Source organism: Streptomyces sp. FIT100 (genome assembly GCF_024584805.1).
In the GTDB taxonomy this organism is placed as follows: domain Bacteria; phylum Actinomycetota; class Actinomycetes; order Streptomycetales; family Streptomycetaceae; genus Streptomyces.
On the sequence record NZ_CP075715.1, the window covers coordinates 7417311 to 7474981 of the forward strand.

A 57671-nucleotide genomic window follows, 5' to 3' on the forward strand; every position below is an offset into this window, starting at 1 on the left:
CGTCGTCCTGCTCCATCTCCAGCGACAGCGCGAGGCGCACCGGCCGCTGTGAGACGTTGGTGTACGCGACGTCCTTCGTCACGCCGGCGCCGTCGGGCTCCTGCGCGCCGAGGTCCGCGGTGCCGGTGGCGACGACGCTGCGGGCGACCGCTCCGGCCACGTCCAGCCGGCCGCCGCCCTGCTCGTCCACGCGCTGACCGGCCACCACCTCGGCCGAGCCGACCAGCGCGTTCTTGATGGCGGCCGGAGTCCACTCCGGATGACGCTGCGCCAGCAGGGCCGCGGCGCCCGCGACATGCGGGGTCGCCATCGACGTGCCCGACGCGGCGGTGTAGAGCTCGCTCTCCGGGCTGCCCATCCGGGTGCCCGCCGCCCGCGCGGCGACGATGCCGACGCCGGGCGCCGTCAGCTCGGGCTTGACCGCGTCGCCCATGCCGACGGGGCCGCGGCTGGAGAACCCGGCGAGCGTGTCGTCCCGGTCGACGGCGCCCACGGTCAGCGCGCTCGGGGCCGTGCCCGGTGAGCCGACCGTCTGGGTGCCCGGGCCCTCGTTGCCCGCCGCCACGACGAACAGCGTGCCGGTCTCCGCGGTCAGCTCCTCGACCGCGGTCACCAGCGGGTCGTCCTCGGATGCGGGGCCGCCGAGGCTCATGTTCACGATCCGGGCGCCCGATCGGGCCGCCCACTCCATCCCGGCGAGGATGTCGGAGTACGCACCCGAGCCGGAGTCGTCCAGCACCTTGCCGATGATCAGGTCGGCGTCGGGCGCGACGCCCTTGCGGGTGCCGTTCGACGCGGCGCCCGAACCGGCGATCGTCGCCGCCACATGGGTGCCGTGTCCGACGAGATCGCGGGTGCTGTCGCTCGCGCTGAAGTTGCGTATCTCGCCCGTCCGGCCCGCGAGGTCGGGGTGGGCGGTGTCGATTCCGGTGTCCAGGACGGCGACCTTCACGCCCTTGCCCGTCGACCCGGTCTTCCAGACCTCGGGGGCGCCCACCTGCGCCACGCTGCGGTCGAGCGCGACCCGCACCTTCCGGTCGAGCCAGATCTTCTCCAGCCCGCCGGCCAGCCGCGGCGCGCCCTGCGCGGTCCGCGAGGCGGACGCGCCCGGTGCGGCGCTGACGGTGTCCCAGAAGGTGTTCAGCTCGTCCTTCGCCGCGTCGACCGCCACACCGTCGACGCTGTCGAGCACCCGTCGGCGCTCCGTGCCGTCCGGGGCACTCCGCGCGGACGCCTTCGCCGATGCCTTCGCCGACGCCCCGTAACGCAGCAGCAGCGGCAGCTCCTTGGCGCGGGCGTCGTCGTACCCCTGCTCGATCAGGCCGGTGACGTCGAACAGCGCGGCGTCCAGCTGTCCGGAGGAGACGTAGGGAACGGCGCGCAGCGGGGTGACGTGGATACGGCCGTCGACCTCGCGGGTGCTGAACCCGCCGGCTTCCCGTCCATCCACCGGACGCACACTGGCCACTTGACGGCCGTCCGCGTAACGGCTGACCGTGACACGGTCTCCCGTGATCAGGGTGACCGTCCGGACGGACGGGCGCAGGTCGGCCGCGGTACGGACCGGTCCCGTCTCCTGGGCTGCGCCGGGTGCGGCCGTGCCCGTCAGAACCGCCGTGAGGGTGGCGATCGCCACCGTGCGGTGATGCGGCGCGCGGACGGCCCGCCGCCACCAACTGTTCGTTGATCTCATGAGCGAACAGCGTGGCGCCGCACGGTCGGCCCGTCAGCATCCCCGCGTGTCCAGCCCGCGCCAAGTCACCTTTGCGCCACGGTCCGCGGCCGCGGCGCATGCCCGTCGCCCCTAGGTCGTGTCTTCAAGTCCCGTCTGCCCGGTGACGTCTGGCATGTTCTCCCAGAGCTCGTGCCCGGGAGGTGCCCCCACCCCCGTAGCCTTTCGGGCAAGGGAGGTGCCCCCACCGCATGGACTCCCTCCTCCGCCTTGCGATCGCACGCGCCAGACGCAGCCGGGCCCGCCCTCCGGGCGGACGACGCCACTGTGAAGACACTCCCTAGCCGCGGGGCGCGTTGGGTTCAGGCGTGTGCCCTGCGGACCAGGTCGGCGGTGGTGAGGCCGACGAGGAGCAGGGCGACGTCGTCGTCCTGGCCCTGGCGGGACTCGACGGTGGCGACGATGTGTTCGGCCAGGCTGTCCAGGTCGGCAGGGCCTTCGCCCACGATCGTCTCGACCTGCCGCAGGCCCTCGTCGACGTCCATGCCGCGGAACTCGACGAGTCCGTCGGTGCACAGCAGCATCGTGTCCTCGGGGCCGAGCCGGAGTTCGGTGGTCGGGTACGGGGCGTGGCCGCTGTACTGCGGCAGGCCCAGCGGCAGTCCGCCGTGGACGTACGGGCGGCTGCACCCGCCACCGGGGTGTCTGACGAGCGGGCCGTGATGGCCGGCGCGGACGAGCTGGGCGCGGCCGGTCGGCGGGTCCAGCTCGACGTAGAGGCAGGTGGCGAAGCGTTCGGTGTCCAGGTCGTGCAGGAAGGCGGAGGCACGGGCCAGCAGGGTTCCCGGCGGGTGCCCCTCGGCCGCGTAGGCGCGCAGCGCGATCCGCAGCTGGCCCATGACGGCGGAGGCATGGATGTCGTGCCCCTGGACGTCGCCGACGACAAGCCCCACCCGTCCGGTGGGCAGCGCGACGACGTCGTACCAGTCGCCGCCTATCTGGTGCCCGGTGCGCGCCGGGCGGTAGCGGGCGGCTATCCGGGTGCCGTTCACCTCGGGGATGACGGCGGGGAGCATGGCCTGCTGGAGGCCGACGGCGATGGCGTGCTCCTCGTCGTAGAGCACCGCGCGCTGCACGGACTGGGCCACCGTGCCGCCGAGGACCTGGAGAAGGTTGCGTTCCTCGGGGGTGAACCGGTCCTTGTGCCGGTAGATGATGGCCAGGGCGCCGATCGGCCTGGCCTGGGCGATGAGGGGCAGGATGGCGGAGGCGGTGAAGTCGGTGTCCACGACGTGCGGCCGCAGCCGGGGGTAGGTCAGCGCCTCCTGCCTGCTGGTGAAGCGCGGTTTCCTGGTGCGGATCGCCTCGGCGACGGGCAGGGGGTCGTCCAGGCGGACGTACTGCATGTCCCGGGCGTACTCCGGCGGCAGGCCGGCGGTGGCGACGATCCGCAGCCGCCCCTTCTCGACGAGGCTGAGGACGATGCTCGCGGCCCCGATCGCGCCCATGACCTTTTCGCTGGTCAGGGCGGTGTTGACGTCCTCGATGGTGAGCGCCTGCGAGAGCGCGCTCGTCGTCGCCTCGACCACGTCCGTCTGCCGCCGGCGGTCGGCCTCCAGGGTGGCCTGCTGGGTGAGGTGCTGGAGCTCGGCGCTCGCGTCCCGCACGATCCCGACGACGCGTCGCGGCCGGCCCGCCCTGTCGCGCCGGATGTGGCCCTGGACATGGGCCCAGCGGAGGCTGCTGTCGGAGCGGCGGACGCGGAAATACGCACCGTAGCCGTCGCGCGACGCGAGGGCCTCGGACACCTGGGCCTCCAGCTGGGCCGCGTCCTCGGGGTGCAGCCGCCGGGTGAGCGTCTCGGGGCGGCCGTCGAACGCGTCGGGGGCGAGATCGAAGACCGCGAGGCCGCCGGGGTCGAGGAACACCGTGTCGCAGTCCGGCTCCCAGATGAAGCCGCCCATGCCGTTGAGGGCGAGGACACCCTGCAGGTCCGCGCGGAGGTCCGCCTCGAGGTCCTCGCTGCGGACGGATGCAGGAGAGGGCCTCGGGAGGAAGCGAGGACGTGTCATGCAGGGGCTCCAAGCCGCACGGATCTGTGTGGTGACGTCAGGTGCTCGAGTGATGCTGGTTTGCACCATTTTATGGCGATGTGAGTTCCTCACTGTACGGGGCTTCGCCCGGCCCCGTTCCAGCACCGGACAGTGACGCCCTGTAGTCGTTGCGGCGGCATTGCAAGGTCGTGAAGCGGGCCGGGCGCAGCTTGACCGGTCATCCGGAGCCCGGCCATGCTGCTGGACATGACCGCGATGGCCTTCCTCGTACCGCGGCTCCACGGCGCCCCGGGGTGTACCGCCCCGGCCGCGTGTCCCCGCCGCTGACCGCAGCGTCTCCGCGCTGACGGCAGCGCTTCCCTGCCGCCCGCAGTGTCCTCGCCTCGCCCCGGACCCGGCGTCTTCGCCGACACCCCCCGCCGCCCGCACGCCGGCGCGCCTGCCGATGCCTCGGCGCGCCACCAGAGCCCCAGTGAAGGGACCGATCCATGACGTCCACCGCGCCCCTCGCCGAGACCGCCGAGACCGCCGAGATCGCCGACACCGCCGCGCCCACCGTCCAGAAGACCGGCGGCCGCATCGGCGCCGTCGTCTCCGGAGTCCGTCTCGGCGGAGACCTGGACAAGGCCTCCGTCGCTGCCGTCCGCAACGCGGTCCTCGCCCACAAGGTGGTCTTCTTCCGCGACCAGCACCATCTCGACGCCGGGACCCATGAGGCGTTCGGCAGGCTGCTCGGCGAGCTCGTCGCGCACCCCACCGTGCCGTCGGTCGACGGCCGCTACGCCCTCGGCATCGACAACGAGCACGGCGGCCGGGCCAACCAGTGGCACACGGACGTCACCTTCGTGCCCGCGTACCCGGCCTTCTCCATCCTGCGCGCCGAGGTCGTACCGCCCTACGGTGGCAACACCCTCTGGGCCAGCACAGCCGCCGCCTACGCCGGGCTCCCCGCGCCGCTGCGGGTCCTGGCCGACAGTCTGCGGGGCGTCCACACCAACGCCTACGACTACGCGGCCGTGCGCCCGGACGCCCCCTCCGCGGCGCTGGAGCAGCACCGCAGGGTCTTCACGTCCACCACGTTCCGCACCGAGCACCCGGTGGTGCGCGTGCACCCCGAGACCGGCGAACGCACCCTGGTCCTCGGCAACTTCCTCCAGAAGCTCAGCGGTCTGAGCGGACGCGACTCCCGGGCGCTGATCGACCTGTTCCAGTCGCACGTCGAGCGCCCGGAGAACACGGTGCGCTGGCAGTGGCGCGCGGGCGACGTCGCCGTCTGGGACAACCGCGCCACCCAGCACTACGGCGTGGACGACTCCGACGACCACGAGCGCACGCTGCGCCGCGTCACCGTCGACGGCGACGTGCCCGTCGGGGTCGACGGACGCCGTTCGGTGCTGCTCTCCCCGGAGTCGGTGCCCGAGCCGGCGTACGGGATCGCCTCGGGGGCCTCCACCGACGGCGTACTCGCACAGACCTGAGGCGGAGGCCCCCGCACTGCTCCAGGGCCGCGCGGGCCGCCGCCCCGAAGTGGGCGGCGGCCGTCCGATGGCGGACGCGGCTCACGCCGGAACGCGGCCGTGCAGCACGGTGACCGCCTTGCGGGCGGACGTGAACGCCCCGTGCTGACAGGCGTCGGTGGGGCTGAGGTGGTCGCCGGCGAAGTAGACGCGTCCCGCCGCCCGGTTGAGCGGGGCGAACACCGGCGCGTCCGGCGGTGTAGGGGGCATTCGCACCAGTGGCCCCCCGTGACGGCCACTGGTGCGAACGGCGCGCGGCGCCGGACCCTGCCTCAGAACGTGCAGGTGGGCACGGACTCCAGCCACGCGGGTCCCTGGATGTAGATGTTGGTGACCCAGGCCCGGTAGTCGGGCAGATAGGACCAGGCGTCGTTGGTGTAGCCGTCGGAGATGACGGGCTCCGCGTGCTTCTGGCACTGGACGCGGACGGTCGTCGGCCCGGGGAAGGCGTAGACGCGGGCCGCCGCGGTCGACGGCCGGTCCTTGGTCCAGACGCCGGAGCCCCACGTCCGGAAGACGTGCCCCTGCACCGGTCCGGTGTCGACCCGGACCGCACCGTGGTAACTGCCGGTCAGCCGGACGTCGCTGACCATGAGCCGGGTGCCGGACTGCCGGGCCTCGACCATCTTGCCCGCACCGAGGTAGATGGCGATGTGATGGAGCTTCTGGGAGGTGCCCCAGACCAGCAGGTCGCCGGGGAGCAGCGGGGCCAGGCCCTGGGCCGCGGTGAAGCGTTCGGCGGCCCGGTGCGTGTAGTACTGGGCGCTGGCCACCCCGTTGAGCAGGTCCGAGCCGGTGGCCTGGGCGTACGCATAGCGCACCAGCCCCGAGCAGTCGAAGCCGAGCCGTTCGGGATCGTGCTCGCTGGCCGGGTCGCTGGGGTCCACCTGCCCGTACGTGGCACCGGGCTGCGGGCCGTGACCGCCGCCCCAGGTGTACCAGACGCCCGCCGCCACCTGAGCGCAGGCGGCCGCGATCGCCCGTTCCGCCGCCGCGGAGGCGCCCGGCGCCAGCGCGGCGCACTCGCCGCGGCCGGCTGCTGCGGGAACCGCCCGCGCGGCGGGCCCCGTTGCCACTGCCGCCCCGGGAATCCAGAGCAGGCAGGCGAGTAATCCGATGAGTGTGCCGATGAGTCCGGTCCGGCGAAGCATGCGAGGACCCCCGTCTCCCGTTGCCGTCGTGGTCGTGGTCGTGGTCGTGGTCGTGGTGATGGTGGTGGCGGTCGTAGTCGTCGTGGTCGGTGTCGAGTTCGACGTCGGGAGCAGCCTGCGGGCCGGGCCGGTCACGCGTCCAGCGCCATGCGTCACCCCGTGCGAACGGGCAACGGGAAACCCCCTGGGAAACCCCCTGCCGGGCAGCGCGTCCGCCCGGCAGGGTCAGGGGCTGCCGCAGCCGGTGCCGCCCGAGAGGGGCACGCCGGGCATGAGCACCGCCCGCTCCTTCGGGGCGATGCCGTCGCGCAGCCGGCAGATCTCCGTCAGCCGGGCCGCGACGTCCAGGTCCCACAGCCGCACGGTGCCGTCGTTGCTGCTGCTGGCCACCGTCCACCCGCCGGGGGCGAACGCGACGCCCCACACCGCGTTCGTATGGCCCGTCAGCGCGGCCGACAGCCGCCGCCCGGCCACGTCCCACAGCCGCACCGTACGGTCGTTGCCGCTGCTCGCCAGCGTCCGGCCGTCGGGCGAGAAGGCGATGCCCCGCACGGAGCCGGTGTGGCCCGTCAGCGCCGCCACGAAGCGGTGCCGACGGGCGTCCCACAGGCGCACGGTCCCGTCGTTGCCGCTGCTGGCGACCAGCCGGCCGTCCGGGCCGAAGGCCACACCCCGTACCGCGCCGGTGTGGCCGGTGAGCGCGGCAGCCGGCCGGCGCCGGGCCACGTCCCACAGCCGCACGGTCAGATCGTCACCGGCGCTCGCCAGTGTGCGCCCGTCGGGGCTGAAGGCGACGTCGTTGACGAAGTCCGTGTGGCCCGTGAGGGTGGCGAGCGGGCGGCGCGCGGCCGTGTCCCACAGCCGGATCGTGCCGTCAGAGCCCGCGGACGCGAGCGTGTGCCCGTCGGGGGCGAAGGCCACCGAGAACACGTCCCCGGTATGGCCGGTGAGGCCGCCGAGCGGGCGGCGCGCGGCCGTGTCCCACAACCGGATCGTGCCGTCGGAGCCCGCCGACGCCAGCATCCGCCCGCCGGGCGCGAACGCCACGGAGAACACCGCCTCGCGGTGCCCCCTGAACGTCGCCAGCACCCGGCGCCGCGCCACGTCCCACAGCCGCACCGTGTGCGCGGCGTCGGCGGTGGCGAGCAGCCTCCCGTCCGGGCTGAACGCGGCCCGCCAGACCTCGGTGAACGGACGCGACGCCAGCACCCGGCCGCGCAGGTCCCACAGCACCACGGACTGGTCGAACCCGGCCGTCGCCAGCACCGTCCCGCCGGAGTCCACCGCGACCCCCAGCACATAGTCGGTGTGCCCGGTGAGCGTGCCCGTCGGCCGGCCGCTGCGCACGTCCCACAGCCGGGTCGTACCGTCGCCGCCCGCGCTGACGACCGTCGTGCCGTCCGGTGTGTACGCGACCGCGTTGACGTCGTCGCTGTGCCCGGTCAGCGCGGCCGTCGTCCGGCGGCCCGCCATGTCCCACAGGCGTACGGTCCGGTCGACGCCCCCGGTGGCGAGCGACCGGCCGTCCGGGGCGAACGCCGCCCCCAGCACCTCGTCGGTGTGCCCTCTGAGCACGGCGAGCGGCCGCGCGCGCACCGGGTCCCACAGCCGTACGGTCCGGTCGGAGCCCGCGGAGACCAGGGTCCGGCCGTCCGGCGCGTACGCCAGGGCGTTGACCCTGCCCGTGTGTCCGGTGAGGGTCGCGAGGGCCCGGCCGGCGCGGGTCGTGTCCCACAACTGGACCGTTCCGTCGGCGGCCGCGACGGCGAGCCGGCCGCCGCCGCGCGGGTCGAAGGAGACCGCCCGGGCGCCCTTCGTGCGGGCGGGAAGCACCGCCGCCGTGCGGCGGCCGACGGTGCTCCACAGCCGCACCGGCCCGTCCGTGGAGGTCGCCGCGAGCGTGCGGCCGTCGGGGCTGAAGGCGACCGCGCGCACCCGTCCGGGGACCCGGAACGTGCCGATCGTCCGGCGGTCGGCCACGCGCCGCAGGGTCACCGTGCCATCGGAACTGGCCGTCGCCAGCGACCGGTTCCCCGGCGCGAAGGCCACCGCGTTGACCGGCCCGCCGTGCCCGCCGAGCCGGGCCGAGAACGCCTGGGACTGGGTGCTCAGCAGGGCCCCGCGCGCCTCGGCCGTGGCCTGGGCGCGGTACGCCTCCTCGGCGAGCAGCATCGACGCCTCGGGCCGGCCCGCGGCCAGGGACGTGGACCGTACGGCCAGCGCCTGCGAACGGGCGACGCGCTCCTGCTGGAGCGCGCCCGAACGCTGCTGGTAGGCCAAAGCGCCGGCGGTCACGGCGAGCACCAGCAGCACGACGAGCGTGGCCAGCATCCGCTGCCGGAGCCGGACCTGACGCCGCGCCTGCCTCGCCCGGCCGTCCTCCTCGGCACGGCTCGCCCGCAGGAACTCCTCCTCCCGCGGGCTCAGCCGGCTCCCGCCGTCCAGTTCCTCGGCCCAGGAGCGGGCGGTGTCCAGCCGCGTCCCCCGGTAGAGCACGGACGGATCCCGGCCCTCGCGCTCCCACTCGGCGGCGGCGTGCGCCAGTTGCTGGTGGATCAGCAGTCCGGTCCGGTCCGCGTGGATCCAGCCGTGCAGCCGGGGCCAGGCGTGCAGCAGGGCCTCGTGGGTGATCTCCACCGTGTCGCTGTCCATGGTGATCAGCCGGGCCCGTACGAAGGCGTCGAGCGCGGCGGCGGCGCCGTCCGCGCCGGCCAGCTGCTCCAGCAGGGCGGTCCGGCTCATCCGGCGCCGGGTCGCCGCGGTGCCGTCGGCGACATGGACGAGGCGCACCAGGATGCGGCGGATCGTGAGCTGTTCGGCCGGATACAGCCGGGCGAAGACGGTCTCCGCCGTCCGCGCGATGGCCCCGCGGATTCCGCCCGTGCGTTCGTAGCCCGCGACGGTCAGTGTGGCCCCCTCGCGCTGCTGCCAGGTGGCCAGCAGCGCGTGGGACAGCAGCGGCAGCGCACCGGACGGCGTCACGTCGGACCCGCTCCCCGGCGTCCCCGTGCCCGTGCCCGTCACCGTCCCAGGCCCAGTCCCCGTGCCCGTTGCCGTGCCCGTCTCCGTTCCCGTACCGGCCCCCGGCCCCGTGTCGTCCCGCAGCCCCGCGTCCCGCAGCAGCAGGGGGAGCAGGCCCGGTTCGAGCGTGACACCGGCGAGCTCGGCCGGACGCGTGATCGCCTCCCGCAGCTCGGCCACGGACATCGGGGGCAGGACGAACAGCCCGTCGGTGAAGACCGGGGCCAGCTCGGGGAGGTCCAGACAGCTCCCGGAGAAGTCCGCCCGTACGCCGAGCACCACGACGGCCGGATCGTGCCCGGTCACCGCAGGCCGGGACGAGGCCAGCGCGGACAGCACACGGACGAAGGCGCGGCGCTCGTCCTCGTCCGGGCAGAGCGTGAACAGCTCCTCGAACTGGTCGACGAGCAGCACCGGCCGGACGGGCGGAGGCTGCTCCCTGCCGCCCGGGCACGCTCCGGCGCCGTCCGCCCGGCCGCGGACCGCTGCGAGCAGCGTCTGCGGCCGGGCCCGTAACTCCCGTGCGGTGATGCCGAGATCGCTGCCGAGCGCCTTCGCGGTGGACTCCAGCAGCTCCTCCAGCGGATGTGCCGTCGGCGTCAGCGTCACCACCGGCCAGCCGTCGGCGCCCGGCATCGGGAAGCCGCCGCGACGCCGGAGGGCCGCCACGAGACCGGCGTTGAGCAGGGACGACTTACCGGCGCCCGACGGGGCGACCAGCAGCAGCGGTCCGCTCCCGATCCGTTCGAAGACCCGCTCGACCAGCGCGGCCGTCGCACGCTCCCGGCCGAAGAACCACCCGGCGTCCTGCGAGGTGAAGGCGGGCAGCCCCCGGTACGGGCACGCCCCGTCGGACTGCGGCCCCGGCGCGCCGGGATCGGAGCCGGCACCGCCGCAGTCCGGCGCGGCGCCCTCCGGCAGCAGCCGGAGCAGCTCGCCCTCGGCCCCGAGGATCTGGTCGCAACGGCTCGCGACATCCGCGGTCGCGCGCTTCGCACCGGTTTCGATCTTGCTCAGATAGCCCTTGCTGTAGTGCGTCCGGCGTGCCAGATCGGCCAGTGACAGACCGCGCTGCTGCCGCAGCCGTCTCAGCTGCGCGGGAAAGGCTGACGCCGCCCGCTCGGCCGACGCGGTCCGGTCGTGGTCCTCGTGTCCGTGGTGCTGCTCCCGCAAGACATCCCCCATGGCAAAGTGCGCCCAGGCCGTACGACGGCCGTTTTCCAGGCTACTTCGGGGGGAGGACGGGTCGGCGAACCTTTCACCCGGTGTGACGAAAACAGGAAGTTTCCGGAACCGCCGGGCGGCGGCTCCGGAACTTCACGGCAGGACGCGGGTCGCGGGTTACGGCCGGTTGAGGCGGATCGAGTTGATCGGCGTCATGTCCTTGTCGATGGACCAGCCGCCCCCGGGCAGGTAGCCCTCGCACCCCGTGCCGTTGTACCCGGTGCAGGTCTGCATGGTTGCACCGCCGGTCTGGTTGTTGAGGATGCGGTGCACCCCGTACATGTTGCTGAGGTTGTGGTAGCCGTAGGTGTAGTACTTGTGCGACGGCTGGTCGTTGTTCCACCCCGCGTTCTCCGGGTAGATGCACACGTAGCCGTCCGGGCAGCCGTGGTAGGCGGCGGCACCGGCCTGGGCCTGGGTCGCGCCGGCCACCGTCACCGCGCCGGCGGCGAGCACGAGCGCCGCGGCGGTCGTCATCATGTTGCGCATGGAAATCCCCCATGTGGTCTGTCTGGTCGGGCTGACGCTTCTCAGCCTGACCGCGCCGCCCGCCCGGGTCGACGGGTTTCCTGTTGCCCGTCGGGCCCTCGGCGGGGAAACCGACCGTGACCAGGGAGGTCAGCGCCACGGGGGCAACTGCGGGGGAGGGCCGTACGAGTCGGGCGGTACGGGGCGGGTCACATGAGCCCGACGCCGCGCGGCGGTACGAAGAGGTGGTAGGCACGGTGCTCGTTCGCCGCCTCCTCGGTGCCCCGCCACAGCTCGGAATCCGCCCGCCGGGCGAGGCTGCCGCGGTGCTCCGAGCACCGCGGGCAGGCCGGGTCCCAGTCCGGCAGCAGCTCGGTGTGGGCGGTCCCGATGTGATGGCCGAGGCGGATCTGCGCACCCACCCTGCTGTCGAACGGGTCCCAGTCCACTCCGCGTTCCCCGGTGAGCCAGAGCTCGTCCGTGACGGCCTGGATCTGCTTCATCGACTCGTAGAGGCGGACGCAGTCGTTGCAGGCGAACATCCAGGCCGGCGGCAGCGGCCACAGATCGGCGGGGTCGATGTCGTCGGCGCTCATGCGCGTCACCGTAGTGGCCGCCGGTGACGGGGACAGCCGATTGGCCGAACTCGCCGCGGCGGCCGGAGCATTGCTCCTCAGGGCCCGTCGTCGCCCTCCGGGACGGGTACCCCCTCGGACAGCAGCCCCTCCGCCCGCAGGTCGTCCCAGAGCACGCCCGGCACCGGCCCGCGCAGCATCGCGGCGGCGTCCTGGACCTCGTAGGCGGAGCGGGCACCGACCAGGACCGAGGCGACGGCCGGGTGGGCGAGGGGGAAGCGCAGGGCGGCGGCCCGCAGCGGGACGTTGTGGCGCTGTGCGACCTCCTTCATGCGCAGGGCGCGGTCGAGGACCGGTTCGGGCACGGGCGCGTAGTCGTACGTGGCGCGCGGGCCCGGGTCGGCGAGCAGACCGGAGTTGAAGACGCCCCCGATGATGACGCTCTTCCCCCGCGCCGCCGCCTCCGGCAGCACCTCGGCGAGGCCCTCCTGGTCCAGCAGGGTGTACCGGCCGGCCAGCAGCACGGCGTCCACGTCGGTGTCGCGCAGGAACCGGGCCAGCATCGGCGCCTGGTTCATGCCCGCGCCGATGGCGCCGACGACGCCCTCGGCCCGCAGCTTCTCCAGGGCGGGGTACGCCTCGGTGAAGACCTGCTCGGCATGGTTGTCGGGGTCGTGGAGGTAGACCACGTCGATCCGGTCCAGGCCCAGGCGGCGCAGGCTCTCGTCGATGCTGCGGCGCACGCCGTCGGCGCTGAAGTCCCACACCCGGCGCAGGTCCGCGGGGACGGCGAAGCCGTTGGCCAGGTCGTCGCCGCCCGGGCCGCCGGGCCGCAGCAGCCGCCCGGCCTTGGTGGAGAGGGTGAACTCGCGCCGGGGCCGGGTGCGCAGGGCATCGCCGAGGCGCCGCTCGGACAGGCCGAGCCCGTAGTGCGGCGCCGTGTCGAAGTAGCGGATCCCGGCGTCCCAGGCGGCGTCCACGGCGGCCCAGGACTGCCGCTCGTCGATCGGCGTGTACAGATTGCCGAGCGCCGCCGCGCCCAGGGACAGCTCCGAGACGGCGACGCCGCTGCCGCCGAGGTGATGGCTCTTCATCCCGGGCTCACTCTCCGGCCGGGCGCAGCCGCAGGCCGGCCATGCCGCCGTCGACGGCCAGGGCGGTTCCGGTGACGGAGGCCGCGGCCGGGCTCGCGAGATAGCCGATGGCCGCGGCGACCTCGTCGGCGGTGACCAGACGGCCGCTGGGCTGGCGGGCGTTGAGCGCCGCCCGCTCGGCGGCCGGGTCGTCGGCGGCGTCGAGCAGCCGGGACACCCACGGGGTGTCGGCGGTGCCGGGGTTGACGCAGTTGACCCGGATGCCCTCGCGGACATGGTCGGCGGCCATGGCGAGGGTCAGTGCGAGCACGGCGCCCTTCGACGCCGAGTACAGGGCGCGCTGGGGGAGTCCCGCGGTGGCGGCGATGGAGCAGGTGTTGACGACCGAGGCGCTGCGGGACGCGCGCAGGTGCGGCAGCGCCGCGCGGGTGGTGCGGACGACGCCGAGCACATTGACGTCCAGCACGGCGTGCCACTGCTCGTCGGGGTTGTCCTCGACGGTGCCGATCGCCCCGATGCCCGCGTTGTTGACCAGGATGTCGATGCCGCCGAGCTCCTGTGCCGCCGCCGTCACCGCTTCCCGTACGGAGGCGTCGTCGCCGACGTCGGCCCGCAGCGGGACGAGCGGCTCCTCGACGGTGTCCGGCTTGAGGTCGAGGACGGCCACGCGGGCGCCGCGGGCGCTGAGCAGCCGCGCCGTGGCCAGCCCGATGCCCGATGCCCCACCCGTGACGACGGCGCGGAGGCCGGAGAGGTCGGAGAGGTCGGAGAGGCCGGAGAGGCCGGAGAGGCCGTTCATGCCGTGACCTCCTTGCGGTCCGCGAGGTCGGCGGCCCAGAAGGCGCCGTCCGGGTAGCTGAACTCGGCGATGGAACCGGGCCGCATCTGCGCCGAGAAGCCCGGTGAGCGGGGTGCCGCGTAGCGGCCGGCCGCGACGACGACCGGGTCCTCGAAGTGCTCGTGGAGGTGGTCCACGTACTCGATCACCCGGTCCTGGACCGTGCCGGACAGGGCGACGAAGTCGAACATCGACAGATGCTGGACGAGTTCGCACAGGCCCACGCCGCCGGCGTGCGGGCACACCGGCACGCCGAACTTGGCCGCGAGCAGCAGGATGGCGAGGTTCTCGTTCACACCGCCGACGCGTGCCGCGTCGATCTGGAGGATGTCGACCGCCCCGGCCTGGAGCAGCTGCTTGAAGACGATGCGGTTCTGGACGTGCTCGCCGGTGGCGACCTTGACCGGGGCGACCGCCCGGCGCACGGCGGCGTGCCCGAGGATGTCGTCCGGGCTGGTGGGCTCCTCCAGCCAGTACGGCTCGAACTCGGCCAGCGCGGCGGTCCATTCGGCCGTCTCGCCGACACCCCACCGCTGGTTGGCGTCGATCGCGATACGGATGGACGGACCGACGGCGGCGCGGGCGGTGCGCATCCGCCGGACGTCGTCGTCGAGGTCGGCGCCGACCTTCAGCTTGATCTGGGTGAAGCCGTCGGCGACGGCCTCCTTCGCCAGGCGGATCAGCTTCTCGTCGTCGTATCCGAGCCAGCCGGGCGACGTCGTGTAGGCGGGGTAGCCGCGCCGCAGGAGCTCGGCCCGGCGTTCCGCGGCGCCGCGGCGGCCCTCGCGCAGCAGCTCCAGGGCGTCCTGTGGGGTGAGGGCGTCGGCGATGTAGCGGAAGTCGACCTGGGAGACCAGCCACTCCGGCTCGGCGTCGGCGAGCAGCTGCCACAGAGGCTTGCCCTCGCGCTTGGCGGCCAGGTCCCAGACGGCGTTGACGACCGCGCCGATCGCCATGTGCATCACGCCCTTCTCGGGGCCGAGCCAGCGCAGCTGGCTGTCGCCGATCAGCGCCCGGCTCACCGAGCCGGGGTCGGTGCACAGTTCGGTGACGGACCGGCCGATCAGATGGGGCCGCAGCGCCTCGATCGCGGCGACCTGCACGTCGTTGCCGCGCCCGATGGTGAAGGTGAAGCCGTGGCCCTCGAGCCCGTCGCCGGCGTCGGTGCGCAGCACGAGGTACGCGGCCGAGTAGTCCGGGTCCGGGTTCATCGCGTCCGAGCCGTCCATCTCGCGCGAGGTGGGGAACCGGATGTCATAGGTGTCGACCGCGGTGATCCGCGGGATGTGCTCGCCCAAGAGGATGCTGCCTCTCCGTCTGCTCGTGCGTGTCGTGGTGGTCATGGTGGGCGCGGTGGGCGTGGTGGTCATGGGGGGCGTCGTGGCTGCCGAGGCCGTCGTGGCGCTCATGCCTGGCCGAAGGTCTGGCGCTGGAGCCCGAGGCCGTCGATGGTGAGCTCGACGGTGTCGCCGTGGCGCAGGTAGGGGCTCCCGGGCAGGCCGAGGGCCACACCCGCGGGGGTGCCGGTGTTGATGAGGTCGCCGGGCTCCAGGACCATGTACTGGCTCAGGTACCAGACGAGGTAGGCCACGTCGAAGATCATGTTCTTGGTGCTGCCGTCCTGGCGGGTGATGCCGTTGACGGACAGGTGCAGGCCGAGCGACTGGGGGTCGGGCACCTCGTCGGCCGTGACGAGCCAGGGCCCGAGGGGGTTGAACGTCTCGCAGGACTTGCCGAGGTCCCACTGCGGGGAGAAGTCCAGCTGGAACTCGCGCTCGGAGACGTCGTTGCTGACCGCGTAGCCGGCTATGGTGCGCAGCGCCTGCTGCGGGCTGTCCAGGTAGCGGCCACGCCGTCCGATGACGACGCCGAGCTCGACCTCCCAGTCGGTCTTCGCGGAGTTGCGCGGGATCAGCACGTCGTCGTACGGGCCGACGACGGTGCCCGGGTCCTTCATGAACACCACGGGGCGGGGCGGTACCGGCGCGCCGGTCTCCTTGGCGTGGTCGCGGTAGTTGAGCCCGATGCACACCACCTTGCCCGGCCGGGCGACCGGCGCCCCCACGCGCATGCCGGCGGAGTCCAGCTCGCGCAACGCGCCCGAACGCAGCGCGGCGCGGGTCTCCTCGACTCCGCCCCCGGCGAAGAACGTCCCGTCGATGTCCGCGGTGACCGGGGACAGGTCGAGCAGGCTGCCGTTGTCCGCCAGGACGGCGGGATACTCCCTGCCGGGGGCGCCGAGGCGCATCAGTTTCATGGGAACTCCTTGGGGAGGTGCGGGCCATGGCCGGGACGGAGTCGATGGCGGCCGGCAAGACATCCGATGATTCGTCGGACTGCCGCGCACTCTACGACCCTGATGCCCGACTTGGCCAGTAGTGATCGGACGTATATCCTCGAATAGTTGGTGGCCCGGCGCAGGGGGACAAGGTGCTGCGCCGGACCGGAGGATTGCTCCGATGAATCCCTGACCTGCGCTGTTACGCAGACGCAGACGCAGACGCCGGTGCCGGGGCGGGCGCGAGGTCGACCGCGACGACCGTGCACAGACCGTCGAGCAGCTCCGACGGGATCTCGATGTGCAGCTCACCCGTCGGGTCGGGCGACGCGGCGTGGACGTCCCTGAGCCGGGCGTGCGCGGTCCATACGAGCGGGTCGCCGCTGCCGAGCAGCGTCACGCCGCGGACACGGTTCACCGGCATGCCCCGGACCGTGATCCGCTCGTAGGGCCGCATGGTGAGGTGCAGATACAGCCGGGTCGCCCCGCCCGCCAGCGCGCGGCGGGTGGACGGCCCATGGAACTGCCACAGCTCCAGGCCCGCCTCGGTGCCGTGGATGCTCTCGGCGTGGCGCTCCATCCAGCCGGCGAGCGCTTCGAGCCGCTCGACCGCCTGGGGCGGGAAGTCGCCCTCGCCGGTCGGCCCCACGTTCAGCAGCAGGTTGCCGCCCATGGAGGCGGCCTCGACGAGGGTGTGCAGGATGGCCGTCGGCGTCTTCCAGGTGTCGTCCGACGGCACGTGCCCCCAGGTGGTGTTCATGGTGAGGCACGCCTCCCACGGCCCGTCCGGCGCCATGATGGGGAGCTGCTGCTCGGGTGTGGTGAAGTCGCCGTGGCCGACGCAGCGGTCGTTGACGAGGGCCCCCGGCTGACGGGCGCGGATGAGCTCCCGTATCTCGCCGAAGCCCCACTCCTCGGCGCTGTACTCGAACTCGCCGTCGAGCCAGACGATGTCGAGGTCCCCGTAGGAGGTGAGCAGTTCGTCGAGCTGCCCGAGCATGAACGCGCGGAAGCCGGCCCACTGTTCGGGCGTGCCCTTGCGGTAGACCCCGACCCGGTACGGCTTGGCGACGGCGTCGTCCGTCAGCCGCGGATAGTCCTCGTGATGCCAGTCGACGTACGAGAAGTACAGGCCGATCCTGAACCCGCGGGCGCGGAAGGCGTCGACGACCTCCGCGGTGACGTCCCGGCCCCAAGTCTTGGAGACCGAGTAGTCCGACAGTTTCGTGTCGTACATCGCGAAACCGTCGTGGTGCTTGGCGGTGAAGACGACATAGCGGGCCCCCGCCCGCCAGGCCAGCTCGGCCCAGGCGGCGGGGTCGAAGCGCTCGGGACGGAAGGAGCCGGCGTTGGCGAAGTACTCGCGGCAGGTGACGGGTTCGAGGGGAGGCTCCTGGAGGTGCACACCGCCGGTCATCTGCCAGCTCAGCTCCCAGCCGCGGGTGCTGGCGTGCCCCCAGTGCAGGAAGAGGCCGAGGCCGAGCTCGTTGAACCAGGTCGTGGACGGGGTGGACGGGGTGCTCACTCTTTGCTTCCTCCGGCGGTGATGCCCTGGGTGATGAACCTGAGCCCCGCGACGACGAGTACGACGGCGGGGACCGCGAGCAGCACGAGGGCGGCGAAGTACTGCGAGGTCTGCTCGGGGGTGGGTCCGAAGGCGGACTGGATGGTCTGGACGGCCTGGGCCGCGGTGGTCAGCTCCGCCCGCTTGATGATCATCGACGGGAAGACGAAGTCCTGGAGCGACCACATGACCGCCAGGGCGCCCAGGTTGACCAGGGCCGGGCGGGTGGAGGGCAGGAAGATGTGCCAGAAGATCCTGGGGTGGCCGGCCCGGTCGATGCGGGCCGCCTCGATCATCTCGTTCGGGATCCCGTCGGCGTAGTTGCGCAGCAGCAGTACGGCGAAGGGCAGGGTCAGCGCGGCCTCCGGGAGGGCCACGCCGAGCGGCGAGTTGAACAGGCCGAGCTGCCCGGTGATCCAGTAGACCGGCACGATCACGGCGACCGCGGGCACGGCCAGGAAGATCAGGACGAGGTGGTACAGCGTCTCGCGGCCCGGGAAGGCCAGCTTGGCGAAGGCGTACGCCGCCATCGCGCCCACCCCGCACACCAGCAGCGCGTGCAGCGCGGCGATGAGCAGGCTGTTGGCGAGCGCCCGGACCAGGCTCACTCCGTTGAACGTTCCGGTGAGCACGGTGAGGTAGTTGCGGAAGCCGCCGTGCGCCACGGATTCGCGTACGGCTGTCACCAGCGGGAACGCCCACAGCAGGGCACCCACGACCAGCACGGTGTAGACGGTCGCGTTGTCGCGCCCGCGCTGGCGCAGCCGGCTCAGGGGGACGTCGCTCATCGGGCGGACCTCCGCTGGACGAGTATCTGGACGGCGGAGATGGCGAGCGCCACGAGCAGCACGATGACTGCAGCCGCCGAGGCGTAGCCGACCCGGCCGGCGCCGAGCATGGTGTTGTACAGGTAGGTGCCGGTGATCTGGGTGCGGCCGCCGGGTTCGCCGTCGGTGGAGAAGTAGACGACGTCGAAGGCGCGGAAGCTCATGAGCAGCACCGACAGGATCACCGTCTTGTGGGTGTTGCGCAGCATGGGGAAGAGGATCAGCCGGTAGATCTGGCCGGCCCCGGCCCCGTCGATCATCGCGGATTCGAGGACGGACGTGTTCAGCGTCGTCAGATCCGAGGTGTAGTACATGACGGGAAGTCCGACGAGATAGACCAGCAGCACGAAGAGCGCGCTGTAGGCGGGTCCTGTGCTGCCGAGCCAGTCCTGGGTCAGCGAGTCGAGCCCGACGGCGCGCAGGGCGGCGTTCACGGCGCCGTCGTCGGTCTCCAGCATCCGCCCGAAGACGGTCGCGAAGAGCGACAGCGGGATCAGCGACGGCAGCAGGAACACGGCGTAGAAGAAGCGCCGCAGCCGCACGCCGCTGGCCAGGGCGACGGCGAGGAAGAAGCCGAGGGTGAGCGCCGCGGCGATGGAGACGGCGGCGAAGAGCAGGTTGTTCAGGAGCGCGGTGTGGAACGCGGGATCGGTCAGCACCAGGCGGAAGTTGGCCAGCCCGACATCGGTGACGTCGGTGAAGGACAGCGAGGTCTGCTTGGTGCTCATGTCGGCGAGGAAGCCGAACGCGTAGAGGTAGTAGACGCCGTAGAAGAGCAGGAGCGGGGCGAGGAAGACGGCGGCCGGGAGCAGTGCGCGGGCCGCCCGGCGGCGCCGCGGCCGGGCCGCCGCCGGCGGGCGCGCCGTGTGCACGCGCCCGCCGGTGGAGTGCTGGGTCATGGTCACTTCTGCGTGTACCGTCCGCTCGCCCACTCCACCTGGAGCTTGTCGGCCGCCTTCTCCGGCGTGGTCTGCCCGCGCAGGACGTCGAGGATCGTGTTGCCCTCGACCTGGTTGAGGAACGCCTGGTTGGAGTTGCGGGCCGAGCCGTCGGCCGCGATGACGTCCTGGACCGCCTGGTATCCCTCGCGGGCGGCCTTGGTGGTGAGGACCGAGGAGTCGACCGTGAAGCCGTCGAGTGCGGGCACGAGCACCAGGTCCTTCGACCACTGCGAGACACCGTCGCCCAGGGTCATGTACTCGATGAAGGCCGCCGCCTCCGCGACGTGCTGGGAGCTCTTCGGGATGGCGAGGCCGCCCTCGGCCAGACCGCGGGCGGCGGGCCTGCCGCCGTCCCGGACGACGGGGAAGGCCCCGGCACCGACGTCCGTGAGACCGATCTTGTTGGCCTTGCGGTACGAGGCGGAGAGCAGCGAGCTCTGCCAGGACCCGTCGACGAGGAAGGCGGCCTTGCCGGAGTTGAACAGCTCTGCCGGGCGGGAGCCCTTGAGGCTGAGGACCGAGGTGTCCACGACACCGTCGTCGAAGAGCGACTTGTAGCTCTTGAGCGCTTCCACCACGGCTGGGTCGTTCCACTTGGCCTGGCCCGCGGCGATCCGGTCGGACAGCTTCGGGTCGGTCTGGCCGGCGATGGTGAAGAGCATCTCCTCCTGCCAGAACGGATCACCCTGGAAGACCACGGGCGTCACGCCCGGCTTCGCCTTCTTGATCTTGCCGACGGCGGTCCTGAGCTCGGCGGCTGTTCCGGGGAAGGGGATGCCGAGTTCGGTCAGGAGCGCGGCGTTGGAGTACATCACCGCGCTGCCGATGGATCCCATGGGCACCGAGTAGAGCGTGTCGTCCTCGGCGATCCCCGCGGTCTGGTCGACCATCTGCCCGTTGAGCCTGTCCCGCCAGCCGGCGGGGAGCTCGGCCTGCCAGCTGTCCACCGGGCGGAGCTGCTCGCGGACCGTGTTGGTCATGGCGGCGACCTGGACGCCCACGATGTCGAGGGATTCCCCGCCGTTCAGCGCCAGCGGAAGCTGCTTCTGGTAGTCGGCGGCCTCGAACTCCCGCAGCCGGATCCTGATGTGGGGGTTGTTCTTCTCGAAGGCGCCGATCGTCTCCTTCAGCGTTGCCTCGGGCGGGAACCACGTCCAGTAGTCGAGCGTGACGGTCTGGCCAGGGCCGGCGGTCTCCTGGGCGGCGTCCTGCGCCCCGCCGACGCCGCCGCTGTCACCGCACGCCGCGGTGAGACCGAGGGCCAGGACGGCGGATGCCGCGGCCAGTGCACGGAGTGGACCGCGCATGCGTACCTCCAGGTGTTCGCGATGCCCGCATTAACGTCTACGATGGAGACAAAAATCAACCCCCTGTTACGTGTTTGTTGGGTCGGGCAAGATCAGGGGTTTGTTCCGCGACCGCGAGGGCGATCGGCCCCCGGCCGCGACCCCGGCCGCGCCCCGGCCCCGACGACGAGTGGAGGTGCCCGTTGGCAGGAGACGCCGACGCGACGCTGCTGTCCGTGTTCCGCCACCTCGTGGACCACGGCCCGCTCACCCGGCCCGAACTGGGCACGGGCGTCGGCCTCGCCCGCGCGACCACCTCCGGCGCGGTCAACGACCTGATGCGGCGCGGACTCGTCGCCGAGCTCGCCCCTGCCCCGCAGGCCGGCCCCCAGGGCCGCAGAGGCCGCCCCACCGCCCTGCTCGACCTGGACGACGAGCGGCACGCGGTGGCCGGCCTGGAGATCGGGATCGACCGCATCCTCTCTGCCGTCTACAGCCTCCGCGGCCGCGAACTCCTGCGTACGGAACGCTCCGTGGAGCCCGAGTCGGTCAACCCCCGCAGCCTGCTGCGCCGCGCCCAGACGGCGCTGCGCGAAGTGCTCGACGCCGCCGAGGACGACCGGCGCACCCTGCTCGGCGTCGGTGTCAGCGTCCCCGGCCTGGTCGACGCCTCGACCGGCACCGTCAAGTACGTCCCCAGCCTCGGCTGGCGGGACGTCGCCCTGCGCGCCGGCGTCGACGAGGCCCTCGGCGGCCGCACGCCGGTCCTCGTCGACGGCGACGCCAACTTCGCCGCCCTCGCCGAGCGCCGGGCGCGGCTGCGCGAAGGGCTGGAAGCCGCCAGCCTGATCTACCTCACGGGGACGTACGGCATCAGCGCGGGCGTCATCGCCGACGGTCGGCTGTGGCGTGGCGGCAGGGGCATGGCCGGCGAGGTGGGCCATCTCGTCGTCGACCCCGACGGCCCGGTCTGCGTCTGCGGACGCCGCGGCTGCTTCGAGACCCGCGCCGGCCTCTCGGCGATCACCACGGAGGCCCTGGAGCCGGCCGCGCACCGGCGCCGCGCCGGCGCGGCGCGCGCCGTGCTGTCGGCCGCCGTCGACGAACTCGTGGCGCGGGCGCGCACGGGCGACGAGCGGGTCTGCGGCGTGCTGGCCGAGGCGGGCCGCTGGATGGGCCGCGGCGCGGCGGCCCTCACCGCCGTGCTCGATCCGCGGGTGGTGGTGCTGGGCGGCCACTACGCCCGGCTCGCCCCCTGGGTGCTGGAGCCCGCGCGCGAGGCATTCGCCGGCGCACAACTGGTCCCGGGGACGGACATCCCCACGCTCGAAGTGTCGGCAGGCGCCGACTGGGCCCCGACCGAGGGGGCCGCCCTCGCGGTGCTGATGTCGTTCGCCGACGGGTCCCGCCCCCTGCCCGCCGCTGACTGACGGTCATCTCCGGGCGGCGGACAGGTTTTTGTCGCCGTGCGAGACGGAAGTATTGACCGTGCCCGGGCCACCGCGTAGCTTCGCCGACCAGTGCCGACGCGTGCGGAGCCGAAGGGACACGGGACGTCCCGCCGGAGACCCCGCCATGCGCTGCCGGACCGCCGACGCCACGTCCCCGTGTCCGGCCCCCGCCGTCATCCCCCTCAGCCAGGAGGCCCCTGTGCCGCGCTCCCAGACACCCCCGCCGGCGACGGCAGCAGCTGAAGGACCCTCCCGCCGCTCGGCATTGCGGATGCTCGGCGGAGCCACCGGCGCCGTTCTGCTGGCCGGCGGCGCCGCGGCCGCGGCCCCGGGCGCGGCCCACGCCGCCACGCTCGTACCGCAGGCCGGGCCGGTGCCCCTGCCCATCGACCAGAGCGCCACCACCGACAACCTCACCGTCCTGCTCGGCACCAGCGCCGCGCACTCCTCGGACATGACCGTGTACGGCGCCACCGAGGGCCGCAAGAACTTCTGGATCCAGAACTTCGTCTCGGGCACCGGCTCCCTGTCCTGGCAGGTCTCGGTCCAGGCCGGCGACATGTACCGGGTGTACGCACTCGTCAACGCCCAGCCCAACCAGCAGCTGACCGTCGCGGTCAGCGGCACCTCGTCCTCACGTACCTTCACGACGGCGAACGCCGCCACCTGGCAGCGGATCGACGCCGGCACCCTCACCCTCCCCACCGGGACCAGCACCATCACGCTGACCCGCAACACGTTCACCAACGACCTGTACGTCAAGTCGCTGGAACTGGTCCGTGAATCCGACGTGGCCGCCCGCCAGCAGCGCATCACGGCCGCCCGCGCGGACACCACCTGGTTCAGCCAGGGCGGCTACGGCCTGATGTTCCAGTACGGCTCCTGGGGCTTCCCGGACAACGTCGGCACGGCCAAGCCGCTCAACCAGCAGGCAGCCGACTTCCACGTGCCCACGTTCGTGAAGCTGGTGCAGGAATCCGGCGCGGCGTACGTGATCTGGTCGTTCAGCTGGTGGGGCTACCACCCCGACATGCCCGTCGGCGCGATCGAGTCGATCACCGGCGACCCCTCGTTCACCGCGGACCGCGATCTGATCGGCGAGATCGCCGCGGCCCTCAAGGCCGTCGGTATCCGCTTCCTGCTCTACTACCACACCGGCTCGGAGGAATCGGCCTGGTGGACGAAGCAGAACTTCCCCACCTCGTTCTCCGCCAACGGATCCGGCGACCGCTCGACCTTCCTCGCCCAGTGGAAGAGCGTCGTCACCGAGATCGGCACGGCGCTCGGCAGCGACCTCGACGGCTTCGTCTTCGACGACGGCATCATCTACTACCCCGCCCCGTTCGAATCGCTCCAGCAGGCCGCCCGCGCGGGCAACCCCGACCGGCTGGTCTCCTGGAACAGCTGGAACCTGCCGCGCCTCACCGACTTCCAGGACGTGTACTTCGGCGAGGCCAGCCAGGGCCAGAGCCAGAGCGGCAGCGCCGGCGCAGGCGGCAACGGGGTGTTCACGAGCGGCCCGTACCAAGGACTGCTCCAGCACGGCATGTTCACGATGGACGGCGACTGGGGCGTCCACACCCAGGGCGGCAACAAGATCACCACCCTGTCGTCGGTCACCAGCAGCGCGGCGATCGGCTGGGCCACGAGCGCCGCCTCCCGCAACGTGCCGATCAGCTTCGACCTGATGATGTACGAGGACGGCACGGTCGCCGACAGCGATCTGCGCATCCTCAACGACGTCCGCCAGGCGGTCCACGGCACCCCGGCCGCCGTACCGACCGGGACCACCGTCGTGAACGACACGGACCCCGCGATCGGTTACAGCGGCGTCTGGACCCACGCCACCGGCCGCGGCGCCGGTGACCACGGCGACGACGTCCACTGGACCTCGGCCAACGGCGCGTCGTTCAGCTACACGTTCACGGGCACCGGCATCGACGTCATCGGTCCCCGGAGCAGCTCCAGCCGGAACTTCACCGTCACCGTCGACGGCACCCTGATCGGCACGTTCAGCCAGTACGCGGCCGGCGGCTACCAGGCGCAGGCGGTGCTCTACAGCGCCCGCCACCTGACCCCCGGCACCCACACCATCAAGGTCACCAAGGTCGACGGAACCTACCTCCAGCTCGACGCCCTGCGTATCGTGCCCGCCCCGAGGACCCTCAACGACACGGACCCCGCGATCAGTTACGGCGGCGTCTGGACCCATGGCGCCGGCCGCGGCGTCGGCGACCACGGTAACGACGTCCACTGGACCACGGCCAACGGCGCGAGCGCGACCGTCACCTTCACCGGTACCGGCATCGATGTGCTCGGCCCGATGGAACCGAGCGACGGCACGGCCACCGTCCGCCTCGACGGCACCCAGGTCGCCACGATCAAGGCCACCCACAACGGCGCCTACAGCCCCCAGCAGCACTACTGGGGCATCCGCAATCTCACCCCCGGCACCCACACCGTGCAGCTCACCAAGACCGGCGGGACCTACTTCCAGCTGGACGCGGTGAAGATCCGGCCCTGACGCCGTCACGGCGGGGGATAGCCGTGGGCCCCGTACAGCCGGACGAAGTGGGCCGCGACGACGGTCCCGGTGCGCACGAGGCCCCGGGGCCCGCGCTCGTAGAGCGTGACCAGCTCCCGGCCGCCCGGACCGATCGGCTGGACTGGGGCGTGTTTCGAAAGTCCCGCCTGGCCCACGACGCCTGGCACGCACTCCCCCGTAGCCCTTCGGGCACGGGAGGTGCCCCCACGCTGCGTTGTCGGAGTCGTCCAAGTACGTCCAGTACGAGAACGACCCTCCGCCTTGCGATCGCACGCACCAGACGCCGTGGGCCCCGCCCTGCGGGCGGACGGCGCCACTTTCGAAACACGCCCTAGGCGGCCGCCGGGGCGCAGCTGGCCGGCCGGCGGCCCCGGCACCTCAGGGAAGGCGGCGCTGACGACGACGGCGTCGTACGGCGCGTGCTCCGGGACGCCGAGGGTGCCGTCGCCGACGACCACGGTGACGTTGGCGATGCCCTCGCCGGAGAGGCCGGCGCGGGCCTCCTCCGCGAGGTCCGGCCAGCGCTCGATGCTCACGACGTACGCGGACAGGCGGGCCAGGAGGGCGGTCTGGAAACCGCAGCCGGTGCCGATCTCCAGCACGCGCTCGCCGCCGGTGAGGCGGAGCGCGGCGACCATCGCGGCCACGAGGGAGGGCTGCGTCGTCACCTGCCCGTGGGCGATCGGGACCGGTACGTCCAGGTATGCCGACCGGCGGTGCGCGGCGGGGACGAAGGCCGCGCGCAGTGTGCTCCGCATGGCGCCCAGCAGCCTCTCGTCCGTCACACCGGCGGCGCGGGCGGCCGTGACCAGGTCTTCGGGGGTGGGTTCGGAGCCGTCGCGGGACATCGCTGCCTCCCCCGTTCAGGTTAGCCAACGGGCCGGGCGATGAGTTCGCCGCTCCGGAGCGGTCGTACCGGTACTCGCCCATCTACGAGGAGGTATCGATGCCCACCGATGGATTCACCACGTGCCTGTGGTTCGACGGGCAGGCCGAAGAGGCCGCCAACCACTATGTGTCGATCTTCGAGAACTCCCGGCTCGGCCGGATCGTCCGCTACACCGAGGCCGGGCCCGGCCCCGCGGGATCCGTCGTGACCGTCGAGTTCGAGGCCAACGGCCAGAAGTTCGTCGCCCTGAACGGCGGGCCCCAGTTCACGTTCACCGAAGCCGTCTCGTTCCAGATCCTCTGCGCCGACCAGGACGAGATCGACCACTACTGGAGCAGGCTCACCGAGGGCGGCCAGGAGGTCCATTGCGGCTGGCTGAGAGACAAGTACGGACTGTCCTGGCAGGTCGTTCCGGCCGTCCTCGGCGACATGGTCGCCGACCCCGACCCGGAGAAGGCGAAGCGGGCCACCGAGGCGATGCTCTCGATGGTCAAGCTCGACATCGCCGTCCTGGAGAAGGCGTACAAGGGGGAGTAGGCGCGCAGGGGAGGCCCGTCGGCCCGCTCTTCGCGGGGCGCGGAAAGTGACTGCTAAAGTAGAATGTACAACTTTTACTTTGGCATTCATCTGTTCGAGGTGGTCGACATGGCGAGCCGGATCAGGCTGGAGGACAGGGAGTGCCCGCTCTCCACGACCGTGGGGCACGTCGGCGAGTGGTGGACGCTGCTGATCCTCCATGACGCCTTCGACGGGTACACCCGCTTCGACCAGTTCCAGGAGAACCTCGGCATCTCGTCGAGCATGCTGACGACGCGCCTCAAGGCCCTGGTCGACGACGGGCTGCTGGAGCGCCGCCCGTACCAGTCCGCTCCGGTGCGCCACGAGTACGTCCTCACCGGCCTCGGCCGCTCGCTGCGGCCGGTGATCGTCGCGCTCGCCGCGTGGGGCAACTCCCGTCTGGCGCCGGAGGAGCGCAGCATGATCCTGATCGACGCCCGCACGGGCGAGGAGGTCGAGCCGGTCGTCGTGGACGCCGCCACCGGGCGGCGCCTCGACGACAGCGACACCTTCGTCTACACGGCGGGCCCGGCCGCGAGCGCCACGATGCGCGCCCGCTACCGGGGTGGCGAACGCAGGTGAGCCTGCGGCCGGGCAGGGCCCCGGGCCGGGCCCCGAGTCGTGCCGCGGGCCGGGACGCGAGGCCGGGCCCCGCGCCGGGTCGGCCACTGGGTCGGCCTCAGGGGGCGATGACCAGCCGTTCGATCAGGCCGTCCCGCAGGGTGAACCGGTAGCGCAGATCGGCGACGCCGCCGGGGAAGTCGCCTTCGAGCCGCTGAGCGGCCACGTAGTGGTCCGTGTCCCCCTGCTGCGCGCCGGTGAGCGTGGTGGTGAACGTGTACTCACGGGCCGCGCTGTCCAGCCATGCCTCGATCTCCGCGCTGCCCGAGTGGGTCCTGTCCTCGTCGGTCACGGTGGCGTCGCCGGTGAACGCCTTGACGGCGGTGGCGGTGTCCCGGTCGCGGTGCGCGGCCAGATAGCGGGTGACGACCTCGGGCAGGGCGTCGGTGGGGATGGTGCGGAGCCGGGTGTCGTTCATGGTCTTCCCTGTCTTTGCGTCGTCCCTGCGTCCGGGCAGGCAGTGACTTCTAGAAGTGAAGTTATTACTTCGACTCTAGCACTAACATGCACGCCTGCCGGACGCGGGGAAGACCTCACGCGGGGCAGCCCGAGTCGGCGATCACGAAGTGGCCCGGGGCCGTCTCCTCCAGCGTGTGTGTGACGAAGACGTTGTAGAGGCCCATGTTCTGGTTCGAGCCGTTGGCATAGACGGTGCCCAGGCTCTGATGGGCCCGGCCGGCGGCCACATGGTTGTAGTTGTTGTCCGTGTAGCACCGGTGGGCGGCCCCGGCGGTGGTCGCCTGCACGGAGACCGAGGACGCGCCGACGGCCCCCGAGCCGTCCACGGCGGCGACGGCGTAGCCGTAGGCCGTGCCGGGAGCCAGCCCCGTGTCGGTGAAGGACGCCGACGACGGAGCGCCGACCTGGGCCCCGCCGCGGAGGACGCGGTAGGAGACGGCGCCGTCGACCGCGTTCCAGGACAGGGAGACCGACGACTCCGTGGCGGCGGTGACCGTGAGTCCCGAAGGCGCGGGCAGAGAGCCGCCGCCGTCAGGGGCGCCGAGGTTCCAGGACCGCCCGATCCAGTACGAGGCGCAGATGTTCACGTCCAGGACGTACGCACCGGCGGTTCCGCACTGGGTGGCCCCGGTGCCCGGGTCGACCGGCTGACCGTGGCCCATTCCCGTGATGGCGTACGACTCGACGACCGGCGCGCCCGCCCCGTTCCGGTACACCTTGTGCTGCGCGCCCTGGACCGTGTCGCCGACGTCGGCGACCGTGTCCGTGCCGTGCACCTGGGTCCACTGCTCGACGAGCTCCGTCATGTTCATCGGCGCCACCGTGCTGTCGCTCGTCCCGTGCCACACCGACATCGTGGGATACGGCCCCGCGTAGGAGGGATGGGCGGCACGGACCTTGTCGCCCCACTGCCGAGCGCTCAGGTCCGAGCCCGGGTTCATGCAGCTGAAGCCCTCCGCGACGCTGCGGGCGCAGTCGAACGGAAGGCCCGCGACCACCGCCGCACCCGCGAAGACGTCCGGATAGGCGGCGGCCATCACCGAGGACATGGCCCCGCCGGCGGAGAGTCCGGTGACATGGACGCGCGAGGCGTCGATGCCGTGATCGGCGGCCATCCTGTCCGTCATCTGCTTGATGGACAGCGCCTCGCCCTGGCCGCGCGAGAAGTCGCCCGACTGGAACCAGTTGAAGCAGGAGTTGGCGTTGTTGGCGGCCCTCTGCTGCGGCAGTACGAGAGCGAAGCCCCAGGCGTCGGCCCACTTGGTCCAGCCGGTCTCGCTGTCGTACGCGGCCGCCGACTGGGTGCAGCCGTGCAGGGCGACCACGAGCGGCCGCCCGGCCGGGAGGCCGTCGGGAACGTAGCGGAACATCTGGAGATTCCCGGGGTTGGAGCCGAAGCCGGTCACCTCGGTCAGGCTCGCCGCCTGCGCGGCGGGAGCGGGGAGCAGCCCGAGGACGAGGGCGATCAGGGACAGCACGAGCGCTGCGGCGGAGCTCCGCCGGGGGCGCTGGGCGCGCGAGAAGCGGGGATTCATCGGTCACCTCGGTGAGTGCGGTGCTGCTGCGTGGGCGTGGGCGTGGGCGTGGGCGTGGGTACGGGCATGGGCATGGGCATGGCGGTGCGTCCTCGGCCGCCCGCGAGCGGACACCCGCGCGCTGCCCCGGAGTTACGGGGACGTTACGACCCGCGGTTGCGGCGGGTAATGTCGATGCGCTCCACCCCGCGCGGCCCCGCACTGTGGTCCGCAGCTGTTGCGGCAGCACACCGGTCCGGCGCAGGACGGTGGGTCATGTGTGAGGTGTGTGACGTCTGGTCGGCCGGCCGCCGAGTGCGGCATGCTCTGCGCGAGTCCGTCCATGTGGCGCCGCTGTGGCCGCCGAAGCGCGTGGCGGCACAGGGTGACACGTGGCGCACTGCTCGCGCGCATGTGGTCGTCGTTCGTCGAGAGGACCGAGGGGACAGCTGGTGGAAGCACGCGGAGTGGGGCGACGCACGTTCCTCGGATACGTGGTGGCGGCACCGACGTTGACGGTCGCCGCCCAGCTGGGCGAGGCGGCGGTGGCGCCGCCGCGCGCCGCGGCGGCCGTACCCTCCCCGCCGACCGCCTCCGAGCTGTACGACCTGAACGACCTGCTGACCACCGCGGCGCTGCCGACCGCCAACCTGATCAGCATCCGCATCGACGCCGACGGCACGGCCTCCTTCGCGCTGCCCCGGGCCGAGGTCGGCCAGGGCATCACCACCTCCAGCGCGATGCTGATAGCCGAGGAGCTCGACCTGCCGCTGGAGAAGATCCGGGTCACCCTGGCGGACGCCCGGCCCGAGCTGCTGTTCAACCAGCTCACCGGCGGCTCGAACACCACCATCTCGACCTTCACACCGATCCGGGTCGCGGCGGCAGTCGCCCGGGGCCGGCTGCTGGAGGCCGCGGCGCTCGAGCTCGGTGAGGCCGTCACCTCGCTCACCACCCGGGCCGGCGCCGTCCTCTCGTCGACCGGGCGGAGCCTGACCTACGGAGAACTGGCCGTGAAGGCGGCGAGCACGGCCACCGAACAGGTCCCGGTCACGCTGAAGGAGCCCGGCGAGTTCACCGTCATCGGCACCCCGCGGCGGCGCATCGACGCGCTGGAGGCCGTCACGGGCCGCAAGCAGTACGCGATGGACGTGCACGTGCCCGGCGCGCTGCCGACGATGGTCTGCCGGCCGCCGACCATCAACGGGACCGTCCGCTCGGTCGAGAACCTCGACGCCGTGCGCGCCATGCCCGGCATCACCGACGTCGCCCGGATACCGACCGGGGTCGCCGTCCGCGGGCGCACCTTCGGCCAGTGCATCGACGCGGTCCGCGCCCTGGAGGTCACCTGGGGACCCGGCACCGCCGAGGGAGCGTCGGACGCCACCGTCCTCCAGAAGCTGCGCAGGGCCGAACTCCCGCTGGTCGTCCCGCCGCTGGACCTGCTGACCAAGGCGGTCGACGCCCGCTTCACCTTCCACTTCGCCAGCAACGGCGCCCTCGAACCCAACTGCGCGGTGGCCGACGTCAGGCCCGGCCGCGCCGAGATCTGGGCCAGTCTGAAGTCACCGATCGTCACCCAGGAGCAGATCGCGCTCCGGCTCGGCCTCCCGCCGTCCGCCGTCACGGTCCATGTCACCGAGGGCGGCGGCTCGTTCGGCCGCAAGCTCTTCTCCGACGCGGCGCTCGAAGCCGCCGAGATCTCGCGGGCCATGGGGAAACCGGTCAAGCTGATGTGGCACCGTACCGACGACTTCCGTCAGGGCCGGACGCATCCGATGTCCACCTCGCGGGTCCGGGCGACGTACGCCCTCGGCAATGTGCTCACCTACGAGCAGCGGCACACCTCGGTCGCCACCGACTTCGGGCACGGCCTGGGCGAGGTCATCACCGCCCAGGCGGCCCAGCTCCCGGTCGGGGACCTGACCTTCTCCGAGACGGTCTTCCAGCTCACCCAGCAGAGCCCGTACCACTTCGGCGTCACCACCCAGCTGCTCAGCGAGACCGACAAGGGCTTCAACACCGGCAGCATGCGCAACATCTACTCGCCCAACGTGCGCTGCGCACAGGAGCTGATCGTCGACGAGCTGGCGAGACGGATGGGCAGGGACGCCCTCGCGTTCCGCCGCGCGTTCCTCAAGGACGAGCGGGCCAGGGCCGTCCTCGACAAGGCCGCGGAGGCGGGGCAGTGGGGGCGCCCGATGCCCGCCGGTACGGCGCAGGGCATCGCGGTCCACCCCGAGTACCACGCGTTCGTCGCCGTACTCGCCGAGATCGACTGCCGGCCGGAGACCACCGGGCGGCGGATCCCGAACGCGTACACCGGGCCGCGCGTCACCAAGGTCGTCTGCGCCGTCGACGTCGGTCTCGCGGTCAACCCCCGCGGTCTGGAAGCACAGATGATGGGCGGGATCATGGACGGGATCGCCCTCACCCTCAGCTCGGGACTCCACCTCCAGGACGGGCACTTCCTGGAGGGCAGCTGGGACAACTACTTCTACACGCGGCAGTGGAACACCCCGCCCGAGCTGGAGATCATCGTGATGCCGCCCACCACCGGGAAGCCCGGCGGTGCGGGGGAGCTGGCGGTGGCCGGCGCGATGGCGGCCGTCGCCTGCGCCTACGGGCGGGCCACCGGTGCCATGCCGACCCGCTTCCCCGTCAACCACGGCGAACCGCTCGGCTTCGAGCCGATGCCCACCAGCCCGCCGATCCCCGCGTCGCCCACCGACGGCCTCAGCCGTGCCGACCAGGGGGCGTCCGGTGGATCAGGCGCGAGCCCGGCATGATCCGCCGGACACCCCTAGGTCGTGTCTTCAAAGTCCCGTCTGCCCGGCGACGCCTGGCACGCACCCTCGCCGCGTTGTCGTCGGTCGCCTATGTCCCCCGTAGCCCTTCGGGCACGGGAGGTGCCCCCACCGCATGGACTCCCTCCTCCGCCTCGCGATCGCACACACCAGACGCCGCCAGGCCCGCCCTTCGGGCGGACGACGCTACTTTGAAGACACTCCCTAGCCATGTCCAGCAGCCGCGCCCAGCCCTGTCCACCGCCCCCCTCCCACCACCCCGCCCTCCAGGAGAGACCGTGCCCCGACACACCTTCATCCTCAACGGCGAGCCCGTCACGGCCGAAGTCGAGGACGACGTACGGCTGCTGTGGGTGCTCCGCGACGTCCTCGGGGTGACCGGGCCGAAGTACGGCTGCGGGGTGGGCGTCTGCCGGGCCTGCACGAGCCACATCAACGGCAGGGCGTTCAACCCCTGCGCCGTGCCGGTCAAGGACATCGCCGCCACCGACGAGATCACCACCGTCGAGGGCCTGCCCGCCACCGTCGGCAGGGAGCTGCACCCGATGCAGGAGGCATGGCTCGATCTGGACGTCGCCCAGTGCGGCTACTGCCAGCCCGGCCAGATCATGACCGCGGTCGCCAAGGTCCGTGAGGCGCGCGAGGCGGGCCGGGAGATCGGTGACGCGGACCTCGACGAGATCCGCAACATCTGCCGCTGCGGCACCTACCACCGCATCCGCGAGGCGATCCGCGCGGGGGCGTCGCGCTGGTGACCCGGGCGGTGCGGCCGGGGGCGGCCGGTGTGCCCGCCCCCGGCCACGGCCGTCAGGCGTTGGGGTCGAACGGGATGCCGGAGGGCTTCGCCTCCGCCAGGTGGGAGTTGAAGCTGCCGTCCTTGAGGCCGAAGTGCGCGCTGCCGAAGTCGGCCTGGCTCAGCTTGTCGCGGAGGCCCGCGGGGTAGCCGTTCCAGCCCACCAGGTCGGGGTACTGCCACACGCCCTGGTGGTTCTCCGGCGGCTCGTCGTTGGCGGTGGCGGCACGGAAGCAGTGCGTGCTGATGCCGTCCTTGTGGTAGACGATCTTGGCGTGGCTGCCGTCCCAGCGGATCTGGTCACGGGAGTGGACGGTGAAGTCGCCGTGGTTGGAGGTCGAGACGTACTGGGCCTGGTCGTTCTGCACCCAGACCACGATGTGCTCCCAGTCGTGGCGGTGCCCGCCGAGGCTGGTGCCCGACAGGGCCTGGTCCTTCTCGAAGTAGAGGCCGTAAAGGACGGCGCACCAGCCGTTGTTGCACTTGGAGCGCGCGTACGCGTTGGTGTTGTCGAGGTCCGAGGCGTCCCGGCACTGGCCGTTGAGGGCGCCGGAGGGGTTCAGACCGGGGTTGAGGGTCCCGTCGGGGCCGATGGCGGGAGTCGCGTAGCAGCCGTCCGTGTCGTAGTCCAGGGCGGGCTGGAACGTCTGCTCCATCGGGTCCGCGTTGGCGGGCAGCGCGCTCGGCGGAGCGGCGAGCGCGACACTGGGGAAGGCGACGACGAGCGCGAACGCGCCGCCGATGACGAGCGAGGCCTTGCGGATCCTTCGGCCTGTCTTCACTGCGTCCTCCTGATCGACCTCGGTAGGGGGCAGGACGGGAGCGATGCTGTCATGCCCAAGTCATGGCCGAGTCAGCTTGTCCGGCCCGCGTTGACGGTCCGAGCGTCGAGAGGTGTCTTGGCGGTGAAGGCCCAACCAATAGAAGAAGCAGGTCAGTTGGTGCCTCGTGCGGGTGTCCGTGGCCGCGCGGGAGCCGCACGCGCCCCGCCCGCTCACACGAGGGGCGGTGTGATCCTGGTGTAGGCCAGTCCTCCGCTGGTGCCGCCGGGGCTGGTGACGGTGACCTGGACGGACCCCGCGGATCCGGCGGGGGCGACGGCGGTGACCTGTGTGGCGGACACGACGGAGAACGCGGTCGCCGTGGCGCCGAAGAGGACCGCCGTCACGTTGGTGAGGTTGGTTCCGGTGAGGGTGACGGTGTTGCCGCCGGTGGTCGGTCCCTGGTTGGGGGAGAGGGCTGTCAGCGTCGGCGGCGCGACGTACTGGTAGCCCACGCCCCCGCTGGTGCCGCCGGGGGTGATGGCGGTGACCTGGACGCTCCCCGCGGTTCTGGCCGGGGCGGTCGCATTGATCTGCGTGGAGTTCACGACCGAGAACGTGGCTGTCGTGGTGCCGAAGCGGACACTCGACGCGTTGAGCAGGTTGGTTCCGGTGAGGGTGACGGTGTTGCCGCCGGTGGTCGGCCCTTGCGTGGGCGACACGCTCGTCAGGGTCGGCAGCGCGGCGTAGAAGTACGACAGTCCCGCGCTGGTGCCCCCGGGGCTGACCACGGTGACCTGGGCGGCCCCCGGGGTGCCGGCAGGGGCGGAGGGGGCGACGGCGTTGACCTGGGTGGCCGACACGATCGCGAAGGCGGCCGACGAGGTGCCGAAGCGGACCGCCGTCACCTGGGAGAGATTGGTCCCGGTGAGCGTCACCGAGGTGCCCCCCGCAACGGGTCCCTGAGTGGGCGACAGGGTCGTCAGGGTGGGCAGCGCGACGTAGAAGTATGCCAGTCCTCCGCTGGTGCCGCCGGGGCTGACCACGGTGACCTGGACGTTCCCCACGGCTCCGGGAGGTGCTGTGGCGGTGATCTGCGTGGCGGACGCGATCGAGAACGCAACTGCGGTGGTGCCGAAGAAGACGGTCGTCACGTCGCCGAGACTGGTTCCGGTGAGGGTGACGGTGTTGCCGCCCGCGGTTGGTCCTTGATTGGGGGACAGGCCCGTCAGGGCAGGTGCCGGCATGGCGCCTCCTTGCATCGGTGGACGGATACGGCCGTGGGGGACGGCCAGAGGGGGTGGGGCGCGGTGGCGGCCCGGGCGCCTGCCAGGGTGCCCGGGCCGCCTGTCTGCCAGGCAGGTGCGCGCAAGCGCCGATCAGATGCCGGGGCCCGCCACGTAGGTGTAGCCGCCGGCCTCGGTGACGCTTCCGCCGCTCGTGGTGACGACGACGTCGACGGCACCCGCCGCACCGGGCGGTGTGACCGCGGACACCGAGGTGGCGCTGGCAGCGTAGAAGGGCGCCACCACGCCGTCGAAGGTGACCGACTGGGTGGTCGCCAGCTGGGTTCCGGTGATCGTGACCGAGGTGCCGCCGGCCGTCGAGCCGGACGTCGGACTCAGCGACACGATCGTGGGCACATCCACGTAGGTGTAGGAGAACCCGTTGTTCGTGCCGCCCGCGGTCGTGACGCTCACGCCGACCGTGCCGGCGGTGCCGGCGGGAACGGTGACGCTCAACTGGCTGTCGGAGTTGACCGTCGGGGTCGCGTTGTTGGCCCCGAAGGCGACAGAGGTGGCCGTCAAGAGACCCGTGCCGGTGATGGTGATGGTGTTGCCGCCGGCGGAGGGTCCCGACGTGGCGCTCAGGGCGGACTTGAACGGTGCGCCGACGTAGAAGAAGTTCAGGGGATTGCTGGTGCCCGCCGCCGTGGTCACCGTGACCTCGACCGTACCGCTGCCCGAGGGGGAGGTGACGGTCACGACCTCGGGGTGTTGGCGGTGATGGTGGCCAGCTTGCTGCCGAACCTCACGGCAGTGGCACCGGCGAGGTTGGTCCCGGTGATGGTGACGGTGGTGCCGCCGCCGGTGGATCCCTGGTTCGGGGAGATGGGCATGGCGTACCTCCTGAGGGGGAAACCGTGGAGTTGGACGTGCACCGCACTTGGTTAGGCGGTACACAGGGGAAACCGGATTCTCCATGCATGAGCTCGAATTCCGTGGCGTCGACGACTTGCCGACCCGGAGTCGAATGCGCGCCCCGGAAAGCGGGGCGTCAAGGAGTGGGTGAAGGAGGGGAGATGATGGCGCCGCGGCGGGCGGAGCCTGGCCGTTCGTACCTGCTGTGCGACCGCCGGCCCAGTTGTGGGAGTGGGCTTACCGTGCCGCTCAGCTGCATCTATTCACCCATCCGGGTAAGTCCGCGCACGACCCCTCGCCAGGCAGGAATGCGAGAATAGCCGATTTCATCTCGCTCAAGTTCTCGCATGTCGAACGGATTTGCAAAGTGCGGGAGTTCGAGGGGTGGACGCGTGATGCCGGTGTGGCGCAGGGATGTGACAGGTTTTCATTGCGCCGGCTCAATCCTGGGGTCGGCGGCCGTTCGCAGGCTCGCCTGATTTTCTCAAGTAACCTTAATGAAAAGCGAGTTACGGCAATTGCCGGTGGCTCATCCCGGAAGTTCACCGCCGGTGATACCGGAACCGACGTTTTGTGTGCGGAAGGCGCCTTGTGTGGGATGCTCAATCGATTTTTGGCCGCCGTAACCGTGCATGAGCCATCTGTAGGCTCCCGCTCTTCCTCCCGCTCTTCCTCCCGTGCGGCGCGCGCCGAGCGGCTGCCCCCAGGCCCATCACTGGGCGGTACTCGTTCACGGAGCGTTGTCGGCGCGTCCATCCCGCCTGTCTAGCCTCCGGACCGCGTCATTCCGACGGCCGTCCGGCCGTCGGCACAGGACACGACTCGGTGGAGAAGCCCGTGGAACGTCGTAACTTCCTGCGCGGAGCGGTCATCGGCACCTCGGCGGCCGCCTTCGGCGGCTCGCTGTGGCGCGGCGCGGCGGTCGCCGCCCCGGCCCAGCCGGGCACCGGCCCCTACGGGGCGCTGGGTGCCGCGGACGCCAACGGCATCGAGCTGCCCGGCGGCTTCACCAGCCGCGTGATCGCCCGCTCCGGACAGACCGTGCCCGGCACCTCGTACTCCTGGCACTCCGCCCCCGACGGCGGGGCCTGCTACGCGGACGGCTCGGGCTGGATCTACGTCTCCAACTCGGAGCTGCCCCTCATCGGCGGCGCGAGCGCGGTGAAGTTCAACGCCTCGGGCACGGTCGCCGGCGCCTACCGCATCCTCAACGGCACCAACTCCAACTGCGCGGGCGGCGCCACGCCGTGGCAGACCTGGCTGTCCTGCGAGGAGGTCGGCCGCGGGTACGTCTACGAGACCGACCCGTGGGGAGTGAAGGCGGCGGTGCGCCGCCCGGCGATGGGCCGCTTCAAGCACGAGGCCGCGGCCTGCGACCCCGAGCGCCAGGTCATCTACCTCACCGAGGACGAGAGCGACGGCTGCTTCTACCGGTTCCGCCCGACCACCTGGGGCGACCTGTCCAGCGGGACCCTCGAAGTGCTCGTCGGCGACACCGCCGCCACCTCGGGCGCGGTGAGCTGGGCCGTCGTCCCCGACCCCGACGGCTCCCCGGTGACGCGCGGTCAGGTGGCCGGCGCCAAGCGGTTCAACGGCGGCGAGGGCTGCCACTACGCGGGCGGCGTCTGCTACTTCACCACCAAGGGCGACAACCGCGTCTGGGCCTACGACGCCGCCGCCTCCACCATCGACCTCTCCTACGACGACTCGCTCGTCCCGAGCGGTGCCGCCCCGCTGACCGGCGTGGACAACGTCACGGTCTCTTCCTCGCGCGACATGTTCGTGGCCGAGGACGGCGGCAACATGGAGATCTGCATCATCACGCCCGAGGGCACGGTCTCCCCGTTCCTGCGGATCAACGGCCAGTCCGGCTCCGAGATCACCGGCCCGGCCTTCTCGCCCGACGGCCGTCGGCTGTACTTCTCCAGCCAGCGCGGCACCAGCGGCAACACCCTGGGCGGCGGTATCACGTACGAGGTCACCGGCCCGTTCCGCGGCTGACCCGAACCGGCTCCGTCGGCGCGACTGCGGCTGCGACCTGACTGCGACGGCGCCGGGCTTCGGACACCCTCTCGGTGTGCCCGAAGCCCGGCGCCGCTTTCGTGGTGCTCGCTTTCGGACAGGATCCCGACGCGGGGCGAACGCCCCATCTGTAGGTAAACAGCCGCGGCGCACGCGGTATTGACACAACGTCGAACTGATGGTGCCGCAGGTGCGCCCCGACGGATGGCCCCGGCAGGTGGACGCGGGTAGACCGGCCGAAAAGCGCCCTTGTGCCAAGGGGAAGCGGAGCTGAGGATTCCTAGCACGCTGATTGTCAGGGTCATGACTCAAGCGGTCGTGCCCAGGGTCGGCGTGTCCGCGGGCCCGCCCACCCAACGGGCCCCAGACCCCCACATGGAGGATGTAGTGAACTTCAAGCGCTCCCCCCTCGGCGCCACCGGCAGACGTGCACGGCTGACCGCCGTGGCCGCCGGCCTGCTGGCCGTCGCCGCGCTCACTGCTCCAACGGCATCCGCCGCCCCCACCCCCGCACCCCCCGCCGCCGCCTCGGCCGCCGCACTGGCCCAGGCCGGCGACGCCGTCCGCGGCGCCGACGTCGCCGGCACGGCGTGGTACACCGACCAGGCCTCCGGCAAGGTCGTCGTGACCGCGGACAGCACCGTGTCCGGCGCGGAGATCGCCGCCATCAAGGAGGCCGCGGGCGACCGCGCCTCCGCGCTGAGGATCAACCGGACACCGGGCACGTTCAGCAAGCTGATCGCCGGCGGCGAGGCCATCTACACCGGCGGCGGCCGCTGCTCGCTCGGCTTCAACGTCCGCAGCGGCTCCACGTACTACGCCCTCACCGCCGGCCACTGCACCAACATCGGCAGCACCTGGTACACCAACTCGTCCCAGACCACCCTCCTGGGCTCGACCGCCGGCTCCAGCTTCCCCAACAACGACTACGGCATCATCCGGCACAGCAACGCCTCCGCCGCCGACGGCCGGGTCTACCTCTACAACGGCACCTACCGCGACATCACCTCCGCCGGCAACGCCAGCGTCGGCCAGTCCGTCCAGCGCAGCGGCAGCACCACCGGCCTGCACGGCGGCACGGTGACCGGCCTCAACGCCACCGTGAACTACGGCGGCGGGGACATCGTCTCCGGCCTCATCCAGACCAACGTCTGCGCCGAACCCGGCGACAGCGGCGGCCCGCTCTTCGCGGGAGGCACCGCGCTCGGGCTGACCTCCGGCGGCAGCGGCAACTGCTCCTCCGGCGGCACCACGTTCTTCCAGCCCGTCACCGAGGCGCTCAACGCCTACGGCGTGAGCGTCTTCTGACCGATCCCCGGTTCACCGGCGGTGGCGGGCCTTCCTGCGGGAGGGCCCGCCACCGCCCGTTCCTGTGACCAGCGTCCCCCACCCCATGAACAGCCCAGCGGCCCTTGCACGAAGGGCACTCGCTCGGCTTCCTCTCTGGGGTGAGGTCATGGTCTGGCTGGTGTGATCAAGGCGTCGGCGCCGTCCTGGATAGCCTCGCGGCGGCCAGTGGTGCTGTGTCTGGCGACGTGGCCAGTCCAGGATGCTGTCGTGGCCGAAGGCGAGCAGATGTTCAGGATGTCCCAGATGAGCACGATCGCACCGCCGAGCCATTGGTCGGCGGTGATCAGCAGGTCCCGGTACTCGCGCCAAGGGAAGCCCATGCGGGCGCCGCGGCGACCGTCGTCCCGTCGCGGCCGGTGGATCAGCCGCGACCTGTGGCCGGGGCTTGCAGCGGATCATTACCGCTGCGGCCACCCGTCCGCGGGATCGGTCTCGTATCCGCGCCACCGTGGTCCGGCTGCCCTGCGACCAGTTCTTCGCCCATGGCGACGTGATGGAGAACCACGCTTCGTCCTCGAAGGCGAAGCCAGGGTCCACGGGCCGTCGCGAGTCATCCACGCAGGACCACACCCCCTCGACCCATCCCGGCCACCCCATCGCCGTCCCGCTCGGTCGCCCCTCAAGCCCGGACCTGGCAGGAGCGGTCATTCCACACCAGCAGCTCGCGCATGCCTTTGACCGCGCTCCTGGGCCGGCTCTGCCTCCAACTGGCTCGAACCGCTTCTCGCTCAGACCCGGTAGCGACGCCGGCCCCTGTGGTCGCGGAGCCCCCGGACCGCCCTCGTCCCGCATCCGCCGCCATCGCCGCACCGAGCGGACACTGACCCACAGGTTCTCGGCGATCAACGAGCTCGCCTCGCCCTGGGCGAACCTCTCGCCCACCTGAGCCGCAACTCCTCTTGGAACCAGTGCAGTTCGGCGGTCAGCCTGCCCCCTTGTGGATACCGCATGTCCCGGTGACGCCGCACATGCTACGAGCCTCAATCCTTACCACTCCAGGAGTTCCATTCCGGTAACCGCATAAGCGCCCTCAATAGCGGAGCTAGGGTACTTGACGCTTTGCTGCTCATATGTCACTCTAATTTACGAGAGTAATGCCGTATGCCCGTGGTGGGGATGCGGCATTTTTTTTGCGGCAAGTCGGCCAGGATCGCACAGTGCAGCGAGGCCATTTGGTGGGCCGGTTCTCTCCTGTAAAGCCACGATTGCGTCCCTAGGCAGACTTGGGGCACCACCAGCCGCCTCCGCTTCAGGTCGAAGAATGCGCGTTCTGTGCAGAGTGGCCCCGGTATGCCGAAACGGCCAGGTCATAAAGTGCGAAGTCAGAGATCAGCAGTGTTTTCCTTTGAGGAAGGGTCGAATATGTCGTACCGTCGGACAGTTGGAATCGTGACGGAGTAGCGATTCAGTCGAGCGAGCCGTCATCCGGGATCTCAACAACTCCTGGCAGGACGAGTGTGCTGAGTGGCTTGCTCTCGGACTGAAGGTGATGGATCAGGCGGCAGTATCCGACGACCACCAGGCGTCGGTTACCGCGGTGCAGAAGTACATCGATGCCAACTCGCGGGATAAGTCAGTGGCCTCTGTGCTCATTCTCGACGCGGTAAGCATCCATGACAGCGAGATGAGCCGGATTTCCCGCACGCTGAACCCTGCCGATTCAGAGGAACTGATTGATCCGACACCTCGGTAGCGAAAAAGGTCGACTAAGGGCACAGCGGTGGCGAACCGGTCCAGTGCGGTTCGCACCTCGTCGGGGTTGTGTACGAGGTGGACAGTCAGCCGACATGCGACTACGAGGTCCGTTCCGCACTGGACCGCTGGGAACCCCGCATCGTCCTCGAAGACGTGGCAGTCGGCGCTGGCGACGCCCAGCAAGGGCTGCTGTACGTCCGCCTGAGGTACCGCATCGCGACGACAAACAGTACCCGCAACCTCGTCTTCTCTTTCTACCTCATCCCAGGCGAGTACGCGCCCCATTCGGGAGGCCGCCGATGGATGAGCTGGAAGTGCCGGCCTCGATGAGATTCGTTTCCAGGATTTCGTGATCGCGCCAAGCTCAAATTGCCGATCATGCACCTGGGATGGACGAACGGCAACGTCTCGGAGACTGGTGCCGCTGCTCGGGCAGCCGCCGATGTCGACGGGCGTCTGCCGAGGATGGGCCGCGCAGCGCCGGGGGCCTTTTCTGAGCCGGTCAGGGGCTGGGTCGGTTATGAGTCGTCTCAGCGTAGTGAGTCGAGACAGGAGCCACCATGTCACCAGGGTTGAAGGCAGTTGCGAAGGGTGCGGGCACATTGGCGGCGGCCCAGGCCGGCAAAGGGGTTTCCGCGGGCGGGCCCGTGTCGCTTGAGGATGCCGTGAAGAGGCTGCAGCTCAGCGCCGGCAACCAGGCGACGGCGCGGTTGCTGACGAGCGTTGCGGGGGAAGGCACTTCGCGGGCCCGTGAGCCGAGAGGGCCACTGCCTGTCGCCGGAGAGGTGCCTGCTCGGGCTGCCGCTGCGGCCGGCTTGTCCGTGCCCTCTTCTGGTATGGACGTCTCCCGCTTCAGCACGATGAAGGCCGGACCCAAGGGGCCGTCCGGCGGAAGCGGGCAGGCGCGGGATCACGCCCTCATGGTTCATGAACGGTTGCAGGCCCACCGTGAATACCTCCTCGCCTACGGTCAGCAGCTTCAGGACGACAGCGCAGCCCTGAGTGGGAAGTTGGGGCATCTCTCGCAGACAGGAGGCACGGACGCCAAGACCGGGCTGCGCGAGGAGATGGCGGCCAATGAGGACGCGCTCAAGGAGAACACACAGCATGTCACCAGGGTGCAGCAGCTGCTGGATGAGGCATCGGTGGAGTTCGAGGCGCACCGGGCGAAAGTGGGGTTTCGGCCGTACGCAGCCCCAGTAAACGTCACCGACGCGGTTCCCTTGATGTTCGCCGAGACAGACATGTCGGCTATCGAGCGCAAAGCAATGGCATTGCGTTCGGAGCGGATGACAGTGGATCAGAGGATCACGGACCTGAAGAAGCAGCTGAAGGACGTCGCCGGGGAGGAGGCCGAGGCTCTCGGCATATCTCTGAGGACCGCATGGTCCCGCCTGGCGTCGATCACGGAGCAAGAGGCGGTCGTCGACGAGTCGCTTCGGGCGTTGCGGCAGGAGTACACGAGTCGCCTCGCCTTGCCGCTCAAGTTGCACGGTGGCGCCCCCGAGACCGTTTCGCAAGCGGCCGTCGGGTGGTTCCAGGGACCTTCCGGGCTGGAGAGGGAGCTCGCTCCGTTGACATCCCGGCCGGGTTTGTTCGTGGAGACAGACGGGGCGCAGCAGATGGGGGCCAGCGATGAGTTCGTTTCCCGGTCCCAGGCATGGCTGTCGCGGCAGGGGCTGCAATCCGGACTTGAGGCCGTGGCGCTGCTGGGGCGGCCGACGGCACGGATCCTGTCGGGATATGGAGCGCCGGCGCTCGAGCCGGTGGGTGTGACGGGGGAGGCGCCGTCGGAAGCGCTCGTGGCCGCGCGGACCAGCTACGACCAGGAGCTCCGCGGCGAGGAGACGGGTACCGGCACGGCGGTCTCCCGGCGAACCGCTGGCGAGTCGTTGGAGGGTGGGCTGAAGGAGGAGGACGCTTTGGTCCCTGCGGTGGCGCGGCTGCGTCCCCTGGCGGGGCCGATGTGGGTGGTCTCGAGTGCTCCGGGGAGTCTGGGCACGCCGGATGCGGCGGTGGCGTCGGGCCAGGAGCGCTACGAGGGCGAGGAGTTCACTCCGTGGTCGGAGAACGCGCCGTACGAGGCTCCGTTCTCACGGCTGGAGTCGGCGCTGGAGCGCGAGGCCGCCTTGCACGGTTTCCACAATCTGGTCGATCAGCTGCACATGCGGGTGGGCAGTACCGTCGTGGCCGGCGAAGTGAGCAGGAAGACGCTTAAGTCCCTGTTCAGTCTTCTCACGGGCGGTGTCGGCCGGTTCTCCAGTACCGCGCTGAGCGGGCTGGGAAGCCTGTCGGTGGATCTGGCACAGATCGCGCTGATGCGCGGCGGTGTCAAGAGCCGGACCTTGGGCGCGCTCCTCGGAGAGATCAAGGATGCTCCATTCGCCAAGGCTTTTGATGGCATGAAGGCGCTGGGCGACAAGCTCAGCGAGGCGGCTGGCGCTGCACAGAAGGAGTTGCTTCAGCTCCTTGAGAAGGCCCCGCCGCGAGTGCAGGGAGCTGCCGAGACCGTCGCCACGAAGGCCGGCGGGATCTGGTCCGTGATCAAAGAGAAGGCGGGGGTGGTGTTCCGGTCCATCACGTCGTATCTCGGCGGTCTGTGGGAGAAAGTAAAGGATGCATGGAAAAAGCTTCCTGCGTTTGCGGCGACCATCAGGACGGCCTACGACAAGGTCAAGGATTTCATCACGAAGAACCCATATGCTGGCAAAGTTGCCAGATTCCTGGAGAAGGCTCTCGCTAATCTTCAGGCGAATGTGGCGGACCTGGCGGAGAAACTGTCGCACTTCGATGCTGTCACGCAACTGCTCAAAGGCCTGGTCGATAGCGTCGACAAAGCGCTCAGGGAGACGGCTCCAGCAGTGGCCTTCAAGCTGGCCGTCAAGAAGGTCAACGACTGGGCTGCCACAGAGGGCGGGGAGTTCATCGCTCGGTTCGTGGGAGGAAAGGAGCGGTTTGATGAGCACATGAAGGGCTTCGTCGGGCAGCTGTCCGGTCTCACTGCCCGGGCCAGGAGCTACGCCATCAGCCGCTCCCTGCACGAAGGAAGCAAGGCCCAGGTCGGTCGGCAAGTCACGACTGAGCATGCCTTCCTGGGGTTCCGCGACCAGAGTGCCGCCTTCGACTACGCGCTGCACCGGGCCGGCACCGAGCCGGGCGACCGGCACGTGATCCTCACGCAGGTCGATCTGCGGGACTGGTCCGGGCGGGATCTGGGGCCGCTGCTGATGCGTTCACCTCACCACCAGGGCCAGGACGCAATACTGCTGCCCGGGGCACGTCTCCTGATCAGCAAGGCAGACGTCATCGATACGCCGGCGGGGCGCATGGAGCTCATCGGGGCCATCGAGCAGGTCGGCGACCTCGATATCCGTGCCCAGGTCACCGACCCGCTCGGCAATCTGGACTGGCTGGCGAGCGCTCCCGAGCAGGAATCCACCTGGGCCAGGGACATGCTGTCGGTCAGCACCCGTGCGACGTCCTTCCGGCAGCTCGCGAAATTCGTGAACCGCTACTACAAGGGCGATGTCGAAAAGTGGATCACCCAGCTCCTCGGGGACTTCGCGGCGGAGATATGGCGATCGTTCACGGACTTGCACACAGTGAAACCACGGGACAAGAATCCGCTGGGCCGTGAAGTTGCCGGAAAGATTTTCCGGAACCTTGGTTTCCCTGAGGAGCTTGCCATTCTGGCGGAGAGGCTGGCCGCAGGGGACAGTCTTCTCGGTGCTCTGTACAAAGTGCACGAATACCAGCAGACGCAGAAGAGTCTCCCCTTCTGGAGGCGGTCCGCCTTCGAATCCGTCACCGCTCTCAAGGAGGAGCTGCAGAAGAGGGCCGAGAAGCAGCAGCGGATCAATAGATCAATGTACACCGCGACGCTCATCGGTGGTGTCATGGGGCTCATCGAGTTACTCATCAACGCTGGGCCGGAAAATATTGCGGATTCCGTTCTGGGAACGAAGGGAGTACTGGGTGCCGGCGCCACATCCACTTTCGCACACTCGGTCATCGGCGGGACCGAGGGGTTCGAGGTCGTGCGTAGGATGCACGGTACTGCGGCGGCGGTCGTGGGGACAGCGGCGACTGAGGGAACGGAGCTAGCACATACCGCGCTCCAGATGCTCGACAAGCTGTCGAAGCAGTCCCCGTTCGACATCGCAGGACAGCTGCTGCAGTACGTGCCTTCCGAAATCCTCGGCGACCTCGGAAAGCCGGGTACCGCCGCCCTTGCGTACAAGAAGTTGTACGGCTGGCTGCAGGACGAGACAGTGCAGGGGTTCGTGCGGCTCCAACCCTGGGCAGTGAACCCTGTGGCGGCAGCGATTGGAGGCATGGCGGCGATGGCCGCCTATATGCCGGCGAGCTTCTTCCCGACTCGGCAGACCGTCTCGCTGTCCGAGCTGGGGAAGAGTACGTGGTAAGGGCCGACGTGTGTCCGTGGCTGGGTGAGCGGTACGGGCCGGAGCCCGTGCCGCGGTACCGATCCAAGGTCGACCCGGCGAAGAAGGTGATGACAGTCCACGAACAGGACAAACCTAGCCATAGTCAGGATGGGACCTCGCAATCCGTGAACATCTCGGAACCGTACGACCTGAACGTGCCCTGGGCCGTGCGGTTGACGACGTCCGGAGCCTTCGTGCACGCGACTCCCGGAGCGCCAGTAAATTCGGAGTCATCAACGCCAGGCACGGCTGCACAGGCATGTCCCTGGCCGACGGGAAATGGTTCTGCGACCGCCCGCCCAGGAAACGTGGTCCAGGTCAGCGGCTCGTCCAGTTCGTCCGCGCACGTGGGAAACGGCTACGGAGACTGGAACGCTTCCTGTGCCGACTGGCGGCTCGGCGCTCTCGCCTGAAACCGTCCGCTCGCCACCCGGCCCCGAGCCGGCCGGTGCCCGCGGCGCTGTCCCAGCCCGGGCGGGTATGCGCCTGGAGCCGAGACAGCGCCCGATGGCGGCGACTGACCGTCAGGTCTTGGGCTGCCGTGTGAGTGATCCGCGCTTCCCCTCAGGGAGTTGGCGCTACTGCGCGGGGGTGCCGCTCTTCTTCCTGCGGAGGAGAAGCACCGCGCCGCCGCCGACCACTACGAGCACGACCGCGATACCCGCGATGACAGGCGTGGCGCCACTGGAGCCGGTCTCGGCGAGGTCGGTGCCATGGCCGCCGGTGCTGCCGCCGACAGACGCGGGGCTGGGCTGGGAGGAGGGCTCGCCGCCGCCGCTGCCACCGCCACTGCCTGCGGTCTTGCAGTCCAGCACGCCGGAGAAGGACTTTCTGAAGCCGTCCTCGCCCTTGACCGTGATGTCGTACGGCTGGTCCTCGGCTACCGGCACGGTCACGGTCTGCGACGCGCCGGGGGCTGTCTCGTGGTCCTTGCCGGACAGCTGGAAGCGGAACGCCGCATCGCCCTCGTTGCCGACCGTGATGTCCACACCGCCCTTGGCGCAGTTCTTCTCGGCGGTGATCGCCGGGATGGCGCCTTGCTTCTTCCAGGAGACCGTGGCCGCCGCGGACACCGTCGACCGGCTGGACCCGGCCAGGATCTGGGTCTGGCTCCTGGCGTGCTTGCCAATGCCGGTGAAGGCGCGGCCGACCGGGACCCGGGTGGCGGTCTGCGCGGTCAGCGAGGTGCTGCCGTCCTCGGCGCCCGTGGGCACATCGAAGAACAGCTGGGTGCCGTCGGCGGCGCTGGTGACCGGCTTGCCGTCCTTGCCGACGACCTTGACTCCGCTCGGCGCGTCGGAGGCCGGGGAGACGGTCACGCGGTCGGCGTTGGTGCGTACGGTGACCGGACCGAGCTTGCTGCCGGACTTGCCGGAGACAGCCGGCGGGTCCAGCGTCAGCGAGGCCTTCGGCTCGGCGACGCTCTGCGCGCTCTGCTGGAGGTAGTCGGCGAGCTTCTCGGCCGCCGGGTCGACGGCGTCCACCGTGACGTGGTCGGAGAAGCGCCAGATCGCGACCTGGGTGCCGGCCGCGGCGGTCTTCTCGGTGAGGTTCCCGGCGCCGGCCTTGGCAGCCAGCGCGGCCAAGTCGCTCACCTGCGGGTAGGAGTTCTGCAGGATCCAGCGGATCTTGCCGGCGTCCGCGTTGTTGTGCAGCGACGAGGCGCTCCAGGGAACTTCCTGGTACTTGGCCTGCCGCAACGTGGGGTTGTGGATGTCGATGCAGTACGTCTGGAGTGTGCCGCCGTCGTCGACCGACATCTCGAAGAGCCCGGCGCGGACGCGCTGGTCTCCTTCGTCGCTGCGCACGACCGCCTGATCGAAGATCTTCAGTCCGCCGAGTGTCGCGGTGACACCCCCGTGCGCCGAAGTGGCCTCGTCCGCGGTGGCGGTTCCCGTGGCGGATATCGCGCCGGCTGCGACCAGGCCCGAGGCCACGATCGCTGCGGCAATTCGACGTGGCCCGCGTAACAGCGTGCCGTGAGAGCGGACCGGGAATATCGCCCGTAGGGACATGGCGCGTATCTCCTGACAGAGGAATTTCTTGGGATAACCGCGGGACGGAGCGGTGCTGTGCGAGCCGCTCTTCCTTCACGTGGTGCACATACCTATCAGGCAGATGTCCGTCGCATCATCCGCAGACGGTGGATCACGCCATCACGACAATGCCGTCCTGCCGACTGGCAGGCCGGAGCGGGCATCCCGGCCTCCCCGCCTGCCCAGTCCCGCCGGCCGCCCCGCTCCCCGCGGCGCGCAGTTGTTGTCGCGGCGAACTCCCTTATTGGATAAGGCTATTCACGGCCGAATGGCTGCCGGTTCGGTCGGCAGATGTGGCCCGGTCCCACCAGGCTGCGGTTATCCTGAGCTTCGCCGCCGTACCTCCGTTGCGGCACCGCAGCGGAGTCCGGGCTGTGGTCACATATGGCTTGAAGTTCGGGACAGTCGCTGGGCGGCGGTCGTTATGAGACCCGGCTGTCGCCGGCCTCCGCCACCGCCGCCACCGCCGCGCGGGCCGCCGACTCCACCGTCGTGATGCCGCCCTCCTTCGTCCTGTTGCCGTCGGAGAGGACGGCGACGAGGCAGGTGCGGCCGTCGGCGTCGACGCGGCCGATGCTGTTGATCACCCACAGGCCCGTCGCCGTCCGCGGCAGCCAGCCGTTCTTGAGGGCCGTCTCCCCACCCCCGGAGGGAGCGTCGTCCGCCGCCGCCGAGACGCCCCAGTCCTGGCCCGCGGCTATGTGCTCCATGAGGTCCGCCACATACGCCCGCGAGGTGGCCGTCAGCGCGGAGTCGTCGCTGAACACCGCGTCCAGCAGGGCAAGTTGGTCGGCGGCCGTGGTCCGGGTCAGGCCCCAGTAGTCGTCGTGGCCGCCCTGCGTGCCGGTCAGGCCGAGGCGTTCGTTGGCCGCCTCAAGGCCGGGGGCGCGGCCGATGGACTGCCAGAGGGCCAGTGCGGCGGCGTTGTCGCTGTTCTTGATCATCGTTGCCGCGCGGGACTTCTCAAGGGCGGTGAGCGCCCGGTCCGCGTCCTGGGCCCGGAGCAGCAGCGCGGCGAGGATGTCGACCTTGACGATGCTGGCCGTGTCGAACAGGTCCTCGCCGTACACGGCGCTCGCGCCGGACCCGGCGTCCCGGACGGCGACCGACAGACCGCCGTCCGCACCGGCGGCGACGGAGGCGAGTGCCGCGGCCAGGTCCACGGTCGTGGGCAGGGCTTCGGGCGTCGGGGACGCGGGCGCGGGCTCGGCCATGACTTCCTCCAGGGGCGGGGACGGCGGCAGGGACGGCGCCGGCGTGGTCACGGAGGCGGCGGGTCCGGCCTTGCCGCCTTCCCCGTCCCCGCCGTGCGCCGCGCCGTACGCCGTCGCCATCACCGCGCCGCCCATCAGTACGGCGGTGCCCGTCACGGCCCACAACAACCGGTGCGCGGCCCCGCCGCTCTCAGGTCTGCCCATGCCCATGCCCAGCGACGCTAGGCACGCCGGCTGCGCGGCCTGTGAGAGGCGTATTAACTCCCGGTGAGAAGTGCCGAGACACGGTCCGCGCCTGCCGGGACGGTGAGGAGCGTACCCAGCTCCGTCCGCTCCGAGACCGCCGACGACCCGGCGGCCGGCTCCGCGTCCGCGCCGGCCAGCAGCACCCGCCACGGGCCCGGCGCCCCCTCCGCCTCGACGGTGACGGTGCCGCCGTCCCGGCGGGTACGGAACACCGCGCCCCGCGACCCGTCCGCGGCCGGGATCCGCGTCTGCGTCGTCGCGCCGTCGGCCGGCGCGTGGACCCGCAGCGTCACCCCGTGCGCCCAGTCGTATACCGCGTCGTCGTCGCTCTCGCCGAAGGGGATCACCGAGCCGGGGCGGGCGAGCAGCGGCAGGCTGTCGAAGCCGTACGTCTCGCGCCGCCAGCCCGGGCCCTGGATCCTCGTCCCCGACAGCAGGTGGGTCCAGGTGCCCTCCGGTACGTAGTACTCGACCTCGCCGTCCGCCGAGAAGACGGGCGCGACGAGGAGGTCGTCGCCGAGCATGTACTGCCGGTCGAGCGTGTGGCAGGCCGGGTCCTCGGGGAACTCCAGGACCATCGCGCGCATCACCGGCGTGCCGCGCTCGGCCGCCTGCCGGGCCGCCCGGAACAGGTACGGCATCAGCCGGTGCTTGAGGCGGGTGAAGTCGCGGGTGACCGCCACCGCCTCCTCGTCGTAGTCCCACGGCACCCGGTACGACTTGCTGCCGTGCAGCCGGCTGTGCGACGACAGCAGGCCGAACTGCACCCAGCGCTTGAACACCTCGGGCGTCGGTGTCCCCTCGAAGCCGCCGATGTCGTGGCTCCAGAAGCCGAAGCCGGACAGACCGAGCGAGAGACCGCCGCGCAGCGACTCGGCCATCGCTCTGAAGTGGGACTCGCAGTCGCCGCCCCAGTGCACCGGGAACTGCTGCCCGCCGGCCGTCGCGGAGCGGGCGAAGAGCACCGCCTCGCCCGCGCCCCGGGCCTCGCGCAGCACCTCGAAGACGGTCTCGTTGTAGAGCTGCGTGTAGTAGTTGTGCATCCGCTCCGGGTCGGATCCGTCGTGCCAGACGACGTCGGTCGGGATGCGCTCGCCGAAGTCGGTCTTGAAGCAGTCCACGCCCTGCGCGGCGAGCGTCCGCAACTTGGCCGCGTACCACTCCCGCGCGTCCGGGTTCGTGAAGTCGACCAGGGCCATGCCCGCCTGCCACAGGTCCCACTGCCAGACGTCGCCGTTCGGCCTGCGCACCAGGTAGCCGTGGCGTTTGGCCTCCGCGAACAGCGCGGACTTCTGCGCGATGTACGGGTTGATCCACACCGACACGCGCAGCCCGTGCTCGTCCTTGAGGCGCCGCAGCATGCCCTCCGGGTCCGGGAAGACCTCCGGGTCCCAGGTGAAGTCGCACCACTGGTACTCGCGCATCCAGAAGCAGTCGAAGTGGAAGACGCCCAGCGGGATGTCGCGCTCGGCCATGCCGCGCACGAAGCGGTTCACCGTCTCCTCGTCGTAGGAGGTGGTGAAGGAGGTCGACAGCCACAGGCCGAAGGACCAGGCGGGCGGCACCGCCGGGCGGCCGGTCAGGGCCGTGTAGCGGTCCAGGACGTCCTTCGGCGTCGGGCCGTGGACGACGAAGTACTCCAGCGACTGGTCCTCGACGCTGAACTGCACCTTGCCGACGGCCTCGGAGCCGATCTCGTAGCCGACCTTGCCCGGGTGGTTGACGAAGACGCCGTAGCCCCGGTTGGTGAGGTGGAAGGGGACGTTCTTGTACGCCTGCTCGCTGGCGGTGCCGCCGTCCGCCTGCCAGACGTCCACGGTCTGGCCGTTCTTGGTGAACGGGGTGAAGCGCTCGCCCAGCCCGTACACCAGCTCGCCGACGCCGAGCGAGAGCTGGGCCAGCGAGTGGTGGGCGCCGTCACCGGTGACCGCGAAGCCGGTGCCACGCGCCTCCGCTGAGGTGAGGACCCGTCCGCCCGCGGTGAAGTCAAGCCGCCAGGGCGCCGCGGTGTCCACGCGCAGGGACAGCTCCCCGGCCGCGAGCTCCAGCAGCGAACCGTCCCGGGTGACCTTCGCCGAGTGGCCGGGATCGGCGCGCAGCGCGAAGTCCGGACCGCGCTCCGCGGCGCCCGCGTGATGGGTCGAGCGGATGCCGATCACCCCCTCGGCGGGGGACCAGCACTCCACGGTCAGCAGCGGGCTGTTGAGGGTGTGGCCGCGGTCGGTCACACGGCGCACGGGGGCGTGGAGCGTGAACCGGTCGTCGGAGACGTGGACGTCGGCGACCTCCGCCGCGTACGACGCCTGGACGCCGTCACGCATGAGCCAGTAGCCGTCGGTGAACTTCATCGGGGGTCCTTTTCCGGGGTGGTGCGGGCGCGGTGGGCGGCGATCAGCTCGCGGTACCAGTGGTAGCTGTCCTTGGGGGTGCGCTCCTGTGTGGCGTAGTCGACCCGGACGATGCCGAAGCGCTGGCCGTAGCCGCGGGCCGCTCGGGGAGCGCGGGAAGCTCGGGGAGCTCGGGGAGCCCGGAGGACTCGGGAGAACTCACAGGGGAACCGCCCTACTTGACCGATCCGCCGGTGATCCCGGCGGCGATGTACTTCTGGGCGACGACGAGCAGGATCGCGGCCGGCACGGCGGAGAGCACGGCGGTCGCCATCACCGCGCCCCAGTCACTGACGTGCGCGCCCACGAACTGGTAGATGCCGAGCGTGATCGGCTTGACGTCGTCCGTGGTGTTCAGGGTCAGCGCGAACATGAAGTCCGACCAGGCGAAGAGGAAGGTGAACAGCCCGGCCGTGATCAGGGCGTTGCGGCTCATCGGCAGCACGATCCGGACGAACGCGGTGAAGCGGTTCGCCCCGTCCACCATCGCGGCCTCCACGACCTCGGCCGGGATCGAGACCATGAACGCCCGCAGCAGCACGATCGCGAACGGCAGTCCGAGCGAGGCGTCCGCGAGGACGAGCCCCAGATAGGAGTTGACCAGACCGAGCTCGGCGTAGGCGCTGTAGAGGGCGTTGGCGATGACGATGCCCGGCACCATCTGCGTGATGAGCGTGCCGAAGACGATGCCCTGGCCGCCGCGCAGCCCGAACTGGGCGAGGCCGTAGGCGGCGGGCGCGGCCAGCGCGAGGCAGACGACGACGGCGCCGAGCGCGACGGCGAAGCTGGTGAGCAGCGAGCCGCCCTGGCTGCTGATCGCCGTGTCGAAGTTCCTCAGGCTCGGCGCGGTGGGGAACCACTGGGTGGCGGCGATGCTCGCCTCGGGCTGGAGCGCGGTGTTGAGCATCCAGTACACCGGGAAGAGCAGCACGGCGAGGATCAGCAGCGCGGCGGTGGTGTTCCAGGCGGAGCGGAAACGGAGACGGTTCATCGTCGGTCACTTCCCCTTGCCGAAGTCGGCGCGGTTGGCCCGCAGGTACAGCACGGCGAAGACCGCGCTGATGAGGATCAGGACGTTGCCCACGACGGCGCCCTGGCCGAAGTCGAGCTGGAGGAAGGACAGCTGGTACGTGACCGTGCCCAGCGTCTGGGTGGAGTCGGCCGGACCTCCCGAGGTCAGCGCCAGGATCAGGTCGAGGATCTTCACCGTCGACATGAAGCCCAGGACCAGCACGACGGTGATCACCGGGCGCAGCATCGGCAGCGTGATGCTGCGGAACGTCCGCCAGGCGCCGGAGCCGTCCAGCGCCGCGGCCTCGTACAGATCGCGGGGGATCTCCTGGAGGCCGCCGTAGAGGATGACCATGTTGAACGGGATGCCGATCCAGATGTTGACCAGGATCGCCGAGAACAGCGCCACGCCGGGGCTGCTCAGCCACGGGACCCCGTCGGCGGGGACCAGGCCCACCGCGTGCAGCGCGGTGTTGAGCATGCCGTGCTCCTGGTCGAGGATGCGCCGCCAGACGACGGCGGACACCACCATCGGCACCAGCCAGGGCAGCAGCAGTACGGCGCGGATGACACCGGACAGCCGGAAGCGGCGGGAGAAGAAGACGGCCAGGGCCAGACCGATGGTGAACTGGCCGAGCAGCGAGCCGACCGTGAAGAGGGCCGTGTGCCAGAGGGCGTCGGTGAACAGCTCGTTGGCGAAGACGGCCCGCCAGTTGTCCAGGCCGTTGAACGGGGCCTCGCCGGTGAAGTACGTCTTCGGCGTGTAGTGCTGGAAGCTCATCACGATGTTGCGGACGAGCGGATAGCCGAAGAACAGCGCCATGTAGGCGAGCGCGGGGACGACGAAGAGCCAGCGCAGCAGCCCGCGGTGGCGGGACGTGCGGACGGACGTGGAGCCGGCTCCGGCGGTGCCCTCGGCGGGCGCGATCGAGGTGATGGTGGTCATGGCCGGTTCCTCACTTCCCCGCCGCGGCCTGCTGCTGCGCCCGGTGCAGGGCCTGTTCGGGACTGGTCCGTCCGGTCAGTACGGACTGGAACGCGCCCGCGAGCGCGTCACCGACGACCGGCCAGCCGGTGCCCACCTTCGCGGTGCGCGAGCGGGCCGTGGTGACCAGCTCGGCGAAGGCGGCGAGCTTGGGGTTCTGCTGCGCGTACGCCTGGGCCGCGGCGGCGCGGGTCGGCACGTTGTTGACCGACTCGCCCCACTGGAGCTGGTTCTTCTCGGTGTTGAGGCAGTTGAGGAGCTTGCCGGCGTTCTTCTCGCGCGCCGGGTCGTCGTCGTTCCTCGGCACGGCCATGACGGTGCCGCCGATGGGCGGCACCGCTGCCTTGCCGGCCACGGGCACCGGGATGCTCGCGACCGCCCAGTCCACGTTCTTCTGGGCGCTGAGGACCGGCACCTGCCACGGTCCGTTGATCATCATCGCGGCGCGGCCGGCGACGAACTGGTCGTTGACGTCCTGCTGGTTCCAGTTGACGACGGACTTCGAGGCGGAGCCGTCCGCCACGAGGTCCTTCCACAGCTGGAGCGCGGCCTCGCCCTTGCCGTTGTCGATGCGCGCCTCGTCACCGCCCGCGGACCAGAAGAACGGAAGGAACTGGTACACGCCGTCCGCGTTGGGGCTCGCGCTGAACGCCATCCCGTACGTGTCCCCGGCCGTCAGCTCCTTCGCGGCGGCCCGCAGCTCCTCCCAGGTGGTGGGCGGTGCGATGCCCGCGTCCTTGAGGAGCTCGGTGTTGTAGATCAGGGCGAGGGAGTTGACCGAGCGGGCGATGCCGTACTGGGTCCCGTCGTACGAGCCGAGCGACGTGGCGCTCGCGGAGAAGCCGGTGGTGTCGACACCGGCCTCCGCCAGCGGGCGCAGGCCCTCGGTCTGCGCGAACTGCGGCAGCTCCGAGCCGTCGAGCTCCAGGATGTCGGTGAGCGAGTCGGACGACGCCATGCGCAGCGCCTTGGAGGCGACCTGGTCGGCGGGCACGCTGATCTGCTCGACCTCAAGGCCCAGCGGTTTGCCGCAGCGGTCGAAGAACCGCTGGTTGGCCGTGTGCTCGGCGGTGTCGGTCGCCGAGTTGAGCACCGTGACGGTGCCGGGGTCGGGCTCGGCGGCGCAGCCCGTCAGCCCCAGCGAGAGGGTGCTCACGGCGAGCGTCGCGGCGACGAGGGGGACGGGTATGCGCCCTGCTCTGGACGGCATGCGGATCTCCATGACATGTGCGGCTCTGGACATGCGGTGGTCTGGCGGTGCTGCGGGCGGTGCCGGGTCGGGCCGTACGGCGGTTCGTCCCAGGGCCGTACGAGGGTGCGTCCCAGGGCCGTACGGCGGTTCGTTCTAGGGCGGCGGGGCGATGCCGGGTCCTGCGGCCATCCGGGGCCGGATCAGGTGGTGCGGCGCGGCGGACGGTGCGGACGGCGCCTGCGAGGCGGGCTCCCGGCCGTCGCAGCCGGCGGCGATCGCCTCGACCGCCAGCCGGGCCACGGCCGTCGACATCTCCGCGACGGGGAGGTCGATCCGCGGCAGATGCCGGATGCCCAGCTCGTCCGGGAGGCTGCCGACGAGGACGACGGCCAGGTCGTCGGGGACCGACAGCCCGGCCGCGGCCACCGCGTCCAGCAGGTGCGGAAGCAGGATCAGATGCTGGACCACCAGCGCGGTCGGGGCGGGGCGCGCGGTCAGCGCCTCGTGCAGCCGCCGCCCGAGGGCCTCCGGGTCGCGGTGGGACGGGAGCACGCGCACCTCGGCGCCGGTCTCCGCGGTGGCCCGCCGCGCACCGTCGAGGCCGCGCAGCGCGTAGCCGCGGCGGGCGGCGATCTCGTGCTCGGCCGATGACAGGAAGAGAATCCGCCGGTGGCCGGCGGCGGCGGTCTCGCGCACGGCGAGGGCGACGGCGGCCTCCCAGTCCAGGTCCGTCCAGGGCAGCGCCGCATGGTCGTCGTGGCCGAGCAGCGCCGCGGGGAAGCCCAGCTCGTGCAGGACCCCGATACGGGGGTCGCGCTCCTCGACCGCCATCAGCACGGCCGCGTCCGCGAGCCCGCTGCGGGCCACCCGGCGCAGCCCGCCGACACCGTCGCCGTCGGTCATGAGCAGGACGTCGTAGCCGTGGCCGCGGGCGGCGTCGGTGACGTCGATGGCGAACCGGCCGTCGATCGCCCGGTACTCGCCGGGCGTGCGCGGCACGGCCAGGGCGAGCACCCGGGTGCGGGCGCTGCGCAGCGTCCGGGCGCTGGCGCGGGGGTGGTAGCCGAGCGCGTCGATCGCCTCCCGCACCGCGCGCCGGGTGTCCTCGGAGATCTTGCGCGACCCGCTCAGGACGTACGAGACGGTGCTGGGCGCCACGCCTGCCCGCTCGGCGACGTCCTTGATCGTGGCCATGCCCGCCTCCGTCCGCCCGTGTCCGGCCGTCGAATTCATCGAATCGATTCGATGAACGGCGTGACTGTAGGCAGGGGCGGGCCGCCGAGGCAATACCCTGGGCGATAAGTCCCTTTTGTTATAGGGGTGGCGGTGGCATGGTGCTCCTGGACGGGGGGCACCCCGGTGCGGCCCGTGTGCCACGGGGGAGGACTTCGCACCGGGGTGGGCAGGGCGGCCGGGCGGCGGGATCAGGGTGCGGTGCCCCAGGCCAGGGTCCCGTTCACGTAGACGCCGATCCTGGGGGCGTCGGCGAAGGCCGCGTTCGTGCCGCGGCTGTAGTCGTCCGCCTCGTCGAAGGCGGACCAGTCGGACTTGTGGACCCGGAGCTGGATCTCTCCGGAGGACGCCCCGGCGGCGAGCGAACCCCCGGTGACGGTCACCTTCAGGTAGTGGTCGGCGCCGGTCGCCGAACCGTTCGCGGCCACCGAGTGGGTGAGCGAGGAGCAGCCCGGCTGCGCCCAGTCGCACCATGTGGTGTACGCGCTCGCGCTGTCGGCGAACCAGTAGCGGATCTCGACACCGGCCAGACTCTGGGCGGCGGAACCGGTGTTGACCAGTTGCAGACTCATCCGGATCGCGTTGTCCGTGGCGTTGGTGTCACCGGTCCTGTACTGCACCTTCAGAGTGCCGCTGCCGGTGCCGCCCTGCGTCGTCCGCCCGGTCACCGGGCCGGACTGCGCCGAGGTGTTCCCGGCCGCGTCCCGGGCCCGCACTGTGTACGTGTACGCGGTGTCGGCGGTCAGGCCCGAGTCGGTGAAGCCGGTGGCGGCGGTGGATCCCACGTGTGCACCGCCGCGGAAGACGTCGTACGCCGTCACCCCGACGTTGTCCGTCGCGGCGTTCCAGGACACCGAGACCGAAGCGGAGTTGGAGCCGGTGACGCGCAGGTTTCCGGGCGTGCTCGGCGCCTGGGTGTCGTTCCCCGGGCCGCCGCCGCCGACGGGCGGGTAGGCGTTGGCCAGCAGCATCTGGAACTGCGCCGGGAACCAGTGGCCGGCCAGTGGTGCGTCGGCCATGGCGCCGGTCGGGTTGTTGCCGTTGCGTGCGTTGCCCTCGTACGTCGGATCGCACATCCGGTCGAACTCCTTGCCCTCGTCGTTCTCGACGGGCTCGCTGTTGCCGTCGGACTCGCCCGGGGGCTTCGCCCACACATAGGCGTCGATGCCGGGCTCCGGTGCTGTCGTCGGACGCTCGCCGACACCGGTTCCGGCCTGGTTGCACCAGTTGCCGGTGTGCAGGCGGCGGTCGATGCGACTGCCGTTCACGTAGTCGTCGACACCGGTCGTCGGGCCGGGCCCGGCGGGCCGCTCGGGGCCGCCCCAGCCGTTGCGGGCCGTGTCGATGAGCATGCCGATGCCGGAGTCGAAGCCGCCGCGGCTGACCAGCCGGTCGCGCAGCGCCTGGGCGAAGGAGAGCTCGTCGACGTAGAAGTTCCAGTCCACCCACGCCGCCTGGCGCACCGTCTGGCCGTTCACCGTGTCGGTGACCTTGAAGTGCGGCTCCTTCAGCGCCGAGTAGTTGGCGGTGTTGACGATGAAACCGTGCACGTCGTCGACGGTGGAGCCCTCGCTCGTCGCGGCGAGCGCGAACTCGTCGACCGCCGGGTCGAAGTTGGTGTCCCAGCCCAGCCAGCCGTGGTGGCCCGCGTCCACGTAGTTGTAGACGTTCCCGATCCCGCCCAGCTTGTGCAGGGCGTAGCCGACGCCCTTCTCGTAGACGCCGAGTTCCTTGACGTGGCGGCACGCGTCGGTGGCGCCCGCCTGGCTGCCGGCGTTGGTGACCATGTTGGGCAGCGAGTCGGGCTCGATGAGGGCGACGATGCGCAGCGAGGCGTACTTCGGATCGGACAGGATCGACGCGATCGGGTCGATGTACCGGGTCTTGTACGCGTCCAGTTCCTCCGCCGCGAGCTCGCCGTTGGAGGCGAGGGCGGCGCAGTCGCGGCCCGGCAGGTCGTAGATGACGACCTGGAACAGGCTCGCGCCCTGGGTCAGCGCCGTGTCGAGGTGGGCGCGCAGCCCCCGGCTCGTGGACGTGCCGGTGATCGCGGCGATGCGGTCCATCCACACGAAGCTGGGCTCGTCGGCGATCGCGTCGCCGCCGGGCTCGGCCGCGGCCCGCGCCGACCAGTCGGGGTTCACGTAGGGGGTGGCGCCCGCGTACGGATTGTCGACCCTGGCGGCCGCGGCGGGCGTTGCGGGCAGCGCGACGCTCAGCGCCGCGCCCAGCGCGAGCGCGGGCAGCAGCGCCCCCACGCGGAGGCGGAGGCGGTTGCGCATGCGGGAGTTGCTGGGTCCGGGGCGCGACCGGGCGGTTCTCGTGGTGTTCATCGCGGCTCTCGTGCTCCTCTCGGGTTGGCCCGTGCCGGGCGGGGCCCGTGCGGGCCCCGCGGCGATGGGGCGGGGGAGGTGCGACGTGCAAGCATCGAAGCGATGGGAGCGCTCCCACCGTCCTGCGGAGTGATGTACCTGTCAAGACGCTCGTCGTAACGCCCCGGAAACTGCGCTGAGTTGAGGGAGTCAAGGAAACCGCGGCGGAGACTTCGTCGATCCGCCAACACGTGAAGTGGGGGTCGGGGGTGACCGCGCCCGCTCACCCGCGTCCGGCGACCGTGCCCGCACCAGCGCCCGGTGACCGCGCCCGGCGCCCGTGCCCTCACCCGTGCCCGTGCCCGTGCCCGCGCCCGACGCCCGGCGGTCGTGCCCGCGGCCGGTGACCGCACCGCGTCCCGCACCCGCGTCCGGCGGCCCGGTACGACCGAGGTGCCGGGCCGCCGAAGGCGTGGCCACCCCCGTCGCCCGGA

Annotated in this window: 41 protein-coding genes and 2 pseudogenes (1 of these 43 only partly in view); 12 read left to right on the plus strand and 31 right to left on the minus strand. The window is 71.2% G+C overall.

Going from position 1 to position 57671, the window contains the following annotated elements:
- Positions 1–1693: the beginning of a S8 family serine peptidase gene (locus KK483_RS33115; protein WP_262008898.1), read on the minus strand. Its footprint begins 2105 nt before the window's first position; only the first 1693 of its 3798 coding nucleotides appear in the window; its start codon is at positions 1691–1693; the stop codon falls past the left edge of the window.
- Between the two features lie 341 nt (positions 1694–2034).
- The gene (locus KK483_RS33120) at positions 2035–3744 is read right to left on the minus strand and encodes a SpoIIE family protein phosphatase (RefSeq protein WP_262008900.1); all 1710 of its coding nucleotides are present in this window, start codon (positions 3742–3744) and stop codon (positions 2035–2037) included.
- Positions 3745–4214: 470 nt separating this feature from the next.
- On the opposite strand from KK483_RS33120, the gene KK483_RS33125 reads away from it, so the two are divergent.
- Positions 4215–5204, plus strand: a complete 990-nt coding sequence (locus KK483_RS33125; RefSeq protein WP_262008901.1) for a TauD/TfdA family dioxygenase — start codon at positions 4215–4217, stop codon at positions 5202–5204.
- Between the two features lie 81 nt (positions 5205–5285).
- Here KK483_RS33125 and KK483_RS33130 read toward each other — a convergent pair whose 3' ends face one another.
- The 13 genes from KK483_RS33130 to KK483_RS33190 all read right to left on the minus strand — a co-directional run bounded on the left by KK483_RS33130 (position 5286) and on the right by KK483_RS33190 (position 20531).
- Positions 5286–5453 carry an FAD-dependent oxidoreductase gene (locus KK483_RS33130; protein WP_399016301.1) on the minus strand — a complete coding sequence of 56 codons (168 nt, stop codon included), beginning with the start codon at positions 5451–5453 and terminating at the stop codon, positions 5286–5288.
- A gap of 62 nt (positions 5454–5515) precedes the next feature.
- Positions 5516–6394: a C40 family peptidase gene (locus KK483_RS33135; protein WP_262008902.1), complete on the minus strand. Its 879-nt coding sequence runs from the start codon at positions 6392–6394 to the stop codon at positions 5516–5518.
- A 225-nt stretch (positions 6395–6619) separates the two neighbouring features.
- The gene (locus KK483_RS33140; RefSeq protein ID WP_262008903.1) at positions 6620–10600 is read right to left on the minus strand and encodes a helix-turn-helix domain-containing protein; all 3981 of its coding nucleotides are present in this window, start codon (positions 10598–10600) and stop codon (positions 6620–6622) included.
- A 156-nt stretch (positions 10601–10756) separates the two neighbouring features.
- Positions 10757–11128, minus strand: a complete 372-nt coding sequence (locus tag KK483_RS33145) for a hypothetical protein (RefSeq protein WP_262008904.1) — start codon at positions 11126–11128, stop codon at positions 10757–10759.
- A gap of 188 nt (positions 11129–11316) precedes the next feature.
- Complete coding sequence (locus KK483_RS33150; protein WP_262008905.1) at positions 11317–11703, minus strand: hypothetical protein; 387 nt, start codon at positions 11701–11703, stop codon at positions 11317–11319.
- Between the two features lie 77 nt (positions 11704–11780).
- Positions 11781–12776 carry an aldo/keto reductase gene (locus tag KK483_RS33155; RefSeq protein ID WP_262008906.1) on the minus strand — a complete coding sequence of 332 codons (996 nt, stop codon included), beginning with the start codon at positions 12774–12776 and terminating at the stop codon, positions 11781–11783.
- Between the two features lie 7 nt (positions 12777–12783).
- A complete protein-coding gene (locus tag KK483_RS33160) occupies positions 12784–13575 on the minus strand; it encodes an SDR family NAD(P)-dependent oxidoreductase (protein ID WP_262008907.1) in 792 nt (263 codons plus the stop codon).
- Positions 13572–14843: an enolase C-terminal domain-like protein gene (locus KK483_RS33165; RefSeq protein WP_262009798.1), complete on the minus strand. Its 1272-nt coding sequence runs from the start codon at positions 14841–14843 to the stop codon at positions 13572–13574. Before KK483_RS33165 ends, KK483_RS33160 begins: the two co-directional genes overlap by 4 nt.
- A 176-nt stretch (positions 14844–15019) precedes the next feature.
- Complete coding sequence (locus tag KK483_RS33170) at positions 15020–15871, minus strand: fumarylacetoacetate hydrolase family protein (RefSeq protein WP_262008909.1); 852 nt, start codon at positions 15869–15871, stop codon at positions 15020–15022.
- A 223-nt stretch (positions 15872–16094) separates the two neighbouring features.
- The gene (locus KK483_RS33175; protein ID WP_262008910.1) at positions 16095–17417 is read right to left on the minus strand and encodes an alpha-L-fucosidase; all 1323 of its coding nucleotides are present in this window, start codon (positions 17415–17417) and stop codon (positions 16095–16097) included.
- A complete protein-coding gene (locus KK483_RS33180; protein WP_262008911.1) occupies positions 17414–18244 on the minus strand; it encodes a carbohydrate ABC transporter permease in 831 nt (276 codons plus the stop codon). Before KK483_RS33180 ends, KK483_RS33175 begins: the two co-directional genes overlap by 4 nt.
- Positions 18241–19182 carry a carbohydrate ABC transporter permease gene (locus KK483_RS33185; RefSeq protein ID WP_262008912.1) on the minus strand — a complete coding sequence of 314 codons (942 nt, stop codon included), beginning with the start codon at positions 19180–19182 and terminating at the stop codon, positions 18241–18243. The genes KK483_RS33180 and KK483_RS33185 overlap by 4 nt, the downstream gene beginning before the upstream one ends.
- A gap of 2 nt (positions 19183–19184) precedes the next feature.
- Positions 19185–20531, minus strand: a complete 1347-nt coding sequence (locus KK483_RS33190; protein WP_262008913.1) for an ABC transporter substrate-binding protein — start codon at positions 20529–20531, stop codon at positions 19185–19187.
- A 182-nt stretch (positions 20532–20713) separates the two neighbouring features.
- Between KK483_RS33190 and KK483_RS33195 the strand changes: the two genes are divergently transcribed.
- Both KK483_RS33195 and KK483_RS33200 read left to right on the plus strand, forming a co-directional pair.
- Positions 20714–21940: an ROK family transcriptional regulator gene (locus tag KK483_RS33195; protein WP_262008914.1), complete on the plus strand. Its 1227-nt coding sequence runs from the start codon at positions 20714–20716 to the stop codon at positions 21938–21940.
- 220 nt (positions 21941–22160) lie between these two features.
- Complete coding sequence (locus tag KK483_RS33200) at positions 22161–24485, plus strand: hypothetical protein (RefSeq protein WP_262008915.1); 2325 nt, start codon at positions 22161–22163, stop codon at positions 24483–24485.
- A 5-nt stretch (positions 24486–24490) separates the two neighbouring features.
- Here the strand turns inward: KK483_RS33200 and KK483_RS33205 are convergent, their stop codons facing one another.
- Positions 24491–25354, minus strand: a complete 864-nt coding sequence (locus KK483_RS33205; RefSeq protein WP_262008916.1) for a protein-L-isoaspartate O-methyltransferase — start codon at positions 25352–25354, stop codon at positions 24491–24493.
- Between the two features lie 98 nt (positions 25355–25452).
- Here KK483_RS33205 and KK483_RS33210 point away from each other — a divergent pair, with 98 nt between their 5' ends.
- Positions 25453–25932: a VOC family protein gene (locus KK483_RS33210; protein WP_262008917.1), complete on the plus strand. Its 480-nt coding sequence runs from the start codon at positions 25453–25455 to the stop codon at positions 25930–25932.
- Positions 25933–26040: 108 nt separating this feature from the next.
- Positions 26041–26535, plus strand: coding sequence for a helix-turn-helix domain-containing protein (locus tag KK483_RS33215; protein WP_262008918.1), 495 nt, complete (start codon positions 26041–26043; stop codon positions 26533–26535).
- Positions 26536–26632: 97 nt separating this feature from the next.
- Here KK483_RS33215 and KK483_RS33220 read toward each other — a convergent pair whose 3' ends face one another.
- Complete coding sequence (locus KK483_RS33220) at positions 26633–26992, minus strand: nuclear transport factor 2 family protein (RefSeq protein WP_262008919.1); 360 nt, start codon at positions 26990–26992, stop codon at positions 26633–26635.
- 115 nt (positions 26993–27107) lie between these two features.
- Positions 27108–28568 carry a PHB depolymerase family esterase gene (locus tag KK483_RS33225; protein WP_262008920.1) on the minus strand — a complete coding sequence of 487 codons (1461 nt, stop codon included), beginning with the start codon at positions 28566–28568 and terminating at the stop codon, positions 27108–27110.
- A gap of 431 nt (positions 28569–28999) precedes the next feature.
- On the opposite strand from KK483_RS33225, the gene KK483_RS33230 reads away from it, so the two are divergent.
- Entirely contained in the window at positions 29000–31336 is a 2337-nt protein-coding gene (locus tag KK483_RS33230) for a molybdopterin cofactor-binding domain-containing protein (protein WP_262008921.1), read from the plus strand.
- Positions 31337–31632: 296 nt separating this feature from the next.
- Positions 31633–32109, plus strand: a complete 477-nt coding sequence (locus KK483_RS33235) for a (2Fe-2S)-binding protein (protein ID WP_262008922.1) — start codon at positions 31633–31635, stop codon at positions 32107–32109.
- Positions 32110–32161: 52 nt separating this feature from the next.
- On the opposite strand, the gene KK483_RS33240 is transcribed toward KK483_RS33235, so the two are convergent.
- The 3 genes and pseudogenes from KK483_RS33240 to KK483_RS33250 form a co-directional block, all read right to left on the minus strand.
- Positions 32162–32929, minus strand: a complete 768-nt coding sequence (locus tag KK483_RS33240) for an NPP1 family protein (RefSeq protein WP_262008923.1) — start codon at positions 32927–32929, stop codon at positions 32162–32164.
- A gap of 212 nt (positions 32930–33141) precedes the next feature.
- Positions 33142–34155, minus strand: coding sequence for an IPT/TIG domain-containing protein (locus tag KK483_RS33245; RefSeq protein WP_262008924.1), 1014 nt, complete (start codon positions 34153–34155; stop codon positions 33142–33144).
- A 132-nt stretch (positions 34156–34287) separates the two neighbouring features.
- A pseudogene (locus KK483_RS33250) lies at positions 34288–35027 on the minus strand (IPT/TIG domain-containing protein).
- 859 nt (positions 35028–35886) lie between these two features.
- Between KK483_RS33250 and KK483_RS33255 the strand changes: the two are divergent.
- Together KK483_RS33255 and KK483_RS33260 are read left to right on the plus strand one after the other, a co-directional pair.
- On the plus strand, positions 35887–37050 hold the full coding sequence (locus tag KK483_RS33255) for a PhoX family protein (RefSeq protein ID WP_262008925.1): 1164 nt from the start codon (positions 35887–35889) through the stop codon (positions 37048–37050).
- A gap of 408 nt (positions 37051–37458) precedes the next feature.
- A complete protein-coding gene (locus KK483_RS33260) occupies positions 37459–38379 on the plus strand; it encodes a S1 family peptidase (protein ID WP_262008926.1) in 921 nt (306 codons plus the stop codon).
- Between the two features lie 146 nt (positions 38380–38525).
- Here the strand turns inward: KK483_RS33260 and KK483_RS33265 are convergent, their stop codons facing one another.
- On the minus strand, positions 38526–38741 hold the full coding sequence (locus KK483_RS33265; protein WP_262008927.1) for a hypothetical protein: 216 nt from the start codon (positions 38739–38741) through the stop codon (positions 38526–38528).
- Between the two features lie 1169 nt (positions 38742–39910).
- On the opposite strand from KK483_RS33265, the gene KK483_RS33270 reads away from it, so the two are divergent.
- From KK483_RS33270 to KK483_RS33275, 3 genes are all read left to right on the plus strand, one after another.
- A complete protein-coding gene (locus KK483_RS33270; RefSeq protein ID WP_262008928.1) occupies positions 39911–40114 on the plus strand; it encodes a hypothetical protein in 204 nt (67 codons plus the stop codon).
- A gap of 77 nt (positions 40115–40191) precedes the next feature.
- On the plus strand, positions 40192–40446 hold the full coding sequence (locus tag KK483_RS35575) for a GPW/gp25 family protein (RefSeq protein WP_399016271.1): 255 nt from the start codon (positions 40192–40194) through the stop codon (positions 40444–40446).
- A gap of 506 nt (positions 40447–40952) precedes the next feature.
- Complete coding sequence (locus tag KK483_RS33275) at positions 40953–44540, plus strand: hypothetical protein (RefSeq protein ID WP_262008929.1); 3588 nt, start codon at positions 40953–40955, stop codon at positions 44538–44540.
- A gap of 599 nt (positions 44541–45139) precedes the next feature.
- Here the strand turns inward: KK483_RS33275 and KK483_RS33280 are convergent.
- From KK483_RS33280 to KK483_RS33320, 9 genes and pseudogenes are all read right to left on the minus strand, one after another.
- Positions 45140–46576, minus strand: coding sequence for a Cys-Gln thioester bond-forming surface protein (locus KK483_RS33280; RefSeq protein WP_262008930.1), 1437 nt, complete (start codon positions 46574–46576; stop codon positions 45140–45142).
- A gap of 443 nt (positions 46577–47019) precedes the next feature.
- The gene (locus KK483_RS33285; RefSeq protein WP_262008931.1) at positions 47020–48021 is read right to left on the minus strand and encodes a class A beta-lactamase-related serine hydrolase; all 1002 of its coding nucleotides are present in this window, start codon (positions 48019–48021) and stop codon (positions 47020–47022) included.
- A gap of 47 nt (positions 48022–48068) precedes the next feature.
- Positions 48069–50405, minus strand: a complete 2337-nt coding sequence (gene yicI / locus KK483_RS33290; RefSeq protein ID WP_262008932.1) for an alpha-xylosidase — start codon at positions 50403–50405, stop codon at positions 48069–48071.
- Positions 50402–50545, minus strand: a pseudogene (locus tag KK483_RS33295) (family 1 glycosylhydrolase); the annotation flags it as partial. The pseudogene KK483_RS33295 and the gene yicI, both read right to left, overlap by 4 nt.
- Before the next feature lie 74 nt (positions 50546–50619).
- Positions 50620–51435: a carbohydrate ABC transporter permease gene (locus KK483_RS33300; RefSeq protein WP_262008933.1), complete on the minus strand. Its 816-nt coding sequence runs from the start codon at positions 51433–51435 to the stop codon at positions 50620–50622.
- A gap of 6 nt (positions 51436–51441) precedes the next feature.
- Entirely contained in the window at positions 51442–52401 is a 960-nt protein-coding gene (locus KK483_RS33305) for a carbohydrate ABC transporter permease (RefSeq protein ID WP_262008934.1), read from the minus strand.
- 10 nt (positions 52402–52411) lie between these two features.
- Complete coding sequence (locus tag KK483_RS33310; protein ID WP_262008935.1) at positions 52412–53650, minus strand: sugar ABC transporter substrate-binding protein; 1239 nt, start codon at positions 53648–53650, stop codon at positions 52412–52414.
- Between the two features lie 135 nt (positions 53651–53785).
- Positions 53786–54826, minus strand: coding sequence for a LacI family DNA-binding transcriptional regulator (locus KK483_RS33315; protein ID WP_262008936.1), 1041 nt, complete (start codon positions 54824–54826; stop codon positions 53786–53788).
- Between the two features lie 230 nt (positions 54827–55056).
- Complete coding sequence (locus KK483_RS33320) at positions 55057–57147, minus strand: glycoside hydrolase family 6 protein (protein ID WP_262009799.1); 2091 nt, start codon at positions 57145–57147, stop codon at positions 55057–55059.
- Between the last annotated feature and the right edge of the window lie 524 nt (positions 57148–57671).

Bases quoted from the DNA above. Each gene is read 5' to 3' on its own strand.
- KK483_RS33190 (WP_262008913.1), bottom strand. From the start codon at position 20,531: ATGCGCGGTCCACTCCGTGCACTGGCCGCGGCATCCGCCGTCCTGGCC.
- KK483_RS33140 (WP_262008903.1), bottom strand. From the start codon at position 10,600: ATGGGGGATGTCTTGCGGGAGCAGCACCACGGACACGAGGACCACGAC.
- KK483_RS33185 (WP_262008912.1), bottom strand. From the start codon at position 19,182: ATGACCCAGCACTCCACCGGCGGGCGCGTGCACACGGCGCGCCCGCCG.
- KK483_RS33135 (WP_262008902.1), bottom strand. From the start codon at position 6,394: ATGCTTCGCCGGACCGGACTCATCGGCACACTCATCGGATTACTCGCC.
- KK483_RS33155 (WP_262008906.1), bottom strand. From the start codon at position 12,776: ATGAAGAGCCATCACCTCGGCGGCAGCGGCGTCGCCGTCTCGGAGCTG.
- KK483_RS33305 (WP_262008934.1), bottom strand. From the start codon at position 52,401: ATGACCACCATCACCTCGATCGCGCCCGCCGAGGGCACCGCCGGAGCC.
- KK483_RS33205 (WP_262008916.1), bottom strand. From the start codon at position 25,354: ATGTCCCGCGACGGCTCCGAACCCACCCCCGAAGACCTGGTCACGGCC.
- KK483_RS33150 (WP_262008905.1), bottom strand. From the start codon at position 11,703: ATGAGCGCCGACGACATCGACCCCGCCGATCTGTGGCCGCTGCCGCCG.
- KK483_RS33210 (WP_262008917.1), top strand. From the start codon at position 25,453: ATGCCCACCGATGGATTCACCACGTGCCTGTGGTTCGACGGGCAGGCC.
- KK483_RS33170 (WP_262008909.1), bottom strand. From the start codon at position 15,871: ATGAAACTGATGCGCCTCGGCGCCCCCGGCAGGGAGTATCCCGCCGTC.
- KK483_RS33180 (WP_262008911.1), bottom strand. From the start codon at position 18,244: ATGAGCGACGTCCCCCTGAGCCGGCTGCGCCAGCGCGGGCGCGACAAC.
- KK483_RS33225 (WP_262008920.1), bottom strand. From the start codon at position 28,568: ATGAATCCCCGCTTCTCGCGCGCCCAGCGCCCCCGGCGGAGCTCCGCC.
- KK483_RS33145 (WP_262008904.1), bottom strand. From the start codon at position 11,128: ATGCGCAACATGATGACGACCGCCGCGGCGCTCGTGCTCGCCGCCGGC.
- KK483_RS33265 (WP_262008927.1), bottom strand. From the start codon at position 38,741: ATGGGCTTCCCTTGGCGCGAGTACCGGGACCTGCTGATCACCGCCGAC.
- KK483_RS33300 (WP_262008933.1), bottom strand. From the start codon at position 51,435: ATGAACCGTCTCCGTTTCCGCTCCGCCTGGAACACCACCGCCGCGCTG.
- KK483_RS33315 (WP_262008936.1), bottom strand. From the start codon at position 54,826: ATGGCCACGATCAAGGACGTCGCCGAGCGGGCAGGCGTGGCGCCCAGC.
- KK483_RS33310 (WP_262008935.1), bottom strand. From the start codon at position 53,650: ATGCCGTCCAGAGCAGGGCGCATACCCGTCCCCCTCGTCGCCGCGACG.
- KK483_RS33245 (WP_262008924.1), bottom strand. From the start codon at position 34,155: ATGCCGGCACCTGCCCTGACGGGCCTGTCCCCCAATCAAGGACCAACC.
- yicI (WP_262008932.1), bottom strand. From the start codon at position 50,405: ATGAAGTTCACCGACGGCTACTGGCTCATGCGTGACGGCGTCCAGGCG.
- KK483_RS33120 (WP_262008900.1), bottom strand. From the start codon at position 3,744: ATGACACGTCCTCGCTTCCTCCCGAGGCCCTCTCCTGCATCCGTCCGC.
- KK483_RS33220 (WP_262008919.1), bottom strand. From the start codon at position 26,992: ATGAACGACACCCGGCTCCGCACCATCCCCACCGACGCCCTGCCCGAG.
- KK483_RS33270 (WP_262008928.1), top strand. From the start codon at position 39,911: ATGGATCAGGCGGCAGTATCCGACGACCACCAGGCGTCGGTTACCGCG.
- KK483_RS33320 (WP_262009799.1), bottom strand. From the start codon at position 57,147: ATGCGCAACCGCCTCCGCCTCCGCGTGGGGGCGCTGCTGCCCGCGCTC.
- KK483_RS33215 (WP_262008918.1), top strand. From the start codon at position 26,041: ATGGCGAGCCGGATCAGGCTGGAGGACAGGGAGTGCCCGCTCTCCACG.
- KK483_RS33125 (WP_262008901.1), top strand. From the start codon at position 4,215: ATGACGTCCACCGCGCCCCTCGCCGAGACCGCCGAGACCGCCGAGATC.
- KK483_RS33165 (WP_262009798.1), bottom strand. From the start codon at position 14,843: ATGGACGGCTCGGACGCGATGAACCCGGACCCGGACTACTCGGCCGCG.
- KK483_RS33285 (WP_262008931.1), bottom strand. From the start codon at position 48,021: ATGGGCATGGGCAGACCTGAGAGCGGCGGGGCCGCGCACCGGTTGTTG.
- KK483_RS33275 (WP_262008929.1), top strand. From the start codon at position 40,953: ATGGACGTCTCCCGCTTCAGCACGATGAAGGCCGGACCCAAGGGGCCG.
- KK483_RS33130 (WP_399016301.1), bottom strand. From the start codon at position 5,453: ATGCCCCCTACACCGCCGGACGCGCCGGTGTTCGCCCCGCTCAACCGG.
- KK483_RS33280 (WP_262008930.1), bottom strand. From the start codon at position 46,576: ATGTCCCTACGGGCGATATTCCCGGTCCGCTCTCACGGCACGCTGTTA.
- KK483_RS33160 (WP_262008907.1), bottom strand. From the start codon at position 13,575: ATGAACGGCCTCTCCGGCCTCTCCGGCCTCTCCGACCTCTCCGACCTC.